Below are 57,671 nucleotides of genomic sequence, written 5' to 3'. Positions count from 1 at the left end.
GAAGACGCCGCACCGCAGACTTTGTTCGTGACGGGGGAGAGGAAATGAGCACGGCCAGAACGGATGACGACAGCTGGGAGATCACCGAGAGCGTCGGCGCCACGGCGCTGGGTGTGGCCGCCGCGCGTGCGGCCGAAACCCGAAGTGAGACACCGTTGATCAGCGATCCGTATGCGCAGGTGTTCCTCGATGCCGCCGGTGACGGAGTGTGGAACTGGCATTCGGCCCCGCAGCTGCCGCCCGAACTCGTCGAAGCCGAACCGGAGTTGCCGCTGCAGATGCAGTCAATGGTCAGCTACATGGCTTGCCGGACAGCGTTTTTCGACCAGTTCTTTGTGGACGCCACCAAGGCCGGCATCCACCAGGCGGTGATCTTGGCCGCCGGCCTGGACGCGCGGTCCTGGCGGCTGCCCTGGCCGGACGGGACGACGGTCTATGAGCTGGACCAGCCTCGGGTGCTCGAGTTCAAGTCGTCGACGTTGGCCGAGCACGGCGCAGAGCCGGCGTGCCACCGTGTCGCGGTCCCGGTGGATCTGCGTCAGGACTGGCCGGAAGCGTTGCGGCAGGCTGGGTTTGACGCCAGCTCACCCAGCGCCTGGTCGGCCGAAGGGCTGATGCCGTACTTGCCGGCTGCTGCCCAGGATTTACTGTTCGAACGAGTTCAGGAGCTGACCGTCGCCGGCAGTCGGGTGGCCGTCGAGGCGCTGGGACCGAAATTCCTCGACCCCGACGTACGCGCGAAGCGTCGGGCCCGGATGGAGCGGATTCGCGCGTTCATGTCCGTGGTCGATCCGCAGCGCGAGATCCCCCAGACCGACCAGTTGTGGTACTTCGAGGAGCGCGAAGACGTCGGCAAGTGGTTTGAGCGCCAGGGCTGGGATGTCATGGTGACCCCGAGCGACGAGCTGATGGCCGGCTACGGCCGCAGCGCTCCGAAAGAGGTCGCCGACCAGGTCCCGGGGAATCTGTTCGTCGCCGCCCAGCGGAGGGCGTCTTAATTCGCCGAGCGTGCACTGACGGCGATAAACAGGCACGAATTTCGCAGTAGGTGCACGCTCGGCGCATGGCTGGCCGAGCTCGGCCCCGCGAAAGATTTGCGACACGCCGGTGGTCTGACCACTTTACTCGCGTCACACCAGCCACACTGGCCGCATGGTGGTGCAGCCGGTACGCCGATCGGTGCCCGAGCAGGTTTTCGAGCAGATCGCCGCCGACGTGCTCAGCGGAGAGATGCGACCTGGCGAAGCTTTACCCAGCGAGCGAAGATTGGCGGCGGTTTTCGGGGCGTCACGACCCGCCATCCGCGAGGGGCTCAAGCGGCTTTCTGCGGCCAGTCTGGTGGAGGTGCGCCATGGCGGTGTCACCACCGTGCGCGATTTTCGACGGCATGCCGGCCTGGACGTGCTGCCACGCCTGGTGTTTCGTGACGGCCAGCTCGACGCGGGCGTTTTCCGCAGCATTCTCGAGGCGAGGCTGCGTATCGGTCCGAAGGTCGCGGAGCTGGCCGCCGAGCATCACGGACCGGAACTGGCCGAATTGCTGGCGGATTCGCTCCGCGTCCTCCAGGCCGAACAGAGCCCGCTTCAGTGGCATTACGACACGCTCGCCTTCTGGGATCATGTGGTCGATGGCGCCGGGTCGATCGTTTTCCGGTTGATGTACAACGCTTTCCGCGCCGCCTACGAGCCGGCGCTGGCTGCGCTGAGCGCCGCCATGGGCACTGAGGTGAAGCGTCCGGATGCGTACCGAAAGCTAGCCGACGCGATTTGCGCCGGGGACTGCGCCGGCGCCAGGCAGGCCGCCCACGACGCACTGGAACTCGCGAACGCGACATTGACGGCCGCTTTGGACAGCCAAGGGGATCGGCGATGACCGCCCACACCGTGATCACCACCTATCTGCGCGAGCAGATACAGCCGGGGATCGACGCGGTCGGCGGCTTCTACCGCACCTGCGTGCTGACCGGAAAAGCATTGTTCCGACGGCCTTTTCAGTGGCGTGAGGCGATCGAGCAAGGCTGGTTCATCACAAGTGTCTCGTTGCTGCCAACCCTTGCGGTCTCGATTCCCCTGACGGTGCTCATCATCTTCACGCTCAACATCCTGCTGGCGGAGTTCGGCGCCGCCGACATCTCGGGCGCGGGCGCCGCACTGGGCGCGGTCACCCAACTGGGCCCGCTGACCACGGTATTGGTGATCGCCGGCGCGGGGTCCACCGCCATCTGTGCCGACCTGGGCGCCCGCACCATCCGCGAGGAGATCGATGCGATGGAGGTTCTCGGCATCGACCCGATCCACCGACTGGTGGTACCCCGGGTCGTCGCCGCAACGATCGTCGCGACGCTGCTCAACGGAGCGGTGATCACCATCGGCCTCGTCGGCGGTTTCGTGTTCGGCGTGTTCATCCAACACGTCTCGGCCGGCGCCTATGTCAGCACATTGACTTTGGTCACCGGCCTGCCCGAGGTGGTCATCTCGGTGGTCAAGTCGGCCACGTTCGGGATGATCGCCGGACTGGTCGGCTGTTATCGCGGCCTGACCACCAAGGGCGGGCCCAAAGGCGTCGGCACCGCCGTCAACGAAACGTTGGTGTTGTGCGTCATCGCGCTGTTCGCGGTCAACGTGGTACTGACCACCATCGGCGTCCGATTCGGAACGGGGCGCTAGATGTCGGTTGTCACGGTACTGCGCACGCGCTACCCCAGAGCCAACCGGTACGGCGTCGGCACGGCCCAAAGCTTCGAACAGATCGGGATTTTCGCGAGGTTCACCCGGATCAGCCTCTGGGAAATCGGGTGGGCACTGCGCCGCTATCCCAGGGAGACGCTGCGGCTCATCGCCGAGATCGGCATGGGCACCGGCGCGATGGCCGTCGTCGGCGGCACGGTCGCGATCATCGGCTTTGTCACCCTGTCCGGCGGGTCGCTCATCGCCATCCAGGGCTTCGCGTCGCTGGGCAACATCGGTGTGGAGGCCTTCACCGGATTCTTTGCCGCCCTTGCCAATACCCGCGTCGCAGCACCCATCATCGCCGGTGTCGCGCTGGCCGCCACGGTCGGTGCCGGTGCCACCGCACAATTGGGCGCAATGCGGATCAGCGAGGAGATCGACGCGCTGGAAGTCATGGGCATCAAGTCGATCTCGTTTCTGGTGTCCACCCGAATCCTGGGTGGGCTGGTGGTGATCGGACCGCTGTACGCGCTGGCCCTCGATATGGCCTTCACATCCGGTCAGGTGGTCACGACGGTGTTCTACGGCCAGTCCAACGGCACCTACGAGCACTACTTCCGCACCTTCCTGCGTCCCGAGGACGTCGGTTGGTCGGTGGTGGAGGTCGTCGTCATCGCGGTGGTGGTGATGATCACTCATTGCTACTACGGCTACACCGCCAGCGGCGGTCCGGTCGGTGTGGGCCAGGCCGTCGGCCGGTCGATGCGATTCTCGCTGGTGTCGGTCGTGGTGGTGGTCCTATTGGCCCAGTTGGCGCTCTACGGCGTCGACCCGAACTTCAATCTCACGGTGTAACCGCCATGACGACGCCGGTGACGCGGAAGTCCCGCCGCGTGTGGGTTTACCTGGAAGGCGTGGCCTTGCTGTTGGCCGGCGTATTGGTTCTGGTGTTGGTGTACTTCCAATTTCGCGGGGACTTCACGCCCAAGACCGAGCTGACAATGGTGGCGTCCCGGGCCGGGCTGGTGATGGAACCTGGCGCGAAAGTCACCTACAACGGGGTGCAGGTGGGCCGCGTCGCCAGCATCTCGGAGATCGAGCGTGACGGCAGGCCGGCGGCCCAACTGATGCTGCACGTCAATCCGGAATACATCAGCCTGATTCCGGTCAACGTGGTAGCCAACATCGAGGCGGCCACGCTGTTCGGCAACAAGTATGTGTCGCTGGTCTCGCCGGAAAACCCTAAGCCGCAGCATATTTCGTCGCGCGACGTGATCGACGTGCGGTCGGTGACCACCGAGTTCAACACTTTGTTCGAGACGGTCACGTCGATCGCCGAGAAGGTGGACCCGATCGAGCTGAACTCGACGTTGTCCGCGGTGGCTCAGGCGTTGGACGGGCTCGGCGCCAAGTTCGGCGAGTCGATCGTCAACGGCAATCACATTCTGGACCAGTTGAATCCGCGGATGCCCCAGGTTGGCTACGACGTGCGCCGGTTGGCCGATCTCGCCGAGATCTACGCCCGCTCGTCGCCGGATTTGTGGAACTTTCTCCGTAACGCGTTGACCACCGTCCGTACGTTGACCAGGCAACAGCACGACCTGGATGCGGCATTGCTGGCGGCGGTGGGCGCGGGTAAAACCGGCGAGGACATCTTCACCCGGGGCGGCCCGTATCTGGCGCGCGGTGCCGCCGATTTGGTACCGACCGCCGCGCTGCTCGACGAGTACAGCCCGGAACTGTTCTGCATGATCCGCAACTTTCGCGACGCCGCCCCCAAGGTTGCGAATGCGGCTGGCGGGAACGGCTATTCGCTGGCGGCCGCCGGAACGATTATCGGCGCACCGAACCCCTACGTCTATCCGGACAACCTACCGCGGGTCAACGCTCGCGGTGGACCCGGTGGACGCCCGGGGTGCTGGCAGCCGATCACCCGGGAGTTGTGGCCGGCGCCTTATCTGGTGATGGACACCGGCGCCAGCCTGGCGCCCTACAACCACCTCGAGCTCGGTCAGCCGATGTTCACGGAGTACGTCTGGGGCCGCCAATACGGGGAGAACACGATCAATCCATGAAGATCACCGGTACGGCAGTCAAACTCGGCATCTTGTGGTTCGTCCTGTTGGTGTTCACCGTGACGATCATCGTGGTCTTCGGCCAGATGCGCTTCAACCGCACCACCGGATATTCCGCGGTCTTCACCAATGTCAGCGGGCTTCGCGCCGGGCAGTTCGTCCGCGCCGCGGGTGTGGAGGTCGGCAAAGTCGCCAAGGTGACGCTGATCGACGGGGACAAGCGGGTTCTGGTGGATTTCAACGTGGATCACACGCTGCTGCTGGACCAGGCAACGACCGCGTCGATCCGCTATCTCAATCTGATCGGCGACCGCTACCTCGAGCTGCAGCGCGGGTACAGCGGCAAATTGCTGTCCCCGGGTGCCACGATTCCGGTTGAACACACCCAGCCGGCGCTGGATCTCGACGCGCTGATCGGCGGATTTCGCCCACTCTTCAAAGCGTTGGATCCGGACAAGGTCAACAGCATAGCCAAGTCCATCCTCACCGTGTTCCAGGGTCAGGGCGCCACCATCAACGACATCCTCGATCAGACAGCATCATTCACCGCCACGCTGGCCGAGCGGGACCAGGCGATAGGTGAGGTCATCAACAACCTGAACACGATCCTGGCCACCACCGTCAAGCACCAAAAGGAGTTCGACCAGACCGTCGACAAGCTAGAGGTACTGATCACCGCACTGAAGAACCGGGCCGATCCGTTGGCCGCCGCCGCCGCGCACATCAGCAACGCCGCAGGAACCCTGGCCGACCTGCTCGGCGAGGACCGGCCGTTGCTGCACCGCACCGTTGGGAACCTTGAACGCATCCAGCAGCCGCTGATAGAACAGCTGCCAGTGCTCGACAACGTGTTGGGCAAGTTGCCGGGCGCCTACCGGATCATCGGCCGTGCCGGCGGCACTTACGGCGACTTCTTCAACTTCTACCTGTGCGATATCTCGTTGAAAGTCAACGGGTTACAGCCCGGCGGCCCGGTACGGACCATCAAGCTCTTCAGCCAGCCCACCGGGAGGTGTACGCCGCAGTGAGGACGCTGACCGAATTCAACCGGGGCCGGGTCGGGCTGATGGGTGTGGTCGTCACGGTGCTTGTCATCGGTGTGGCACAAAGCTTTACCAGCGTGCCGATGTTGTTCGCCACACCCGTCTACTACGCGCAATTCACAGACACCGGCGGGCTCAGCGCCGGCGACAAGGTGGAAATCTCCGGCGTGAACGTCGGTCTGGTGCGATCGGTGCAGATCCAGGGCAACCGGGTGCTGATCGGTTTCTCGTTGGCCGGCAGGACGATCGGGACCCAAAGCCGGGCTGCGATCCGCACCGATACCATTCTCGGCCGCAAGAATATGCAAATCGAACCACGCGGCTCAGCGCCGCTGCGGCCCAACGGTGTTCTCTCGTCGGCGCAGACCACCACGCCGTATCAGGTTTATGACGCCTTCGTCGATGTCACCAAGGCGGCGACCGGCTGGGATATCGAGGCGACCAAGCGATCGCTGAAAGTGCTGTCGGAGACCTTCGATCAAACGGCCCCGCATTTGAGTGCTGCCCTCAGTGGTGTGAAGGACTTTGCCGACAGCATCGGACAGCGCGGCGAGCAGATCAAACGACTGCTGGTGAATGCCAACAAGCTTGCGCGGGTGTTCGGCGACCGCAGCGGGCAGGTGAACAACCTGCTGGTCAACGCCAGCACGCTGCTGGCGGCATTTCGGGAACGCAGTCAGGCGCTGAGCATTCTGTTGAGCAACGTCTCCGAAGTGTCGACTCAGGTGACCGCGCTGCTGCGGGAGAATCCCAACCTCAACCATGTGCTGGTCGAATTGAGGACGGTCAGCGACGAGTTGGTTAAGCGCAAGAATGACCTCGCCGAGGTGCTGGTGCTGCTCAGCAGATATACCGCTTCCCTGACCGAGGCCGTCGGTTCCGGGCCGTACTTCAAGGCGATCGTGGCCAATCTGTTGCCCTACCAGATCCTGCAGCCGTGGGTCGACGCGGCGTTCAAGAAGCGCGGCATCGATCCCGAACAGTTCTGGCGCAGCGCCGGACTGCCGGCATTCCGGTTCCCCGACCCCAACGGCACCCGCTTCCCCAACGGCGCACCGCCGCCCGCGCCGCCGGTGCTGGAAGGCACGCCGGCGCATCCGGGGCCCGCGGTACCGCCCGGATCGCCGTGTTCGTACACGCCAGCCGCCGACGCGCTACCACGGCCGGGAAACCCGTTGCCGTGCGCGATGACCGACGAAGGGCCTTTCGGCCCAGCACCTTTCGGGTTTCCAGTGCCGCTCGATGTCCAGACCTCGCCTCCCAACCCCGGCGGCTTGCCACCCACACCCGGTGTGCCGAGCGCGGGCCGGCCGGGGCAGACCCCGCCGGCTGCGCCCGGCACGCCCGTGCCGTTGCCGGCGCATGCGCCTCCCGGAGCGCGCACCGAACTGCCGGGCCCGGTCACCGGTTTCACCCCGCCGCCGGCGCTGCCGCCGGTGCCCGCCCCACCAGGACCCGGGCCGCAGCTACCGGCGCCGTTCATCACCCCCGATGGGACGGGAGGTAGCTCGCAATGAGCACGATCTTCGACATCCGTCAGATCCGACTGCCGAAAGTGTCTCGCACGACAGTGATTATCGGCGCCCTGGTGGTGGTGCTGGCGCTGATCGCCGTCGCGGTCGGGACGCAGTTGTACCGACGACTGACCACCACGACCGTCGTCGCGTACTTTTCTGAGACGCTCGGGCTTTACCCCGGTGACAAGGTACAGATAATGGGTGTGCGGGTCGGCTCGATCGACAAGATCGAGCCGGCGGGCGACCGGATGCGAGTCACGTTGCACTACAACAGCAAATACAAGGTGCCGGCCAACGCTAACGCGTCCATTCTCAACCCCAGCCTGGTGGCCTCCCGCAACATTCAGCTGTCACCGCCCTATACCGGTGGGCCGGTGCTGAGGAACGGCGCGGAAATCCCGATCGAGCGCACCCAGGTGCCCGTCGAGTGGGACCAACTGCGCGAGTCCATCAGCAGCATCCTGCGGCAGTTGGGCCCGACGGCGGAGCAGCCGAAGGGGCCGTTCGGCGAGCTGATCGAATCGGCGGCGGACAACCTGGCCCGAAAAGGCAAGCAGGTCAACGAAACCCTCAACGCATTGTCGGACGCGTTGACCGCGTTGAACGAAGGCCGAGGGGACTTTGTCGCGATCACCCGCAGCCTCGCGCAGTTCGTCAGTGCGCTGTACCAGAACGATCGACAGTTCACCGCGCTCAACGGCAACCTGGCCGAGTTCACCGACTGGTTCACCAAGTCCGACCACGATGTTGCCGACACGGTCAAGCATGTGGACGAGGTGCTTGCCAGGGTCCGAACGTTTCTGGGGGACAACGGTTCCGTGCTGGCCAAAGATGTGAACAACCTCGCCGATGTGACCACCACGATCCTGCAGCCGGAGCCGCGCGACGGCCTGGAGACTGCGTTGCACGTGCTGCCCACTTATGCGGGCAATTTCAACAACATCTATTACCCACTGCATAGTTCGCTGGTCGGGTTGTTCGTGTTCCCGAACTTCGCGAACCCCATTCAGTTCATCTGCAGCACCATCCAGGCCGGCAGCCGCCTGGGCTACCAGGACTCCGCCGAGTTGTGTGCGCAGTACTTGGCGCCGGTGCTGGACGCCATCAAGTTCAACTACCCGCCGGCCGGCGTCAACCTCTTCAGTTCGGCTGCGACTTTGCCCAAAGAGGTGGCTTACTCCGAGGATCGGTTGCGCCCGCCATCGGGCTACAAGGACACCACCGTGCCTGGGATCTTCGCGCGGGACACACCGTTTTCGCACCGCAACTCCGAGCCGGGGTGGGTGGTGGCGCCCGGCATGCAGGGCACGCAGGTTCAGCCGGCCACCGCGAGCATGTTGACCCCCGAATCGCTGACCGAGCTCATGGGTGGCCCCAATATCGAGCCCCCGGCCCCGGGAACGAACCTGCCCGGACCGCCGAACGCTTACGACGAGTCGAATCCGCCTCCGCCGCCCGGGTTTCCGCCACCGCCTCAGACTAGGCCGGGGCCATGAGAGCGTTGGTTGTCCGCGCAGGACGCCGCGGGCTGGTGTTGCTGCTGACGGCAGTGGTGCTGACGTCATGTTCCTGGCGGGGCATCGCCAACGTGCCGCTGCCGATCGGCCGTGGCACCAGCGCGAATCATCTGACCATCTATGTGCAAATGCCGGACAGTTTGGCGCTCAACACCAACAGCCGGGTAAGGGTAGCCGACGTATGGGTCGGCACGGTGCGAGACATCAAACTGAAGAACTGGATCGCGGTCCTCACCTTGGATTTGGACCCGAACGTGAAGCTGCCGGCGAACGCTACCGCGAAAATCGGTCAGACCAGCCTGCTGGGCACGCAGCACGTCGAGCTGGCTGCGCCGCGAGATCCGTCACCGGTGCCGCTGAAGAGCGGCGACACCATCGGGCTGAGGAACTCGTCGGCCTACCCCACCGTCGAGCGGACGTTGGCGAGTGTCGCGGTCATCCTCAACGGCGGCGGCATCCCGAACCTCGACCTGATTCAAACCGAGGTCATCAAGATCCTCGACGGGCATGTCGACCAGGTGCGTGACTTCCTCAAGAAGCTAGCCATTTTCACCGCCGAGCTGAACAGGCAACGCGACAGCCTCACCCGGGCAATCGATTCGACCAATCATCTGCTGAGCATCGCGGCTGACCACAATGACACGCTGGACCGGCTGCTCACCGACATTCCGCCGCTGATCCAACATTTCGCCGATACGCGTGAATTGTTCGCCGACGCAACCGAATCCCTGGGCCGATTCAGTGACGCGGCCAACCGGGCGCTGCTGGACACCCGGCCCAACCTGCACCAGAGCCTGCAGTCCCTGCAGCGGCCGTTGCAGCAACTCGAGCGGGCCGCGCCGTACGTGGTCGACGCGCTGAGACTGGGCCTGACAGCGCCGTTCAACATCGACAAAGTGCCGCAAGTGATTCGCGGCGACTATGTCAACATATCCGGCGCCCTGGACCTGACGCTGTCCACCATCGACAACACCATGCTGAGCGGCACCGGGCTCTCCGGATGGTTGCGGGCGCTCGAGCAGTCGTGGGGACGCGATCCCAACACCATGATCCCCGACGTTCGGTATACGCCCAACCCCAACGACGCACCCGGCGGGCCCCTGGTGGAACGGAGCGAGTGAAAGATGTTGACTCGGCTCATAAAAACGCAGCTGGTGTTGCTGACGGTGTTGGCGCTGACCGCGGTGCTGGTGCTATGCGTGTACTACCTGCGGATACCCAGCCTGGTAGGCATCGGCCGGTACACGCTCTACGCCGAGCTTCCGCAATCGGGCGGACTGTATCGCACCGCCAACGTCACCTATCGAGGCGTCACGATAGGCAAGGTCACTGCCGTCGCACCCACCGCGCGTGGGGCACGCGCAACGATGAGCATTGACAACGGTTTTCAGATCCCCACCGACGCGTCGGCGAATGTGCACTCGGTCTCGGCGGTCGGCGAGCAGTACATCGATTTGGTGTCCAGCCGCACCGCCGGGCCCTACTTCGCCGACAAGCAGACGATCACCCGGAGCACGGTCCCCAGTCAGATCGGTCCGGCACTGGACGCCGCCAACCACGGGTTGGACGTGTTGCCCAAAGACAAGGTGGCGGCACTGCTTCACGAAACATCGCAAGCCGTGGGCGGATTGGGGCCATCCCTTCGTCGCCTGGTCGACGCAACCCAGGCAATCGCCCACGACTTCCGCGGCAGCATCGACGACATCGACGACATCATCGCGCGTTCGGCACCCATCATCGACAGTCAGGTCAATTCCGGTGACGACATTGCGCGCTGGGCCAGGAATCTCAGCATGCTCGCCGCGCAGACCGCCGCGCAGGATCCTGCGCTGAGCAGCATTCTGGCCAACGCGGCGCCGACTGCCCAACAGGTCAATGCCACGTTCAGCGATGTGCGGGACTCGCTGCCGCAGACGCTGGCCAACCTGGAGATCGTGATTGACATGCTCAAGCGCTACCACAACGGCGTCGAGCAGGCGTTGGTGTTCTTGCCGCAGTCCGGCGCGATCGCCCAGTCGGTAACCTCGCAGTTTCCGGGGCAGGCCGCACTGGGCGTTGGGGCGCTGGCTCTGAACCAGCCGCCGCCGTGCATGACGGGCTTTCTGCCGGCATCGGAGTGGCGGGCACCGGCCGACACCAGCACCGCGCCGCTGCCCAAGGGGACCTACTGCAAGATCCCGATGGACTCGACGAATGTGGTTCGTGGAGCCCGCAATTACCCCTGCGTGGATGTGCCCGGCAAGCGGGCGGCCAGCCCGAAGGAATGCCGCAGCAACGAGCCGTATGTGCCGATGGGCACCAACCCCTGGTACGGAGACCCCAACCAGATCCTGACCTGCCCCGCGCCGGCCGCGCGGTGTGACCAGCCGGTGAAGCCGGGTCTGGTGATCCCGGCACCGTCGGTCAACAACGGCTTCAACCCGCTGCCGGCCGACCGGCTGCCGGGGACACCGCCACCGGTCAGCGATCCTTTGCAGCGGCCCGGGTCGGGAACGGTGCAATGCAATGGGCAGCAACCGAATCCGTGCGTCTACACCCCTTTTCCCGCTTCGATTTACGACGTGCAGAGCGGCAAGGTCGTCGGGCCGGACGGTGTGGTGTATTCCGTCGAAAACTCTGGGCACGTCGGCGACGACGGGTGGAAGCAGATGCTGGCGCCGGCGGGGTGAGTTTGGCGTTTGGCGGGCCGGGTTGGCCGGTGGTCACATCAGTCACAGGAGTAACCGGAGGAAAGCGGTCGGTTGTCTTTTGCCCGGCTCAGAGCGACAAATTGGTTGTGGTAGCCGCTGGGATTACCCAATAATCTCGGGGACGACGCATGTGCGCATGTAGAGCAAGTGATATCACTGGTCCTAACGTGATAGCATCATTGGCATGAAGCAAGTGCTGCTCCGGGTGCCGGAAGAGGTCCATCGACGCTTGGTTGCGCGTGCCGCGCGCGAGGGACGGAGCCTCAACGCCGTCGCTACTGAGATTCTCGACGCGGCCGCCGATGCCGACAGTGGCGAGCGGCGTGCGCAGCTACGCGCCGCAGCAGCCGCGGCAGGGACGCTGCGGACAGTGAACGCTCGGCCGACGAGCGCCGCTCGCCGGAGGCGAATTATCGAGTCGACTCGCGGCCTCGGCTCACAAATTGATCGCTTGCTCTCAGAAGAGCGCGAGCGGCAGTGATCGCATATCTCGACTCCTCTGTCTTGGCGCGTGCTTATCTTATCGATGAGGATGGGCACGAGCAGGCAACGGAACTGCTCGCCGATCCCGAAATTGCCACCGTCACCGGGACGTGGACAAGGATCGAAGTCTCGGGTGCACTAGTTCGCGCCGCACGCGCTGGCCGCGGTGATGAAAAGGGTTTGCTCGCACTGCTCGACGCGGACCTTGCGGGGCCTGTGATCGTACTCGGGGCTCCTCAAGATCAGGTTGAGCGCGACGCCCTGCAACTCGTTCGTCGGCATGCGTTGCGCGCGATGGATGCTTGGCATTTGGCAGTCGCCGCGCTGGTAGTCCCGCCACTGTTGGAGGCGGATGAGGTGCAGGCGTTCGCCTCACGTGACGAGGCACAGCGGAAGGTTTCCCAAGAGCTCGGGTTCGTTGCGATCTGATCTGCCATGACGGTGGTGGCTCCGGAGTATCGGCTTCTGCCATGGCTTTTGCCAGCCGCCTGACGGTGCGACGACCTCGATGGTGCGCCGTCCATGCATTGAGCCGGTCCAATCGATTATCTAGGAAACTCAGGCCGGCCTGGCGCTCCCTGATGTCGAGAGATTCAGCGAGATCGAGTGCGGCGAGCGTCGGTGCATGCTCGGCCAGCGTGCTTATGCTCGCCAAATCCATTGCGGTAGAACGCAAAGTGTAGCTACCGCTGGCGTCCTGGATGAGTGTGTGACGGGCGACGATTTTGCCTAGCTCGCCGGAAGCGACATAACCGTCCACTAGGTCTTGGGCCTCGATCAGACCGAGGACGGCGGCTGCATGGGAGTGGATCTTGAGCGAGAAGATCTCCTCGCTGCATTGGAATTCGGTGCACTAACCGCGGGTGGGCATCGAGTCGTTCCGCTCGGCGCGGAGTGAAATTTCTCGTCGACGCACAGCTGCCCGTGCGGCTGGTCGTCTTACTGAACCGCGCGGGCCACGATACCGTCCACACCAGCGACCTGCCGGATGGAAACGCTTCAACGGACGCTCGGGTTGTCGAGATAGCAGACGCACAAGACCGAGTGGTGATTACGAAGGATCGAGACTTCCGTGACGGGCATCTACTCAAAGGTTCGCCCAGGAAGCTATTCATCGTCTACGGGGAACATCAGTAACGACGCCCTATTGAAGCCATTTGAGATTCACCTTGGTGCTGCCACGAGCGCACTCGGTGAGGCTGACTTTGTCGAGCTGGGGGCAAAGTTCCTGACGATTCACTCGCCAACGGAACGCTGATCAGCGGGAGCCAGACCATCGGCAGTGACGTATGCGCGGAGTTGTGCGGCGACCAAAGATGGCAACTCGTCGTAGTTGACTCCGCCGGCGGCAACAGGTCGCGTCCAGACATGGTCGAGTAAACGCTTGCCAAGAGAGCCGTCCTTCAGCAATTGCGGTCCCCAGATCCGGACTTCCTTGAGAACATTGTCGGCCCACTCGGCTGTGATGTGTGTGGGACGGAAGTGCTGCACGAAGTTTTGGCCGTTACGGCCGCACGTCATATCCGGGAGGCTCCCGGCCGGGAGATCAAGGCGTGCACGAAGGTTCCCATCGGCGGCGTTTTCGGTGTGCACCGGCCAGTCCGCCGGGCCCTCGGTTTCGCGGATCCAGTTCCCACGGAACTCGTCGGTACCAATTGGTATATCAATGTTTGCGACGACGCTCGCGTGGTCTGACGCTCCGGTCCTTCGCGGTTCGTGCAGGATCGCGACGTCGGCGATCGCGTGCCGCAGCGCCGGAGAGACAAAGATGTAGTCCAGGCGAAACCCGTTGAGATCTTCAGATTTTCCCGTTGCCTTGTCTCTACGTCTCGAATACCAGGTGTAATCGCGAACGTCACTGTGAAGGTGCCGCCACGCGTCGACAAACCCGAGGCTCAAGAGGTTGGTCATGTACTGCGACATCACGAACATTGCGCCCTCGGCATCAATGCGGAACCCAGTGTTGAAGTCGCCCATGATGATTGCCGGACGGTCCTTATGGTGCTCGGCATACTCGCCTATGTGCTCCCAAAGCAATTGCTTGCGTTTGGCACCGGATATTCCGTAACCATCATCGAACTTGTTGTCGGGGGTACCCGGGATGTGTACAACGAGAAGGTCCAGGTCCACCTCGTTGAGGCGAACGGTAAGCCATCGTTCCCGATCGATATCGGGTGTGTACTGTGTGGCATCATGCTCAAGCCGCCACCTGCTGGCGATAAGCAGGCCATTCTGTTTGCCCACCGGATTTGACGTCGCGATAAACGGGTATCCAAGCCGTTTCAATTCGGTGCGTAGAGCTGGTTCATTCCGATTGCGAAACTCAGTGAGCGCCAGCAAGTCTGGATTGACATCCTCGATGTGACCGCAAATCGCCAGGATTCGCGACCCACCGCCATGCCCGATGTTCCAGTTGAGAACGCGCACTGCTTCACCACCCAACTATTGCTCTCCGTCAAGCGCCAAGCGCTCTGCCAGGAATCCCGTGACGGCGGGACTCGCAACCGGGTACTGGGCGCCAGCGGCGTCCCGTCGCAACCACCGATGCTTCTCGTGCTCCACGACGACAGTGTGCAAAGGATCGATCCCGATAAGCATCCCTCGCGTCGACAGCAGGCGCCCATGCTGGCGAGCCTCGCTCCGTGTTGGGCGGCGCATCGCGGCACATGCAAGGCAGAGCCACAGATTTGCTTGCGGCTCACGAACGCATCTCTTACAGATGGGAATTGCGCAGCAGTCGCACGAAACCATGCCGTCAGTACAAACCGGGCATAACCTGTCGCCGCAGTAGTTGCACCGCAGCCCTTCGCGTCCGAAGTGTCCTTCCCGGTCAATGACCCCGTCATCTCGCGGAAGCCTGGTGACGGTATCCAATCGCCGGGCATCGGTCTCGCCCGGCACGAGCGTCGCCTCGTACCGCCAGGCGCGACCTCCCTCCACCGCAACTATTTGTTCGACGTGGGCACCGATTATTACCGAGGTTCGAGATTGCGCCGTCTTCAGGTGCTCCGCAAGCAGCATGCGGAAGTTGTTGGGCAGCATGCCAAGCTCGGGCGTGAACACCCGCGCTCTCGGCAGCCATGCAGCGACGGCGTCCAACGCCGTGCGTGGATGCTCTTGCCGTGCAACCGGCTTGATCGACCCCATCGGCCGCACCTTGCGCGAAAGTTCCCTGGCGTTTGAAACCGAGGACAGGACAATCTTCCTGGGGTCGGTAAAAGCGCTAACCTCGTCGGCGTCGCCAAGTCCCAACCACCGGGCCAACATCGTCGCGGCGGGCGCCTGACGTGAAGCCGATATGGCGTACCATTCCGGGCGTCCGCCGACTCGTACACCGAGAGCGAGGAGTGAGGCCATTCCTACGATGACCGCCTCTACTGAACCTGATGCGGCATGCCTGCGTACTGTCGGCACCGGTGCCCAGGTTTCAGCCACCCAGGTCGGTATCGTGGAAGTCTCTTCCCAGCTGGATACCGTTTGGTGCAGCGACGTTCCGTCGAGTGTTCTTGCGAGAAGCCCGCATTCAGCGACTGCAACATCGTGACGCACGCGATGCCAGCGCAGTACCAGATCGACGGTATCGGGTTGCGGCATCGAAGCGATCAGGTGCTCCACCGCGTTCGGCGGGTCGATCCCAGCGGCCGGCAGTTGCGTGACGCGAGGAAATTCGTCAGCCACTAGGCGCGCGAGGTCACCGTCAGTGTTGGTGAACGACGTTTTGCTTTGGCCTGATACGCCGAGCTGATCGACAGACCAGGCCGGGTAGAAGTTCCGTTCCAGATGCATAACCACGTGCGGCATGTCGATCCGAGGTTCGGCGTCGAGCCATTCGATTGTGGGAACGACTTGTGCGCCGAGCATCCGGCTGGCAGACAGCCGCAGCCGGTATGCATCGTCGATCGTGCTTCGCCCGAATGCAACCCACCGCTCGACCGCACCCTCGCGGACGACGGCTTGCTCGATTGCGTCGCCGCGGTTCAGGACGACTATCGTCGCATTGTCGTCAGAGCCGGTAAGAACTGCAGCACCTGCGGCCGCAAGTTCCGCAGGCAAACTTCTCAGCTCTTCATCTGCTGCCGGTGCCAGCTGGCTGCATGCCGGGCACATTTCGCCCATTCGACACGACGAACAGACATCACGATCGCAGACGGGGCAGGCCTGCACCTCGGGATCACGGCCGCACTCGGAACATGTTGTGTCACTGCATATTACGCATTGCGCGCCTGAGGCAACGTGCTGCTGGGATAGGCAGCGTCGGCATACCGATGCCGAACAGCTGGGGCACGCGATTGAAGACCGGTGGTCGATCTCGTCGCATGCCATGCATGACCAGGTGCTGCAGGACGCGCATAATGCAGCAGTGCCGGCCCGGTAGAAGTGGCCGTCCCGACAGACGCCGAAGTCGGTCTCGCGGATCTCAAGCCCGTCGAGCTTCGGCGCAATGAGTTTCCCATCGAACGTTCGATATCGGTGCGTCGCGGTGCCGTGCCCTTGCCATGTGTCAATCACCTCGAACCCGTTACGGACGAAGTTCGTGAACGAGCCATTCGTCCGCTCGAGCAAGGCGCGGCTCAGCTCGGCGGGTATGACATCGGGGATTCGCCCCGGCGCGGCGTACGGCGGCGTCCCAAGCGCGATCAATGACTCATGGTCAGCAGGTACTAGTTTGATGCCTTCGTCGACTTCAACGATTTCGGCGACGGGCTTGATCTGGCGACTGGAAAGCTGACACTCCGACGGAGGCGGCAAGGTGTCAACTATCTCCGTCGCTTCATGAGCCCGTCGGCCCACACGGCCTCCGGGCGTGCCGAGCGATTGCAGAATGTCGAACCAGCCAAATTGATCGTCCGCCGAGACCCTATCGGGGAGCGCGATCCACTGCCCGGTTTCGTCAGAGCGTCCATCGGCATGCGCGCTGATCAAAATGGCATCGTTCCTGCGTTCGAGAACAACCCGCAACTCTGCGAGCTCGGCCTCGGCGAGCGCGGCGTTGCCGAGGGATGGTTCTCGCCAATGCAAACCCGCTGCACGCTCGTCGACCAACTCCGGTGTGAAATCGTCGGAGATCACAGATACCTGCTCCACAAGGCGGTCTGCTTCGAGGTAAAGGTCCCTGAACCTGCCACGACGAGTAGCGACGACGGCAGGCGGAGTGGGAGGCGGTACCTCACGGCGGAGCTTCGCCAGAAGCGACCCGAGGTGAATGTCACCCTCACCGTCGACGGCAGTCGCCTGATATTCCGGTAGATCAGCTAACGCCGAAGCATCGATTGAAGAACCGGCGCCAGCGGCGACCGAAAGCTCGACCTCGACTGTTCCGGAACCCCGTAGATGAAGTCGAGTCGGATCCGACGACTGCGGACGACTGCTGAGATCGCGCAGTGCCAACCCGCTGTCGGCTGGCAGGCCATTCTGAATAGCGTACGATCGCAGACGAATCCGGCATCTATCGGCAACGTCCTCATCCGGAACCACCAGGGACGGGACGGAGCGGCCCGGCCGCGTCAGCTCGGCCACCCGTTCGCCGACGAGGAGCATCGCTCCCCGGCCGAGCCGCCATGCAACAGCGAACTGCGTATCGCATTCTGGCGCCCGCTTGGGGGATGCGCATCCAAGGCACAGCCCGCCCGTCTCCTTGCGACATGCGCCGCAGCTCGATACCGCGCAGACCGGGCAATCCCCGAATACCGCGTCATCGCCACACGCGGCGCACAAGTCGAAACCACAAGAGCCGCAACGGGTGGCCTCGGAGTCGTCAACCCAGTGAGCGTTGGAGCACAGCGCCAGAACCCTGATGGGCTGCCCTGATGCATCGCTTTCCACCTCTGGCGGTTCGGACAGGCCCCACTCATACGTCAACGTTGCTTCGACGCCGCCTTCCGCGGCCCACGTTTCTTCGACTATCCAGTCGTCCTCATCGAGTGTGAGTGCAAGGATTTTGGCCCGTGCACGAACGTCGGGTCGTCGCCCGAGTCGACGTTCTTCGGAATCCAGCGCTCGCCGCAAGCGGTCTTTCTCTTCGGGCGGGGCTTCGGCGATCTGCGCGCGGTAGCCGCTTCGTATACGGTCGAGTTCACGGCGCTGCTCCTGCTCCACCTGTTCGGCTCGCTTGCGTCTGAGCGCCTCTAGCTGGCTCGCCGCCTCACGCTCGAATGTAGCCACGATCTCGGATGGCATGTCGAAAGCGGCCGGCAGGGTCTCGCCGTCATTCAGCGGACGGCGAGGCAGCCGGATATCGTTGTCTCCGTTGATGTCCGCGGTGATGATATGTTCGGTCGTCTCCGCTTCACCGACCGTCGCGCGAAACGTGGCGTGTCCACTCCACGTACCCGACGGAATGAGCCGGCGACGAATGAGCCTGGTGGTCGGCGCATGCCGCAAAGGACTCGGGCCGGGATCGTCCGGGATCACCGGGACGGAAGCGTACATGTCACCCCGCATCCGCAGCAGTCCGAGAAGCTCATCGAATACCGGCGAGCCCACCGCGCAGAGTTCGGCATCGGGATGGTGTTCCAGGCCGTGTCGATCAAATGCGAGATGCATGAGCGTCCGGCCCCCGAGTTCTTCCTCGAACTCCTCGTCGAACTGCACGGTCAGGAAGGCGCCCTCGCCCTCGCCGGTGTCGTGAAGCACCTGTGCGCCAAGCGCTTTCAGAACGTTTCTGACCCAGGTCTGTACGCGCCGCTGGCGTCGTCGCGCACGTTCGGCAACCTCGGGCGCGAGTTCCGCACTGCCCGCCTTGGTGAGTTCCTTGCGGTGCTCGAAGGCTTCCGCCATCCAGCTGCTGAGCCCACTGTCAGCCGCTATCAGCGTGCCTGCACGCTCACGGGCATCAGCGAGTTCGGAGCCCAGCTGAGCGAGGAGCCGCTCCATCTTGGAGTCTGTCTCTGCGAAAAGTGCATCAAGGACGCGTGTTTCGAATGACGCGGATTTCGATTCGTCGAGCTCGCCCAAAATCGTCGTAACTTGTCCGAACAAGAGCTCGAACATCTTCAGCTTCTCGGCGAGCAGCCGGTAGACGTTTTCGTCGATCGTTCCGCGTGCGTAGAGGTTGGCGATAAACACCTCATCACGCGGTTGCGTGAGCCGGTCGACACGTCCGATGCGTTGCTCGATGCGCATCGGGTTCCACGGCAGGTCGTAGTTGAGAACGCAGTTACAGAACTGCAGGTTCTGCCCTTCGGCGCCGGCGTCGGTCGAAACCATGACCGGCGCTTCACCGGACCTGAAAGCGGCGATGGTGGCTGCACGTTCGCTCGCCGACATCGATCCATGGAACGCGCGGGCGTTCAGGCCCTCAATCTCCATGCGCCGCAACAGCCCGGTGGCGGTGTCGGTGTGTTGAGTGAAGACGAGCACTCGTCCGTGTTCCCGTATCCACTTGTGGGTGATCTCTAGAGCCTTGTTCTCGCGGGCCGAACCCGAAATGTCCATGGCGTAATGACCGACTTCACCCAGCACCGCGCGGACGCGGTCGTCGGGATGTCGCTCAGCCATGCGGAGCGCCGTCGTTCCCATCGAAAACGGGCTCGCGGTCAGACGCAGAGCGAGACTGCGCCGTCGCATGGTGTCACTCGGGCTGCGCATGACATTGCGAAGCAGATCGGTACTCAAAGCGTAGAGTTCACGTTCCCGCGCGCCTAGGTCAATCGGCACGTCTACCGCTCGCCGGACGACGCGATCCACGCCGGCCTGCGCACGTGTGGTGCGAATCATGGCGCTGCTGATGAGGCGGCGCAACGCGGCGGGATCGCTCGGTGTTCGTGGGTCATAGCCTCTCATGAATTCGCGTTGGAACGCCCTGACAGATGTGAAGGTTCCCGGTCGCAGCAGTTCGACCAGGCGGTACAGCTCCAGTAGGTCGTTCTGAACGGGTGTGGCCGTCAGGAAAAATGCGTAACGGCAGGCAGTCGTCAAACTTGTGATCAGTTCGCGCGTCTTTCGCGCGCCCCGGCCGGCCGCGCGGTGCGCCTCGTCGACAATGACGATGTCCCAAGGCTTTTTGGTGAGTTTGTCAATTGAGGATCGACCCAACGTCAGACTCAGGATGAGCTTGTCTTGTTGGCCGATGTCCGGCCCGCGGTAGGCCACCTCAAATGGAAGGTCGAATTTCTGGTTCATTTCCTCGCGCCACTGGTCGCGAAGCGGGGCGGGGCACAAGACCAGCACTCGCCTGGCCAGACCGCGCAGCGTCAACTCCTTCACGGCGAGGCCGGCCTCGATGGTCTTGCCGAGACCGACCTCGTCGGCCAAGACGGCTCGCCCACGCAGTCGGGACAGCGCGTGACGCGCGACGGCCTCTTGGTGCGGCATGCGATCGACATTGGCGACGTCCACGGCGAGCAACTCCTCGAAATCGTCGAGCGTCGCCAATTCTTCGCCCTGAAGCCGCAACTCGACGAGTTCCAGCGGGTCGAATCCTGCTGCCTTGAGCTGCTCACTCAGCAGTTCGCGGGCTTCGGTCAAGAACCCCATGGTGCGAGTCGGTCCAGATCCCCAGTCGTACTTGTCGTCCGAGTGGAATTGCCGGTCCACGGTGGCTCGACGCCGAGCGGCTTTTGGTCCCTTCGGCGGCTTTAGCGGAGCCTTCGGGCGATCGATCCGTCGGATCTGGATCTCTGAGCCGGGGGGCAGCAGGAGCAGCCGGTAGCTTTGGCCCACCTGACGAAAGTGCAACAGCCCACCTATTTGGCCGTAGTCCTGAAGTCGCTCAGTGAGCAGGTCGCCGCCGAGCTGGCGGCTACGTCCGCTCCACTGTGCGCCGAACGTCTCACCTTCGAGCTCGATGTCTATCGTCGTGCTGTGTTCGGGCAGGGCCAGATCGGCACGTTCGCGCGCGGTGAGCACGAGCACACCGGTTTCGAGCAGCTGCTGCGTGATTCGCTTCTCAATCATCTTGTTTCACTGGTATTCCGAGTGTTTGGGCGCCGACGGGAGTCAGGACGAGCGTTTGGTAGGCGGTACGCGAACCCTCACGTTGGACGGTGCGGCGGTTGACGAGCCCCTTCTCTATGACCTTTGAGAGCGCTTCGTCCCAGCGTTTTTCGCCGCCGCGGACATGTCGTAGTGCGCCGAATTGCGGGCAACTGAGCACACCCTGGCCGAGTGGTCGTCCTTCGCCGAGTGATTCCTTGCCGAGGACTGCGGCGCGCAAGCTGGCTTCGCCATAGGATCCGCGGCGAAACGCCGATGCCCATGCGACCGCTTGCAATACCGTGAGCTCGGCGTTGACCAGCAGTTCGGGATCGGCGACCAGGTGATCGGGCAGGGAAGACCACGGTGCCGCCTCGCCACTGCAGGTATCGCATGCCACAATGTCACGGCCCGTGCAGTTGGTGACGTCGTCACCGAAATGCTTACCGACAATGACCCGGCGACAGTCGGAGTCCTTGGTGGCATAGTCGATCATGGCTTGGAGGCGACGCCGCTGCCACCACTTCCAGCGCGTCACCTCTGTGGCAAGGGCGTCGGCGGGAGCGACCCGCTTGAACAGCTGAACGCGGCGGAGCCGCCGAGAGCTTGAGAAGGTGACGAGGCGGTCCAGGGACCACTCGATGAGTCGCTGCTCCAGCTCGTCGGGGTCGTAGCCGTGTTCCTCTTTGAGTTGCTGGAAATCGAGCTGCATCCGGACATGCGGGCGGGCGCGGTTGTATTTGTAGAAGAGTTCGCGGAACAGGCGTCGTTCCTGCTCCTGCTGGGGTTCATTACGGCCGACCCCGACGGTTCCCCGCGCCGAACAATCCAGACCTTGTTGCAGCACGCCAACTCTTTCGAGTTGGGCCAGTTGAACATTCAGTTGGTCATCGTCGATCTCAAGCTGCTCGGCCATCTCGTCGGCCTCGAATACCCTGCTGTTGCCGCGCTCTGGGCACTCCCAGAGCTTGTCGAGCAGGCGTTGCGCCAGCGCCGCATCCGCCTTCGCGTCGTGGGCCTCGATGAGCCGGCGACGCCGGGCGAGATCACCTTTGGTATACAGCAGCACGCATTCGCCGGTGAGATCCCGTTGTCGTGCGGCCCGGCCTGCCTCTTGGGCATAGCCGTCGAGCGAGTCGGGCAAGTCGTAGTGGACGACCCACCCGATGTTCGGCTTATTGATTCCCATGCCGAATGCCTTTGTGGCAACGATGATCCGGGTGGTGTCCGAATCGAAGTCCTCTTGGACCGCGTCGCGCTGCTCGGGGACCATTCCGGCGTGGTAGGGGCGCGCCGCATGGCCTGCGCGTCGTAATAAAGAGGCGATTTCTTCGGCCAGCGCCCGACGGGTCACATACACGATGCCCGGTTGTTTGTCCGACCAGGTCACGAAGCGCAGGAGTTCGCGGACGCGCTCTTTGTCGGTGGCGCACTCGATGACCCGGAACCGTAGGTTGGGCCGGTCACTTGGTTCTCGCACGATGGTCGGCTCGTGCATTTGCATCGAGGCCGTGATGTCCGTCGAGACTTCACGAGTGGCGGTGGCCGTCAAACCGGCCCGCGGTGGCCGGCTAGCGAACGTGGCAACCGATGCCGGAACCTGTCGGAACTCCGGCCGAAAGTCATGTCCCCACACTGAAATACAGTGAGCCTCGTCGACCACGACGCGGTTTAGCTGCTGGCGGCCCAGTGCCCCGCGCAGGAAAGGATCGCGTGCGAGCCGTTCCGGCGAGACGTAGAGCAGCCTTACTTTTCCGTCGGCGGTGTCACGAAGGATTTCGGTCTGAACCACCCGTGACGTGGTACCGGTGATGCCCTGGACCGGTCGGATACCTCGTCGTCCGCGCAGATCGTTGACTTGATCCTTGATGAGTGCGACCAGAGGTGAGACGACAACGGTAGCCCGCGCTTCGTGTGCGAGCAATGCGGGCAGCTGGAAGCACACCGACTTGCCGAAGCCCGTGGGAAGCACAGCGAGGAAATCCTTGCCGTCGACGAACGCGCGCATCGCCTCGAGCTGCTTGGGATGCAGTTCGGTTATCCCGAACAACTTTTCGGCCGCCTCGACAAGTTTGGCCGTCGGATCGTCGCCGGGCACCAAGCGCAGGCTTTCCAGCAGTTGGGACACGTCGTCGCGTCCGAAGGTGATGGCGGTGGACAAGTCGGGCGGCGAGCCGGTGACGAACTCGATCGCCCGGGTCCACGCGTCGTCACGATCCACAGCTTCATGGATCCCGGGTTCTGGCAGTGAGTCGAGGATGACCCGCTGAGCCTGCGTCGGGGAGTGCAGCCGTCGATCGCACACCAGCACAGCACCGCGATCGATTTCGGAGCGCACCAGCCGTCCAAAGCCCTGCGTGAACTGCATGGCCGTCATCGGGAGCACGTATTCCATAAATGGGTCACGCCCCTGCTCGGCGATAGCACGTTGCCGCGCGGAAATCAGCGGATCGTCGGGATGGGGATAGGGCGGCTTCTCGATGAACAGGTACGACAGGGTCTCACCAGGTGCGTCGAAACCCTCCCAGTACGAACGCAAACCGTACAGTGCGGTGCCATGCTCTTCGCGGAACCGACGCTGGATTTGCGAACGTCCCAGCTCGCCTTGGACCAGCAACTCCACGCCCCGTTGGGCCAGTTCAGCGGCCCTGGTCCGCACACCGGCGGCGACGGCCTCCATCCGGCTTCGTGCCGCGAACAGGGTGAGAGTTTTGCCGCCCGAGAGCGACAGAAACCCGGTTTGGTCCGCGGCTATCTCTTCGCAGAATTCGCGCTCGTTCACCGGGATGGGAACCGGAAGATGGTTGGTCAAGATCACCAAAGCTTGCTTCGAGTAATTGAATGGCGACCGCAGACGTAGGGCTCGGAAGCCACCCTCGTCTGGCTCAGGAGCGATGGTGATGCCCAGCCGCGATGCAATGTAGTCGAAGTGCTGTTGCACTGTCAGGGTCGCCGAGCAAAGGACGGTCGAGTGCGTCCGGTCGACCACCATCTGCTGAAAGTCGGGGAAGACGTGGATGGGGATGCGCTCGTAGGTCCAGGCCGCGGGATCGTCCTCTTCGGCCGCGAGCCGGTATACCCACAGGTGGCTGTCGGGCAGTTCACGCATGGTGTCGAGCAAAGTGATCGCAGTGTCGAGTCGGTCAGAGTAGCCGTGCAACCGCCGCTGCGCCGATCCTGTGCCATTGACACCGACCAGCGATTGCCGCAGCGCTGCAACCCCTTTCGCGAGCTGGATCAGCCAATAACGCACGCCGGTGGCAGCTTGGCGCAGAACCCGGAATTCGGGTCGGCTATTGACGACGCCCGTGCGGAGGACCACAGCGTCTGACTTGCCGGCGTACTCGTGAAGGTAGGTCGCGATCGCTTGAGCAAGTTCCGTACCCGACGAACGCACTTGGGTACTGCTCGTTGCGATCGCTTGGCTGGCTTCAATGAAGGACGCGTCCTCGCCCGCGCGAGATCGGAGGCCGCGCATCAGCTTCGAACGAGGAGACAGGCTGTTGACGAGTATCTCGAGTTCGAGGGCGTCGACTCGTTGGGTCCACGCGGCCGTCAAACTGTCCTCGAGGCCGTGCGCCTCGTCGAATACGAGGTCTGCGCGGGAGTCGGACAGAACATCGCCCGGGACCTGCGCGGCTTGCACCCAGCTGGCGATGAGGGCGTGGTTCACGGAGACGACGCCGGGTGTCTTGTCGATCCCGTCGAGCTGCTGCATCAGCGGGCAGACATGTGCCCAGCTGCATTTCGTCCGGTCGCAGCCGGCGGCGTTGGTTCGCAGCCGTGCCCTGGTGCGCGCATACCGGGTGTCCCGATGACGGATGACGTCGTCGGTGACGTCGTCCCACGTCCCGGTTGGCGATGCGGCGACGGCGCGCAACGCTATCGCCAGGGCAAGCGCGGAGGATTCGCGGTCGGACAGTGCGTCTTCGAGCTCGCGGGTGCAGACGTAATTGCCGACACCTTGGATCTGCCGGAACGGTGCGGCCAGTAGCCCTTCCTCTTGCAGACGTGTTGCCTCACCGCGCAACTGGGTCTGCAGCGCCTTGGTTGCGGTCGCAATGACCACCGGTTGACCTTTTCGTGACGCGCGTCCAATCGCCGGTAACAGGTAGGCCAGCGATTTGCCTGTCCCGGTCGGAGCCTCGACGGCGAGGCGCCCCCCGCGATCGAACACCTCGGCCACGGCATGCGCCATCTCGTGCTGCGCGGTGCGAGGGCGGAGCCCAAGCCGGGTCTGCAGCACTGCGAAGGCGTCGCGGGTGGCCGACCACGCGTCGGCAGCGGGCGAACCCGTTGGGACCAGCAACGGATCAGCCTGCCGGGTCAACGTCGATAGTTCGGGTTTTGCGGCGAGTTCTGGAAGCAACGACACGAGTGGATGATCGAACGTCTCAAGGACGCCGATAGCGAGTTGCCAGCTGGAGTCGTTCACGTCGACTGTGTCCAACATGGCACGAACCACCGCGGCTGTGGCGGTCGCATCCGTGAGGGCACGGTGGGGTTCCTGGTGGACGATTTGAAATCGCTCTGTCAGATCCGCCAGCGTACGGTTGGGCATCTCGACATCGAAAAGTGTTGCGAGATATAGGCTGTCGGCGCAAGCCGGGAAGCGCGGGGGCTCGACACCGGCGCGCCTGGCGGCCTTGTCGAGAAACGGTTTGTCGAAGGCGAGCAGGTTGTGGCCGATTACGATGTCGGTTTCTGCCAGGTGGGCATCTAGCAGTCGCAGTGCGTCGCCGAGGGGAAATTCAGCGCTGAGGCTGTCGTTGGGTCGGGTCACGCCGTCCGGCAATTGCACCATGACGTTGGCAAGCACCACCCCGTCCAACCGAACAAGGGCAAGTTCACAGATGTAGTCCTTAGCCGGGTCGAGCCCGGTGGTCTCGATATCGAGTACCGCAACGCGATCGACCGGGGCTCGACGGACATCTGTAGGCCGATACCAATCGCCTGTTTCGTCCTGGTGTTCTAAGCCGGTGACATTTTCGGCGGCGGCGGACGCGACCGAGAGCAGACCATCGGCGGTCAGGTCGAAGCGGTGAGGAAAGCGATCGGGCAGCTGGGCGAGGCTCTCGGTCGACTTGGCGAAACCTCGCGACCGCAGTGACTCTTTCAGATCGGCGGCGGACAGTGGCCCGTGCTCCGCAAGGATTTGATAGGCAGCCTCGATGGCCGGAGGCAGCGGTTTTGGCGACGTACTCACTAGCGTCCAAATGCTGCTTGCACCGGCGCGCACATCATGGGGGAAGGGTTGGATGCCAGCCCGTTCCCACCAAAACGCCGTCGCGACTGTTTAGGCCCACCCCCTGCCAGGGCAGCAAGCGGCAGAGGTATCGAACCGACGGTCACCAGTGTCAAGTGAGTGGTGCCCATGCCGTTACCACCTGAATGTGTTGTCCATAGCGGCAGATACTCGACCAGTCGGCGTGGTCACCGAACGGCAGACACGGCTCCGCGTCATCGGTGATCGTGGTATACCAATCGCCGCCGTGGTTGCCGTCGTCAGAGATATTGATCGCTGCCAGGTATAGGCCGCCGATCGTGAATCGCACCACCGCCAATTTTTCGTTGACGCGTGAATCCCAACGCACATCCACTGGCGCCCAGGCGGTCGCGATCTCGAACTTGCGTACCCGTGACGTCAGATCTTTCCAGATCATGATCTCGTTGATCGAGCCCCAGTCGGCCGTCGCGGTGGTCTCCCACCGGTCGCCGCGACGCACGGCAACGTAGTGATAGCGACCGCCGCCTTTGTTGAACCGCACAAGCGATCCGTCGGGCGGCTCCGCCGGTGTTTGCGGTAACGCGGGACGCACCAGCGGGGGTGATTCGAGGACTGAACGCATCGCCGTTAGGTCATAGCCCAAGGGATCCGACAACTCCGGCACGAGCGGAGGGATCGTCACTGGTGGGCCTTCTAACAATTCCTGCGTCGCCTCATTAGCCTTGACTCCGTCGATGCGGACCTCGGCTGCAACCGTAGAACCGTTGATGTCGCCCCAGCACGCAGTGATTAGCCCGCGATCCCGCAAGTGCCTGACCATCGGTAGGAACCGCTGGCTCATTTGTGGGGTGAGTCGGCCGATCGGCTCATCGTCAATACGTACTTCCACATATGGTTTGGCACGACCTGTCGACGCATGTTCGTGCAGAGTGACGAATACGGTGCCGTGTCCGCTCCTGGGCACGAACTTCGCCAGCGTATCGAAGTACTCTTCCTCTTTGGTCACCTGCACAATCGACGATCGCGGCAGCATGGTGTATGGCACCTGAGGCGGTTGATTTATTGGGAGAGCATCGCTCGGATCGCCCAGCGCTATTCGCACATATGCGTTGAACTCAATTCCGTCCCAGCCGTCGTATTCGTTCGCCCAAATCCGGCTTGTGGTTGTCGGAATAAATCCCGACGCCACAATTCTGCGGATCACACCCGCCCATGTGGGCGCATCGGCTTCTCCGATGCGTCCAAGCGTTCGGCCTTGCGCTCGAACGGAGATGTCCCACGCGCCTCGCGAACCATATGGTTCAGGAATTAACTCAACTTCAAGCGTCAATGCCTGACTGTTATCAGGCCAGTCTGGCGCGAATAGGCTACGAATAGCTGGCAAGTATTCTTTCTTAGTCGTGAGCTCGTAGTCACACCAGGCCGGAGTCCACAATCGATATGTTTTCACCATTCTCTCCGTCCACGGCACGCGCTTATATGCTGCCGCGGTTCGACGTTGGACTCCGCCGCAGTAAACGCGCTGCGTTCGCCATCGAAAAAAGGGGGAGGGGTGCACCGACTGACGCCGTACATCAACGTGACCCCGCTGCACGTCGAGGAGTAGTTGCCGGTCGCGGCTGCCCGCCGACGCGCCACGGGTCTCTCCGACGATGTAGGTGGCGAGGATCTCGACAACAAAATGCGAGTGATAGCTGGGCAACCTGTTTTCGCTGCTCAATCTCGGTTCTGGACCCCGCGAGGGTCGCGCTGGCGCCGACGCACCGCAGCTTGTCAATCAGGACTTTGTCAAGGACACCGAACGCGTCCATGACACCTCCCGTGCAGAAACCGGTACCGACACGGAGGGACGATACTGGCGCTGGCCGACATATTGGCGCGTTGTTCAAATTTTGATTGGAAAATCCCGGCGTCATCCGCGGGAGCCATGAAATTGCGGGTGAGACGGTGTTCGTCGATGGCCTACATAGGCGGTTCGACAAGGGGTGGACGTGGTGCGTCGGCAACATATGGCTCCAATACACGCGCCGCGAAACAAGCTCCACGGAGCGCCGGCGACGCCCGGGGCTCAGCGCATCGCGTGCGCGCGTGACCGCTTCATCGCTGGTGTCGTATGACCTCTTGCACCGCCGAACGAAGCGAGTCGGTTCGGGCCCACGTGAACCGCTGGACGAGTCCTTCGTCGATGTCCGGCAGCCTTGAATGGGCGAGGTGGTTACGCAGGTCGTACAGATTCGCCCACAGTCGGTTATCCCTTACGGACCTCCCGGTGGCCATCGCATAAGCGAGCACTTCGTTGCCGACGGCAATCCACAGGCGATGCAGCACCCACCGATAGTGAGCGTCGGCGGCGTACTGTACAGGATCGCCCTTCTCGCGCAGCGAAACAATCTCCGACAAGAGCGCGTCCAGTTCGAGTAACGCGTGTAAATCCGGCCGATGATCGGCGTTCACAGAGGCGACGCGTGTTCAAGGTCGGGGCTGACGTTTTCGTTTCCAAGCGCACCCGCAGAGAAGATGACGATTTCCCCACCAACAAGATCAGTTGCGGCCCTTTGAAACTCGAACATGTCGAAGAGGTCATGGTCCTCGTCGACTCGACCGAGTAACTTCCCCGGTGACGCGAACGCCAGCCCAGTGATCCCATGCTGCGCCGCCAATGCGGACAATTCGGCGGCATGGGCCCGTACCTGCGCCTCTGTTGCGGGCGGCGGGTGCGGTGGCTCGGTGATCGCCTGATTCATCGTTGAGATTCTAACCACCACTCTCCGTACGCGGCTTTGTCCGGAATTAGCCGTAGCAACTTGGCGCCAGCGGTGAGGATGGTAGGCAAGAAGTCTGGCAGATGCACTTCGTCGTTGCCATCAAGCGCGCAGGCATGGCGCTGTCGTGATTTGCTCACGTGGACCAGCTCGCCGCGACCTGACGTGCCATCGCAACAACCCGTTGCGGGTCATGGCCGTTTCTTAGCCATTCATTCGGACGATTGCCGTCGAGGTCTTCATTCGGCGCCCGCATCCACAGGGCGATTATCCATGGGTCGTCGGTACCCTTTGCCAGTGCGGTAAGGACTTCCGCCAGGGACGGGATCGTTGCGCCGCTGTCGAGGAACTGCCATGTCGGATAGACAACGCCGCCGTCCTCGAGAGAGCATGCCAGTATCGCATGCCGTGCCACCCTCTGGTGCAGAGCCTGACGGGAGATCCCCAGCCATCGGGCAAGGCCGGAAGTGTCGTAGAACGGCCCGGAAATCTCGTCGAAGGCGTGGCCCAACGGGAGTGCCGCCACCATCGCGTCCGCGATCTGCTCCGCGTCGCCGAACGCTTCGGGCCCGAGCTGCGCCTCGCGGGCCCTTCGAAGTCGGTTGTGAACCTTCTGGCTGACCGACCGTATGAGCTGCCGCTCGAATGAGGCAAGGTCGGTCATCGTCAACCTCCGATCGAAAGTGGCACAGGTGGGGTCAAGCACATCAAGGAGCGCCGGTACACCATCGAGACCCTTTGCCGGTTTCGCGTATCAACCGGCCTTAGCCTGGCGGCAGACGGCGTCGATTTTGGCGGCGAACTTCCGCGATCACCAGGCAAGCGAAGATGCTAGACCCGACGGCTATTAACGCGGTCGCGATCCCCGAGAGCGACAGCGGAATCGGGTGCAGGTGCAGCACATACGCCGCGATGGTCAGCAGGACTATTCCGGCCACCTCGAGTAGGGCAGAGACGCCGAGGAGGAGCTTGTCGCGTCGCGACGGCGCGATCATCTTGAGGAAAAACACTAAGCCGGGCTGCGCTGGTGGCTGATCGCCAATTCGTTCCCTTGGAACGTGCTGGTCCATCGCCAAATCGTCCCATATGCAGGCCGAGTGCACATGGCGGCGTGCGGCCGTCTGGGGTCACAAACTTGTCGGTGGTCGGCGTTACTTTTGAGTCAGCTTCGTGAGACGCCAACGGGTGACGAAGCGATCGACACCGAAGGGTGCCGGTACGAGCGCCAACCAAGGCGGAGACTCAGACATCGGGAGGTATCAATGGCGCATTTCTCAGCCTCTTCGCCGCCGGAATCTCAGATCATTCTGCTTGGTGACCACGACACCGTGGTGGGGCACCGCGACGACTTGACCGAATACGCAGCGCACCGAGGATGCGCCATCGTCGAAGCCTTCTCGTTTGCACCGGGCGAGCCGATATCCCATGACGAGCTGACCGAAGTCGACGCCGTGGTCTTCGCCCTGGCCCGCGCGATCACGGGGCGCATGCACATCTGGGTCCCTTTCCCGGGCCCAGATTTCGGACGTGAGCAACACTGGCGACGATTGAGTCTGGTGCTGCAACGCCACGGCCTCACCTTTCTCTTCGGTCGCGACCTCGAGCCATGCCCCACCAGCGGCGGGTTCAGTGAGATCGATTTCGCGTTGCGGCGCGAAGTCCAGGCCGTCGACGAGCTCGACCACGCGGCTCTCGCGCTCGCGGGCACCGAAAGCCTCAGCCGCGAAATCGAATTGGCCCTTGTTGCCAGCAGCGCCGCCGCGCCAGTCGGGCCCGCAGCTCGACGAGCACCATTCGCTGGCGGTACGGATGCTGCTCCCAGAGAATTCGGTTCGCCGCGGACGCTTCCGGCGCCGACGGCGGCATGGGCGCACCGCCAGCCGGTGCTGAAGCGCTACGTTCGCTGGCTGGTGCATGGCTGCGGCGTCACACAAGTGGCCACTGCCCGCGTTCTCAACTCGGCGGGACAACGTACTCCGAAAGGCCGCCTGTGGCAGCCAAATTCAGTCTCCGCGCTATTGAACGGCCGCTATGACCGGGCTGTCGAATCCTGTGAGTGACGGGAGACGGATGCGCTGGGGGTTTCATAGGTGAAGACGCAATTCGCCCGCTGCGACCGCGGTTGCCGTGGCATACTCGGCCGGCGATGGACGGCATGACTGATCCACAGGGGCTCACGACCATGAGAGCGGAAATGCTATATCCAGCCGTTCAGTCCGCTTATAGCCCGACCAAGTCGGCACGCCTGGCGGCTGTACGCGGTAGATCCCGAGCGCTGCAGCTACGACGCGCTCGTGTTGTGTCGGCCATTGAATCTCAGACGCTATCTGCTCCAACACCTTTCGATCGCGCGCCAGCACCTGATCCACGATTGACACCGCTGGTAGCGCGCCGCTTTTGTCGGCGTTGCAGCGGGCGCACGCCAGCACCAAATTGGCCAAGCCGTCGATGCCCACCAGAGACCACGGCAGCACATGATCGATCGGATTGTTCGTGGGCAGGTTCGTCCCGCAGTAGTAGCAGTGTGGGCCGTACGCCTCTTTGAACGGCTCGCGGACAGCGGCTAAATCGATGCGCTCACGGCCAAACAGATGGCCCGCGACGTCGGGGACCTTGTCATAGAGAAATCTATTCATGCGACGGACGTCGTCGATCCACATGATTTCAAGCGCAGGCTTGAGCAACCCGGCCAGACGTGCTAGGCCATGTGCCACACCGCATTTGAGTTCAATTACTTCGCCGTGCGCACGTAGTGTTGTCCGCGAGACGCGGTCGTGCAGGAATGAGTCGTCATAGAGGAAAGGATCGCTGGTCCCCGCGCCCGGCAGTTTCTGCAGCCGATACAACGGTTGTTGCGCCAGGCACAGCGTGATCTCGTCGATGGCCCGTGCGTATGCGACGGGTGCTCGCAGCCTCGCGACGTCCACTGATGCACCACTGCCCTTGAGTCGGGCTCCTTCTCGCAGTGCATTGGTGGCGGCAAGTATCCGCGCACGCGTACCGGTGGATTGGCGCAATTCGCGACCGTCGAACGGGCGCACCTGCGGCCAGTAGATTGCCAGTACCCGATGCGCGAGGTCAGGAATTGGAACCCGAAGTACGTCGCCGGGCCGTGCGGGCACGTTTTCGATGCAATGGTCGACCAACGCCATCAATGTGGCGAGCTTGTATGTGGCTGTGCGCAGGCCTGTCTCAAGGATCGCCACCACGCGTTGCCCAAGCAGAAGCGGGTCGGGCACATCACTATCCACGGTGCGTCCTCGATATCAGCGTCGGGAACAAAAGCGCACCATCGCATTATCGCGACAAACGGGACTGCCTGGTCAAGCCTTCAGCTGAAAAGTCGCTCAGAGCCGGGCTTTTCGACAAGTGCTTCGTCGGCAGTTACGGCTGTGACAGATGGGACCAGCCAAGCCACCTCACTCCGTGAATAGCGCCATCGACGCGGTAAACCCATGTAACGCGTTGCGGCCTGCGATCGGACCGATCTCACCGGCGGCGAAGAAACCGGCCAGCGGAATACCGCCGAGCAGGTCCTCGATCGTCGACGCGTCGTGGTCGGCGACCCCGAACATTCGTCGTCCACGCCCGTTGCAGGTGAACAACAACGCGCCCGCCGGCGGACCGCCCAGCTCGGCTCCCGCCCGCTCGATGGCCACGCGCAGATCATGATCGGCGCCTATCGCGTCACGGACCTGGAACTGCAGCGTCGCGCCCACCTCGACAACTTCGCCGATCTCGATCGCCCCGGTCGACGGGTCGGCGCCCAGCAGCCCGCGGATCAGGAAGTCGCCTTGGCCCGGAGCCGCCAGGTGCTCGTCGACGACGATCCCGACGTGCAGCCCGCGGCTGACCAGCTCCTGTTCTTCGCGCCCCAGCCCCGCGACGATCTCACGCAGGCGATGCAGCGGCGGCCGGCCGCCCAACTCGGTGATCACCGCGTCGTCCGCTCCGGTGACGATGTATGGATCGCCGATCGGCCGGCAGCCCTGCGACACGATCGGGACGCCGTGCGTGCCGGGCAGACGCACGCCGACGAGGCCGGAGGTGAGCAGATCCCCGTCACGGAACAGCCGGGTGTTTCCCGGTCCACGCCCGCCGCTGACCACACCGCCCACGACGGTGGTCCCGGGCAGGTCGGCGTTGAGATGCTCGATGAGCAGGCTCGACGGGAAGGTGTATGGGTCCGGCAGCAGCAGGTGCAGATCCTGCGCGGTCCGGTCAAAGCGGTAACCGGTGAGCAGGCCACCCGTCTCGGTACGCACGAAGTCCAACTGGAAAGTTTCGGCGGCCAGGCCGGACGCCAGCCACACGGCTACCGCGGGCTCGTCCTCTATTTCGTGGCGACCGGCGACGACACCCTGGGCGACACAACCGATCAGCGCGGGCGGCTCGACCGTCTCCTGCACCGCGTCCAGGACGTCGGCGGCGGCGTCGGTGTGCGCTCGCGATCCGACTAACACGGCCAGCGACGGCGCCTCACCCGCGAGCTCCTCGCGCGCATGTTCCGCGGCCTCCACGGCCGCCCGCCGGGCATCCGCCGCGGTAGATACGCCTACTCCGATCCGCACCCTTCCATGATGCGCCGCGCAGGACGCTCCCGTCGGGTAGCAGTTCTGCTACCATGGGCTGGATGGCGACCATTCCGCAGAAGGAACTGCGCAACAACGTCGGCGAGGTGCTTCGCCGGGCACAAGCGGGCGAGGAGATCACAATCACCGTTGCCGGGCGGCCGGTGGCGCAACTTGGCCCAGCCACGCAGCGACGATGGGTCAGCGGGCCTGCGTTGCAAGCGGTCTGGCGCGGACCGGCTCCGAAAACGCTCGGCGCCGACCTCGAGCGGTTTCCCGCTTTGATGGCCGATCCGTTCGACTAGCCGATGCGCGCACTCCTGGATACCTCCGTCCTCATCGGCGAAGATCCTCCATCGCACGTGGAGGCTGCCATCAGCGTTGCCTCGATCGCCGAACTCCATTTCGGTGTGCTGGTCGCCGGCGACGACGATGAACGGGCAGTTCGTACCGCGCGGCTGGGCGCAATCGAAGCCGCATTTGACCCGTTTCCGATCACGGTCGAAATCGCCCGCGAGTGGGGGCGGTTGTCGGCCGCTGTGATGAACCGGGGCGGCCAGCCGCGCCGCCGCTCAGTCGATTTGGTAATCGCTGCTACCGCAAACGCTTACGGCGTGCCCCTGCTCAGCCACAACATCGGCGACTTTACGATCATTGGCGATCTCGTCGACGTTCGCCATCCATCGGACGTCGAGCCAGCCGATCCGAACGCCGGGCTATAGACCCAGCGCTTCTCGCAGCCGGCCCACGTCCATGCCGCCACGAGCGCCTGCATCGACGGGAAAGCTGTCGAGCAGCTTGATCAGGTCGCCCCGTCGGGTGGGGTCGTCGGCAGCCTCTCGCGGAGTATGGCCGTTGAGTGCCGGAATGGGCATGTCGAGCCACTTTGTCTCGTACTCACGAACCAATTGCTTTACGGCAGAAGATATTTCGGGATCGTCGGGATCGAGTGCGTCCTCGTCGTCCACTGCGAACTGGGCGGCCAGCGCGGCGGCGTCGGTAGCGTCGGAAACCGGGTGGCGGGAGTCGTCGAGCACGCTCATATCGGGATCCAGGCTCGCCAACGTGGCCAGCACGCGGTCCATTCGCTTCTCGCTGTTGGTCTGCACCCGCAGCGCGTCGCCCTCGAGCAGCAGCGTGGCCCGGACCCGTGACATGCCCTCGACGGTGACGTTCTCGATCCACTGCGGCGGGTCGTCGTCGACCCGGTCATAGGTGTCATCGAGCGAGGCCTCGATCTCGTCGGAATCACTGACCTCGACGATGGCTTGGCAGATCGCCAGCGGATCGCCCTCGGTGTTGGTCAGGACGGGCGGGGCGAACCGGCGGCTCAGCTGAGCCACCAGCTCCACCGGATCGGGTTCGGAGTCGAGCAGGTCGATCAGCGCGTCGCGCTCATGCAGCGCAACAGGTTCTAGCCCGAAGAACTGCATACTGTCTCCGGCCGGCACCGCGCGGCCGCACACCAGCTGCCCAGGTTTCAGCTGGCGGCTGGCCCTCGCCTCACGCACCTCGTGCGTGTCGCCGGTGCGCACATCGCGCACGGTGACGGACTGTCCGCGGTGTACGTTTTCGACCTCGAACACCGACCGCTCCACCTGGAGCCACTGCTGCGCGAGCAGCCGCTCGTCGTCGGGCAGCAACTTTCCGCGGACCTCCAGGAAATCCTCGAAGGCGCCACCCTCGAAGAGCACCGCGTCCAGCACCAGCGGATCGGTCATCGCTGCATTCAGATCGTCGACATCTTCGAGGGAATAGCGGCAGCGTTCGTATGCCACCTCGCCCAGCAGATCGTTCCATCCGCTCAGCAGGGCGTGGTGACACGCCTTCATGTACAACCAACCCACCCGTTTGGACAGCGGAAGTTGCTCGCGGCCCAGGTGACATTTCTTGTACTTGCGGCCAGATCCGCACCAGCACAAGTCATTTCGGCCCAGGTCGCGACGGGGCTCGGCCCGGTGCTGTTCCAGGAGTTCCACCAACGGATGGTCCGGCAAGGCTTCGGCACGACGCAGCAGTGCCAAACCGTGCTCGGCATCGCCGCGATCGGAGGCGAAACGGGCGAGGTCCAATAACGGCAGCGGCCAGTCCGGATCCAGCGATTCGGCGGCCAGCAGCTCGCGTTCGGCCGCGTCGATGTCGCCCATCCGCTCCAGCGCCACCGCACGCAGCCAACGACACGCGACCCTCGCACCGCGCGGCACCTTCGGCTCCAGAACATCGGCAAAGACGCCCAGCGCGGCGGGCTGGCCGCGTTCCGCCCCGATCGTTTCGTCCACCAGGAGCCCGGCCAGTAGTGGATCGGCCAGGGCGGCGGCGACCTCGGCGACCGGATCAGCCTCGTCGTCTTGCTTCGCTGCGACGTCGGGGGCGGCGGGCACCGCATTTGGTACCACATGGTCCGCGCCGACGGCTTCCACTATCTGCGACACCTGGTCGTACAGTTGCACCAGCGTGTACAGGATGGCCGCATCGTCGTTGTCGAGGTCATGTCGCTTTGCCAGCCGTTCGGAACCGCGCTCGAATTCCCAAGAGGCGAAATCGAAGCCGGCGGGGGCGAGCCATTCTTCGTGATGCGTCAGACCGGACTCGTCGGCGATCTCGCCCAGCGGTGGTAGCGGCTTCGTGAACAGCGCCGGATCCTCGACACACGCGGTCCATACCGCCATATCGAAATACACCGGCTCGTCGGGATCGAGGGTCGCCGCCAGCCGCTGGGCCGCTGTCGGGCTGGGACGCGCTGTCACCCGCTCGACCACAAGCCCCTCATCGCTGAGCCGCACCCCGACCAGGTCGCCCCCGTCGGCGCCCAACGCCTTCAACGTGCCCGGCGCCAACAGCAGAGCACCGTGCTCGACGACCTCGTCCGGGATCTCCCGCTGCTCGAGCAGCTCGTCGTCGAAGTCCGCCATGGCGACCTGCGCTGGTGATCCGTCGGCGAAGCGCTGATACTGCTCGAACTCGCAGAGCGTGGTGACCGGGGCCAGGTCGGGGGTCACCCTGAGTAGGTCGTAGGCCACCTCGTCTGCCTCGAGCCGATGGGTGAACACCCGACCGGCGAGCAGCGTCGGCAGCCATACCCACCGATCATCAACCAATTGCCTTGCTGGGAAATCGATTTCGATGCGGAGCGCCCGCAATATCCCGTCCGGGTCGGCCACCCCGGCATCGCGCAATCGTTGCGCGATGTCGTCCTCGGCCAACGGGCCGTATTCGGTCAGGATTTCGGCAAGGGTCTGGATCGGGTTGAACGCTTCCGCCACGAACGCCACCCTATGCCGTGGCTCGGCCGGTGGGCCAGTCGGCCTCAACGCTGCCTGAGCGGCGGCGGTAGGCGCCCGCCAGCAGGTCATATCGATCCCGCCAGTTATCCGGCGCGGCGAGAAGGTGGTGTCGTTTGCCCGGCTCCGAGCGACAAATGGATTGGAGCGCAATGGTTGTCGCCAGCGGCCGCGAGGTTTGAACAGCGACCGTCGCAAGTTGTCGGACCCCTGCGGCAGACTCAGCCCCAATCGACGCGACGACGGAGATCGCGTCCATACGGAACGGAGCCGACATGGGCAACAGGGCGAACTTTGTGATTGTGCAAGATCAGGATTGGCAGCTGTATTACTCGCATTGGGCGGGGTGCCGCATCCTCGATGCACTTATCGGTGGACCTGCCCTCGCACTGCGGTACGCGCAGTCGCTGCGGCGATGCGCCAAGAACGAGTGGACCGATCCAGTGTGGGCTGACGGCGGCGCGGTGGTGGACCTGGATCGCCGCCGGCTGTTGTTCTTCGGTGAGGAACTAATGGTGACGATGAATGAACGCCGGGCCTTGATGAGTGCGTTGGCCGCGATCTGGCCTGACTACGCGATCGGCTGGGCGTATGACGGCACCGCTGAACTGGCGGGATATGTCGGCGCCGAACTGCGCTTCCCCGCCTGGGACGACGAGCCACCGCTTGAGCTAGCGCGCGATCGAAACGCGTTGTGTCATCTGGTTTCCGTTGCCGACGCCGCAGGTCAAGTCCGGATGTGGCCGTTGCGGTGGGACCTCAGTCCGGCGTGGCACGGCCCCGCATTGCTGGACAAGCTGCCCGGCCGTGGCGTGCGAAGGTTGACCCTCGGCACGATTCCCTTAGGCGGCGTCCATATCGACGTGGCTCGAAAGACATTGGGAGCGTGGCAAATCGCCGACGCGATGGGCATCTTCCAAGCCCTTCCCGGGCTCTGGAAAGGGTGGCAGACGGAGTGCTGGGAGGATCGCTTCGAGGAGCAATCCCTTCGATGCACGAGCGCGCTGCGGCTTCCCGAGTTGAACTTGGCCGCCGGAGCCGACAGCGCTCAATCGTGGATCCGCCGCAGGGTTTTCCAGAGCTTCGCCGACAGTCCGGCAGGTCAGATCGCCAAGATCGCCGGCTGGCTTGCGCCAATCCAGCCAGGCCTCGTCGTCAGCGACGATGCGCTCACTGACTGCGGACCACGCCCCACCCAGGCGGAGTGGGCCCGCTTCGCCGCTGCGTGCGACGCGCTACAGACAGGCCGGGCGGAATCGGCATGAGGGATAGCCCAGCTGTGCATCGGTGCATCATGATGCAATGATGCTATGATCGGGCGTGCGCACCACTATTGATCTGCCTGAGGACCTACATAAGCAGGCGTTGTCGATCGCACGAGATACCCGCCGAACATTGAGCGAAACTGTCGCTGACCTCATGCGTCGGGGATTAAGGGCGAATGGCCCTGATGCAATTTCGATCGATCCCAGAACAGGGCTGCCGCGTGTGACCATCGGGAAGGTCGTGACCTCGGAGGACGTGCGTTCGTTGGAGGACGAGGAGTGACGACGCTTCTGGACGCAAACGTGCTCATTGCTCTGGTCGTTACCGACCATGTGCATCATGACGCAGCGGTCAACTGGCTCAGGTCATTCGATAGAGGATTTGCTACCTGCCCTATCACGCAAGGAAGTCTTGTTCGATTCCTGGTACGAGCCGGGCAATCGGCGGCAGCGGCGCGCGACGTCGTTCACGCGGTCGAAAATGCGAAGCGCCATGAATTCTGGCCCGACAGTGTGTCTTTCGCCGATGTGGAGGTCGGTGGTGTGGTCGGTCGCCGACAGGTGACCGACGCCTACCTTGCCCAGCTGGCCAGAAGCCGGCAAGGGCAACTGGCAACCTTCGACAGCGGGCTGGCGCATCTACACAGCGATGTTGCGGTCCTCGTACCCACGCCAGTCAATTAGCCGTCGCGGTGCCGCGGAGCCGGTGCGCCAATCCGCTGGCGCGCGCCGCCCGGCGTCCGATCGCCGATCGCACGGAGGCGTCGGAGCCGACGACGCGCACCTTGCCCTTCGCGCGAGTTACCGCGGTGTAGAACAACTCTCGGGTCAGCAACCGAGAATCCTCAGGCGGCAGCAGCACCGTCACTTCGTCGGCCTGGCTGCCCTGGGACTTGTGGATCGTCATGGCGTGCATGGTCTCGACGTCGCTCAACCGGCTGGTTGCGAAGTCCAGCGGCCCGGCGGCACCGGCGATCACGGCCCGAAGACCGTCGCTATCCGCCACGACCACACCGGTATCACCGTTGTAGACATGCAACCCGTAGTCGTTCGCGGTCACCAGCAGCGGGCGCCCCGCATACCACTCCGACCACGGCGGCAGACCCGTCTCTTCCGAAAGCCATTTCTCCACTTGCCGATTCCAGTGCCGAACGCCGAAAGGCCCGTGGCGGTGGGCACACAGCAGCCGATGCTCGTCCAGCGTTTCCAGCGCGGTATCGGCGGCGCCCAGCACCGCCGCCTCCCGCAGCCGAAGCGCATGCGGCAACAGGGTGGATCGCAACCGCTCGGTCGGGCCTTCGTCCTCGATGAACTCGATGTGCTGGTCACCCGAGCGCAGCAACGCCAGCGCCCCATCGGTATCGCCGTCTCGAATCGCTGCGGCGAGAAAACCGATCGACTCGCCGAATCGGTGCGACGTCCGCAGCGCCGCCACCCGCGCGTCGTCACGGCCCGACAAGCCGTCCACCAAGTCCGCGAGCACGGCACCGGCTTCCACCGACGCGAGCTGATCGGCGTCGCCGACCAGGATCAACCGGGCGTCCGCACGCACCGCTTCCAGCAGCCGTGCCATCAACGTGAGAGACACCATGGAGGTTTCGTCGACCACGATCACGTCGTGTGGCAAGCGGTTTCCGCTGTCATGCCGGAACCGCGACGACGAGTCCGGCCTGCGGCCCAACAGCCTATGCAGCGTTGTCGCCCGCAGCTCGCCCAGCCGCGCGCGATCGGACGCATCCAGCTTGGCCACTTCATGCTGGACAGCCTCGGCCAACCGCGCCGCGGCCTTGCCCGTCGGCGCCGCCAACGCGATCCGTGGCTGCGCCATGCCGGCGAGCTCAGCCTGCTCGGCCACCAGCGCGAGCAAGCGTGCGACCGTGGTGGTCTTGCCGGTGCCCGGCCCGCCGGTGAGCACCGTGACCGCTTGTGAGAGAGCGACTTTCGCTGCCTCTCGCTGTTCCTCGTAGCCCGACGGGAACAGTCGTTCGCAGTCGGGCACCCCCTCCGGCGGCGCGGTTGCCAGCAACGCGAGCACGTCGTCGCAGACCTGCTTTTCCTCGCGCCAGCTGCGGTCAAGGTAGAGCAGCCGGTCGTCGTGGAGATGCAGCACCGGCGGATCACCCAGCAAGGAGCTCGCCCGCACCGCGGCCAGCCACTGCGCCGGTTCGGGCCACGGCACGTCGTCGTCCAAGTCCACGCCGACCACGTCGGCGATCGTTGCCAAGTCGACGCACACCGAGCCACCCCGCAGCGCGCGCACCGCCAGCGCCACCGCCAACGCGACCTGCTCGTCGTCCTCCTGACCCAACGCACAAAGGCGTTGTGCCACATGCACATCAGCGAAATCCAGCACACCGGCTTCGTTGAAGGCCCGCAGTACGCCGGTGGCCCCGATCGCGAGCTCGACATCCGTGAGCGTCATGCCGCCCGCCTGCCCTCGTCCAGCACGTCGGAGAGCGCCACCACCAACTCCGCCGGCGGCTGCCAGCTGAACACCCCGCACGGATGCCCGTCGATTACCGGCGTGTCCGCGCCGCACATGCCCCGTACGAACAGGTACAGCACCCCGCCCAGGTGCCGGGCCGTGTCATAGCCGGGCATCCGCCACCGCAGGAAACGGTGCAGCACAACGCTATACAGCAGCGCCTGCAACGGATAGTCGGAATGCAGCATGGCCTCGGCCAACCGTTCGCGGCCGTAATCCGCAGCCGTGTCGCCGAGGTGGTTGGTTTTGTAATCCACCACCAGGTATCGCTGCCCGGGCAAGCGCAGCACGACGTCGATCGAGCCGGTCAGATATCCACGCAGCGACTGACCACCCAATGCGCCCGAGGTCAATCGATCGGCGTACGACGCGAGGGGATCATCGGCGGGCAGATGCACGCGCAGCAGCTCACCGACATCGGACACCAAGACGTCGGGGGCGGCACCGCGCGCGTCACCGCCGGCCAACGGGATCTCGAAATCCAACTCCCGCAAGCGATCCCGCAGTCCGATCTGGCGTAGCGTCAACCCGCCGGCCAACGGCCCCAGCGGTGTATCGTTCATCGGCACCAGCGCGGCCGCCAACTCGGCGGCGTCGACACCGACCGGCCACCACGCCAATTGCCGCCGAACCTGCTCTTCGAGCGCGGCGGTCAGATCGGGCGCAGCGGGATCCGTCGTCTCGAGCACCGCGTGCACCAGCGACCCGAAGGCCGCGCCGGCCGGCATCCCGGTCAGCGGCGAGGCAAAATGGTCGCCGCTACCAGCAGCGGCGACCACGACGTCATCCACCTCGTCGTCGCGTACGTCAAGCTCCGGCTCGCTCTGCGTGCCGATGGGGCCGACGGATTCGCTGCCACGTATCAGCGCCGAATAAGAGGTGCGCCGCCACCGGGTGTCGATCGCCCGGTGGAAGTGCCGCACTTCGAAAGCCGAAGCCGACGGCGCGGCCGGCTGGGCGGGTGGCGGCTCGATCGCCGATTCCTCCACCGCCGGTCCGCCCGCCTCCTGCCATCGGGTGAACAACGCCCACGCTTCTTCGTCGGTGATCGCCGAGTCACACTTGTCCGGCACCTGCGGCTCACCCACCCCGCGTCCTCGCAACAGTCTGGACAAGCCGCCGTTGAGTTCATCCCATGACGGTGCCCACCACGTCACCACCTGTGATTGCGCGCGGGTGAGCGCCACATACGTGAGCCGGATGTTGTTGCGCGCCTCTTCGATTCGATGCAATCCTTCGACTCTGCGGCGATCGGGGCTGTCCTTCCCGCCGATGTGCAGACACCGCGTTTCAGTCTCGTCGTGATACAGCAGAATGTCGCTCTTGCGGACGTTTCGGTTGAAGGCGAACGGCAGATAGACGATCGGGAACTGCAGCCCCTTCGCCACGAAGACGGTCATGATCTGCGCCGCGGCCGCGTCGCTGTCCAGACGGCGGTTACGTTCGGACTCGCCGCGGCGGTCGGCACATTGCCGGCGCAGCCAGTCCCGCAGCGCCGGTAGGCTGTAGTGCTCTCGGTGCGCGGTTTCGTGCAGGAGCTGCGCGATGTGGGCCAGGTCGGTCATGTGCCGCTCGCCACCGTGTTGGGCGAGCACCCGACGGCCCATCCCGCACAGCTGCGCGGCTTCGAACACCGCGGCCATGCCGCGCTGCCGGGCGTGGGAGGCCCACTCCCGCAGCGTGGCGGCCACCCGGTCGGTGAGCGTATCGCCTGCGCCGGCAAGGGTTTCCGCGGTCTCCCCGAAAAACATGGTGCACGCCGCGGCGCGGACCAGCCCACTGCGGTGCGGCGCGTCAAAGGCCTCCAGCAGGCACAGCCAGTCTTTGGCGGCCTGCGATTCGAAAACGTCGGTGTCACCGGTGTAGATCGCCGGGATCCCGGCGGCGGCGAGGGCGTCCCGGCAAGCGCGCGCGTCCTTGTGCTGCTCGACGATCACCGCGATATCCCCAGCCTCGACGGGCCGACCGTCGTAGCTGGCACCGGAAGCCAGCAGGGATCCGATGTCGGCGGCCAAATCAGCCGGAATATGCCGGCGCAGAACGTCAATCGGAATGGTTTCGGTTTCGTCATAGCCGAAAGTGGGCCGTTTGACCACCCGCAACCGGAACGGCGCGTCATGCGGTGCACCGACGAGCCGGCGCCCACCGTGCCGAGCGTGGATTTTGTGCACGACGATGTCAGGGTGGCCCAGGGCCGCACCGCGCAGCACGGTCTGCAAACTATCCACCAGTGCCCGATCGCTACGCCAGTTGATGCCCAGGGTGTAACGGGCTTCAGCAGTGCGGGCGGCCGTCAAATAGGTGTGAATGTCGCCCCCGCGGAACCCATAGATGGCCTGCTTCGGGTCGCCGATCAGAATCAGGGTGGAGTGGCCCGCGAACGCGCACTCCAGCACCCGCCATTGGATCGGGTCGGTGTCCTGGAACTCGTCGACCAGCACGATCCGCCAGCGCCCGCGCATCCGCTCGCGCGCTGGCGAGTCTTCTGCGGCAAGGGCTTTCGCGAGCCCGGTCAGCAGATCGTTGAAGCCGACGACGCCCAGCCGGCGCTTGCGGTGTTCGAGCTCGCTGCACACGGCGGCGGCGAACCGCAGTCGGACCGCGGGCGTGCCCTCAGGCTCGGGATCGACCGGTCGCAGCTGGGCACACGGGTCGTCGACGACTTCGCGGGCCAGGGTCAGCGCGTCTTTGTAGCTCAGCGTCGGCTCGTCGTCGCCACCCCCGAACTGGGCGAGGTAGAGGTCGCCGACGATTTCGGTGACCAGGTCGTCCAGGCTTTCCTGCAGCGCCACGTCGGCTGCGGTGTCTCCGGCAACGCCAAGCGATTTCAGCATCGAGCCGCAGAACTCATGCGTGGTCGCGATGGTGGCCGCGTCGAAGTTGGCCAGCGCATCCCGGAGCCGGGTCCGCCGTCGCTCGCACTCGCTCTCGGTCCCGCGCATCAGCTGGGCGACGAGGTCGTTTGCCGGTGGCAGGCGGCCCTCCAGGCCGGCCAGGGCCCGAAAGATCTGATCGCGCACCCGTTCTCGCAGCTCGCGGCTGGCAGCGCGGTTGAACGTGATGAGCAGCATCTCGTCGAGCTTCGTGGCGGTCTCGGCCAGATAGCGGGTCACCAGGCCGGCCAGCGCGAACGTCTTGCCGGTACCCGCGCTCGCTTCCAGCACGGTAGTGGAGCCCGGCTTGGGCAACGGGCCCGACAAGTCGAACGCATCCATCTAGGCGGCCTTCTTCTCCGAGGCCAGCAGCGGCAGCCACAACCGAGCGGCGAGCGCCCCCAGCCGGGTGTCCTCGCCCGGCATTTCCAGACCCGGTACGGGCGGACCGAGCAAGACGTCGAACGAAGCCTTGTACCCCCAGACCCGCACGTGCGCGGGCTCGCTGTCCTCGCCGTCGTGAAAGTTGCTGGACTCCCACTTCTTGCGGGCGTACAACACCGGGTCGCGTTGGCAGTGGCGGCGTTCGGCCCAGGCATAGGACGTTTTGAGCGGCAGCGGCAGCGGCTCCCGCCTGCCGGCGTCGAAAATCGCCACCAGGTCCCGCAATACGGCCACCGGATCGGGCGGCGATCCGAGCGCGCAAACCTCGATGGTGTCCTTGCTGCCGCGTCCGACGCAAATGGCGGTCCAGTCGCGGTCCGGGTGACCGGCTGCCAGCGCCACCAGCGAGACCCATGCCTGCAGTTTGTGTTTGGCGGCCAGTCGGGAATAGCTGACCTCGACGACGCGGTTCTCGAACACCCGGTTGACGGTGCCGGTTACAACGCGACCGTCGCCCAGGTCGACCGCGACGTCATAGGCCCGCGCCGGTCCCCGCTGGTGGCTTTGCGCGATGCCGGCCAGCTGGGCTGCCGTCTGGCTGATGGTGTCGGCCTTGCGCCAGCCCAACCGCAGCGGAGGCAGTGTGCCGCGCCGCCATTCCGCGTTGATCGCGAACTTGCGGTCCCTGCCCCGCAACATGTCATGCAGCATCCGATCGCCGACCACCCATGCCTGTAGCGGGTCGAGGTCGACCGGCATCGCATCCTCGATCCCGTCGACGTCCCACGGCAGCGTCAAGTCCAGTGCCCGGAAAAAGCCTTTCACCGGATCTTTGAAGAAGTCGAGCAGGTCGGCCAGCTCGACGTTCGCCACCGGCCCGGCGGGCAATGGCCCGGTGAGGAAAGCCGTTGGCGGGCAACGAGTTCCGGTGGCGGCCTGGGCAGCGGCCAGCGCCGCCGGGTCGAATGTAAAGGCGTTGCCGGGCACCAGCGCGCCCGGGGTGACGTTCTTGCGGTCGAACGGCTGCAGCGGATGCGTGGTCAGGATGCGCTGGCGCACATGCGTTTCCGTCGTCTGGTCCAGCGCATCGAGCACCTCGGCGAGCGGCACGGCGGGTGGCCGCGGGTGGCCGGTGTGCTCGTCGTTGCCAGTGTAGGTGATCACCAGTGTCTCGGTGGCCGAGCACACCGCGTCGAGCAGCAATTGGCGGTCCTCCGAACGGATGTCACGTTCGCCGGTCAGCGGTTCGCGAGCCAGCGCGTCGTCGCCGTCGGGGACGTTGAGCCGGGGAAATACGCCGTCGTCGAGCCCGAGCAGGCAGACCACCCGGTGCGGCACCGAGCGCATCGGCACCATGGTGCACACCGTCAGCGTGCCGGTGCGGAAGTTGGCGCGAGTCGGGCGCCCGGCCAACTGGGTGGACAGCACGGCGCGTATGTCGGGCAGCCGCAGCGGCGTCGACGCGCGGGATCCGGCCTGCGCGACGACGCCGGCGAACTCACGTTGCAGCTGCGCGTGCTGCCAGGCGTCATCCGAGTGGGTGAGCAGGTCGACGCCTGTGCTCAGCGCATCCAGCCACTCGGTCAATGGCTTTGTGCCGTTGAGGGTTCCGATGACGCAGCGCAGGCGTTCGACGTACTCGGCGAGCCGACCGGCCAGCTCGACACGATTGCTGCCCACGTCGTCCAGCGGCAGCGCCGTACCGAGCCAAGCCTGCGAATCGTCGGACAGCGCCACTCCGGTCAGGATGCGGTCCAGCCCGAACCGCCAGGTGTTGTGCACGACGTTGTCCAGGCCGTACGGCTTGCGGTATTGCCGATCGAAACCCCACCGGATATTGGCCTCGCGAACCCATTCGGTGATCGCGTCGAGGTCGTCGTCGGTGAACCCGAACCTTGCCCGCACCGGCGCGGCCTGCGCCAGGTTGAGTACCTGGCTGGCGGTGGCCCGGCTGTCGGCGATGGCGAGCAACTCGGCCGCCACTCCGAGCAGGGGATTGGTCTGCGTCAGCGCGCGGTCGGCCAGCCGGACCCGCAGTTGGTGCGCGGGATGGCCGACCATCCCGGAGGCGACGATCTCGCCGAGTCCGAAGCCGGCGATGACCAGCGGCGCGTAGGTTTCGATGTCGGGGCACATCACCACGATGTCGCGGGGCTCGAGCGTCGGGTCGTCCTGCAGCAGGCCGAGCAACACCTCGCGCAGCACGTCGATCTGTCGCGCCGGGCCGTGGCAGCTGTGCACCTGAACGGACCGGTCGCCGGCCGCAAGCACTCGGCCTCCGGGCCGGACCGCGTTGTCGGCGATGTCGGCCTGCAGCCAGCCCAGTAAGGTGTCGGGTCGTATTGTGCCGCCGATGAATTCGTCCGTTACCGGGCGGGCCGGCAGCGCGCGCTGCAGTTCGCGGATGTCGCGCCCCAGCGTTTCCAGCAGGGGATGGCGCGCCGCGGATCGGCTGGCGTCCATGTGCCGCGGCACCGCGCCGTGGACAGTGGTCAGTGCCCGCCACAGCTCGTCGCTGGGGTGCGGCAGCCACAGGTGCAGGTCGTGGTGGGTGGACAACGCGTCGAGCAGTTCGACGTCGGTGCATGCCAACCGGGTGTGCCCGAACAGCGAAAGCCGCGAAGACAACTCGATCGGCCCTTCGCGGAGCGTGGCCACCGCCTTGCGGTGGCGGATATGCGGCGGATCGGCGGGCACGGTTGCGACCAGCGCTCGCCACAGCGCGGGCTGCCAGGCCAGGTCGGAATCGAGGTCGCCCGGGTTGCCGTCCAGCCAGTCCACCAGCAGGCGCGGCCGTTGCCGAGCATAGGAGGCGAACAGCCCCGCGAGCCGGCGCGCCACCGCGTAGCGACGGCCCCGGCGCAGCTCGGCCTCCGCGGGGTCAGTGTCGAAGTGGCCCAAGTGTTTTGCCAGTGTTCGGCACCACGGCTCGTCCAGGCCGGTGTCGATGACCTGTAGCAGCGGCCAGGTCATGGCCTCGGGTGACCAAGGGTCGTCGTCGCAGGGTCCGGTGATCCCAGAAAGCCCAGCGATCAGCGAGGCCGGACTGCGAAATGCCACGCCGGCGCAGACACCGTCGCCGCTTCCCGTCCGGCGGCCGAGGACATGCGAAAGCCGCTGGCTGAGCCAGCGTTCCACGCCGCGGGCCGGCACCAGCACCAGCTCCTCGGCGAACGGGTCCGGCAGCGGGTCGGCCAGTAGCGCGCCGAGGCCGTCGGCAAGCAGGTCGGTGCGCTCGGCACGGTGGAGATGAAGCGCCATTGCGGGTCACCATAGACCGCGCCACTGACAGCGATGGCACCCTGGTGAGCGAGACCGAACAACAGAAGGGCGAGCGATGGAAACCTGGGATGCGATCTGCGCCCGACGCAATGTGCGGCAGTACACGTCCGAGCCGGTGTCCGAGGCAGACCTGAACCGCATCGCCGAGGCCGGCTGGCGGGCGCCGTCGGCGAAAAACCGTCAGCCGTGGGATTTCGTCATCGTCACCGACCGGGCTCAACTGCAGGAGCTGTCGACCGTGTGGCGGGGAGCCGGCCACATCGCGTCAGCCGCGGCCGCGATTGTCCTGGTGGTACCGGAGCCGCCGGACGAACGTCGAAAGGTGACGGACAATTACGACCTCGGTCAGGCGACCATGGCCATGATGATCGCCGCCACCGACCTGGGCGTGGGCACCGGGCATTCGTCGGTCGGCGATCAGGAGAAGGCCCGCGCGATCCTCGGTGTCCCCGACGATCGGCTGGTGGCCTTCATGCTCGGCCTCGGCTATCCCGCCGATCGCCCGCTTCGGCCCATCCGCAAGCCGGATCGGCGGCCGTTCGCCGAAGTCGTCCATCACGGCCGCTGGTGAAAGGATGGTCGGGTGGCAGAGCTAGCGTCGCGCGAGCACAAGGGAGACTACGGCTACGACGGGTCTTTCCACACCGTCTCGGCCCGGGCGCAGCTGCTGGGCGTCGCAGCGGGAGCCGCGGCTCTGTTGGTGGCCTCGGCCGTCAACTTGGCCCGCGGGCGACGGGTTGCGGCGGCGACGCTGGCGGCTTTCGCGGTCGACGTGATCGGCAGCGCAGCCTGGTACATCTACGCGACCCGCTCGGGGAAGTTCGTTGTGTGGGACCGCATTCTGGACGACCTGCGGCTACGCGGCGACGAGACGGTGCTCGATCTCGGTTGCGGGCGGGGTGCGGTGTTGCTCGCGGCGGCCAAGCGGCTGCCCCGGGGACGAGCGATCGGCGTCGATCTCTGGCAAGCCGACCAGACCGACAACTCGCCGCAGGCGACCCGGAGAAATGCCGAGCTGGAAAACGTGGCCGACCGAGTCGAGCTGCACACCGCCGACATGACCGCGCTGCCGTTGGCCGACGAGAGCGTCGACGTGATCGTCAGCAGCCTGGCCATCCACAACATCCCGACCCGCGCCGGTCGCCGGCAGGCACTGCAAGAGGCGATTCGGGTGCTGCGCCCGGGCGGCCGGCTTGCCATCGCCGACCTCTGGGAGACCCGTCAGCATGCCGATCATTTGCGGGAACTGGGCTGGCGAAATGTGCGGCGCCGCAACCTGGGCTGGCGCATGTGGTACGGCGGGCCATGGATTTCCACCCGCCTGGTCAGCGCGACCAAGCCGAACTGAGCACGCGGCGTCGATGCTCATCGAAACTGCGCCCAGGGTGCAGCTGACGGCCTTCCGGTAGCCCTGAACGCAGGTTCGACGCCACCAACGCAGACTCGTACGCCGCCGGGGTATGAACCATGCGGAAAGGGGTATGTCCCCGCCGAGATGCATGCTGGGGTCATGAACAGAAACGACATCACCGAACAGATCGTGGTCGCCCGCCTCGCCAAGGGGCTGCGCTGGCAGGAGCTGGCCGACGCGATCGGCAGGCCGGTGGTATGGACCACGTCGGCGTTGCTCGGCCAGCACCCGATACCTGCCGAGCTCGGCAAGGTCTTGGTGGAGATGCTGGGTCTCGACGAGTCGGCGGTGCCGGTCTTGGCGGCGGTGCCGATGCGCGGCGGACTGCCCAGCGCAGTGCCAACCGACCCGACCATATACCGCTTCTACGAAGCGCTTCAGGTGTACGGCGGGGCCATCAAGGAACTCATCCACGAGGAGTTCGGCGACGGCATCATGAGCGCCATCAACTTCAGCGTGGACGTACAGCGCAAGCCGCACCCGTCGGGTGACCGGGTGGTGGTGACGTTCGACGGGAAATTCCTTGCCTACGACTGGGTTTCGGCGGGAAGTGAAGATGGCAGAGCGTAAACCCCTAGATCTCGTCCTGTCGGGCGGCGGCGTCAAGGGCATCGGCCTGGTTGGGGCGGTGGTCGCATTGCTGGACGCCGGATACGAGATCAAGCGGGTGTCCGGTGTCTCCGCGGGCTCACTGGTCGGGTCGATTCTGGCCGCGGCATCCATCGACGACCAGATGACCGCTGAAGAAATCAAGGAACTCGCACTTAGCCTGCCGTACGACAAATTCCGCGACGCTGCCATACCTGTGCCACTGGTCGGTCAGACCTTGGGGCTGCTGCGCGATACCGGCATGTACCGCGGTGACTTCGCCTACGAATGGGTCCGCAGCGAGCTGAAGAACCTGGGCGTGTCGACGTTCGGCGACCTCGCCCTGGGCGACGAGCAGTTGATCAAAGAGCGCCGCTACCGGCTGGCGGTGACGGTAACCGACGTGACGACCGGGCAGATGGTGCGGCTGCCCTGGGACTTTCGGCGCGTCTACGGACTGGATCCCGACGAGCAATCGGTCGCCGATGCCGTCCGCGCCTCGATGGCAATCCCGTTCTACTTCCGGCCGTGCACCTTGACCAGCGCCGACGGGATCACGTCCACATTGGTGGACGGCGGCGTGCTGTCGAACTTTCCGATCGACTCGTTCGACCGGCCGGACCGCAAGCGGCCGCGCTGGCCGACTTTCGGCGTCACGGTTTTGCCGAACTTGCCGCAAGCCAACGAAGAGATAATCCCGGGACTGGGCGCGCTGCACTCCCTGGGCCCGCCGTCGCTGCTGGAACAGCTCATCACCACCATGTTCGTCGGCCATGATCAGACCCAACTGAGCCAGCCGTGGGTCAGCGCCCGTGCGATTCGGGTGGATTCGACGTCGGTCAACTTTCTCGACTTCGGTATTTCCCGGGTGGAGGCCGAGGCCTTGTACGAGAAGGGATACGTGGCCGCACAGAAGTTTCTGAAGACGTGGGATTGGGAGGAATACCTCGACCGGTTCCGGCGGTTCGATTACGACTGACGGCTTCCGGCGAGCAGCATCAGCCCAGGTTCGGGTCGGTACCGCAACAGGCGGCTGGTGCGGGACTGCGGGTGCGGGACTGCGGTCCAGTGCCACCATGCCCGACGGCGTACCCGGGCCTGACCGGTCGAAACGGCAGTCAGATTCCGAATTCGGCTGCTATCCCGTCGATCCCGGCGCGGATGGCCTTCAGCGCGTCGGCGCGCGCGCGCAGTTTGGTTGCGGCATGGGCCTGCTGGTTGAGACCGGCGAATTCCTGCGCGGCCTCTTCGGCGCGGCTGCGCACCATCTCGGGCAGCACGATCTCGTCGACGAAGCCTGCGGCGAGCGCGGTTTCACCGAAGAACGTCTTGGCCAGCCCGGCGGCTTGCTGGTACGCGGACTGGGTCAGCCGCAGCTTCATGATCTCCAGGGCGGCATAGGGGATTGTCATACCGATCGCGACCTCGTTGGCCTGAATGTTGTACGCGTGGGCGGCAACCCGGTGGTCGCCGGAGGACAACAGGAAGGCTCCCATCGCGATGGCATGACCGGTGCACGCCATCACCACCGGCTTGGGGTAGGACAACAGGCGGTAGGACAACTCGAAGCCGCCGCGGAGCATGTCGATCGCCGGCTGTACCTGGCCGGAGGTAAGGATTTTCAGGTCGAAGCCACCGCTGAACACCCGCTCGTTGCCCGTTATCACCAGGGCCCCGACGGCGTCGCTGTCGGCTTGGTCGATCGCTTCGTTGAGCGCCTGCTGCATGGTCGGGCCCAGCGCATTGACCTTGCCGTCGTCCATCCTGATGACCGCGATGGAGTCCTTCTTGGTGTACGTGACCGGGCCGCTCATGAATACTCCTTCGCTGTTGGCTTCGCGGTGCGCCTCGCCGGGCGACACACGCGGGCGGGCCAAGTCACGCGCGCTGGCTGCGATGCCTGCCCAGTTCGTCTTCGCCGGCGCCCCACCGCAGGTTGACATCGGTAGGGTGATCGAGCTGGCGGATGCGCCACCGGTCCTGGGTTTCCTGCACCGCGGCGTTGATCCGGTCGATTTCGCTGCGGAATACCTCGGGACGCGTTTCCTTGCTTGCGTAATGGAAGTAGGTGAGCAGGCTGCGCAGCAGTTCCAGCTTCTGCTTCTCCCGCTTCGCCAGGTCATGCGACGTCATCAGCTCGATGCGCTGAACGGGCGGCAGAGCATCCCAGTCCAACACGACCTTGGTCTCCAGCGGTTTGCGCGGGGCCTTCCAGAACCGCCATCCCCTCGGTTGGTCCGGGCGGTCGTAGTAGATGACGGACCCCTCGAACCGGGACTCGATGGCGTTGCCGATCTCGGCGCGGTCCAGCGCGGAGTCCCACACCATCCGCCACTCCTGGCCGGGCGCCAGCGAGGGCAACTCTTTGGGCAGCTGTAGTTCGACGACGTCCGCGTAGCCGTCCGAGGCATTTTCGTATGCCGCCACGGTCGGCGGCGTCGGAAACTCGAAACGAATGTCGTAGGCGGCGGTGCGACCGAAGTTGCGGACCACCACTTCGATCACGTGCCAGTCGGTGACATGCGGTTCCATCGTCATGCCGACATGTGGCCGAATCTGCTCCGCGGCCAGTGCGCGGTTACGCCGGATCTGATAATTCGTGAAGATCAGCGCGACGATGCCCAGGGCGAGCAACGCCCATACCGACCACACCAGCCAGGCGTTGGATCCAAAGTCTGTGGCTCCGGACCAGCCCTGGACCCACCCCATGGAATCCACCTCCCGCTTATACCACAGTTATTGCGGCCACAAAATTCGGAAAAATGGTTGGCTTAGCCGCTCTCAAGGATGTTGTGGGCGGTTCTCAACCACCCATCAACATGCGCCACTGGTCGAGATTTCGGGCGCGGTAGACGTAGTTGGAACGCTTGACCTCCGACAGCGCGGCGCTGGGTTCGGCCGAATACCAGTGGCCCGGAAACACCGTCGGGTCACCGGGGAGCTGGGCGAGTATCTGCAGGCTGCGGTAAATCTCGTCGGAGTCGCCACCCGGAAAGTCGGTGCGGCCACAGCCCTCCAGGAACAGGGTGTCGCCGGCCACCAGCCGGCCGTCCACCAGGAAGCACTGGCTGCCCGGCGTGTGACCGGGAGTGTGCAGCAGTTCGATCTCGATGTCGCCGACGCTCACCTTGTCGTGGTTCTCGTGCGTGGTCAGGTCACCCAAACTGATCCCGGTGATCCGCGAAACCCACAGTGCCTCATGGCTATTGACGTGTACCGGGACGGCTTTGCGGTCCAGCAGTTCGGCCAGGCCCTTCAGCTCGAAGCCCATCATCGACCCGCCCACATGGTCGGGGTGATGGTGGGTTACCAGCACCCCGGACAGGTGCAGACCGTCGGCCTCGAGCGCGTCGACCAGATCACCGGCCGCGTAGGCCGGATCCACCACCACACAGTCGCCGGTCTCGCGGTCGCCGATCAGATACGCGAAATTGCGCATTTGCACCGCGAATACGTCGCCCACGGCGAAATCGCGACCGGAGAGCAGTTGACGAAAGTACAGCCGGTCCGAGTCTGACACCCAACCAGACTATGACTCGGGAAGTCGGCCTACCATTTCGGGCAGGTTCATCGGGTCAGAGGCCCTCGAATGGCGTCGACAGGGGAGGTGGTGTCCGACAATGCTCAAGAAGGTCGAGATCGAGGTTGACGACGAGCTGGTCCGCGAGGTCATCCGCCGTTACCACGTGCTTGACACGCAAGGCGCGGTTCATTTGGCGTTGCGTTCCTTCCTCGGGTTGGCGGGCGAGGGCAACACCAGCAATCCGGACGAGGAGTTCGACGAGTTGAGCGATCCGAAGGCCTGGGTTCGATCGGCCCGCAGCGACGACGGCTGACCGGCGGTTGCTGCCTGGGCCGGTTTGCGTGGTTTGGTGACGTTGCGCGCCAGGCTGTACCCTCTTACAGGCCCTTAAAGCGAACCCGCACGACTGGTCGCTACGGGTGAGCGGCCCCCTTAGCTCAGTCGGTAGAGCGTTTCCATGGTAAGGAAAAGGTCAACGGTTCGATTCCGTTAGGGGGCTCGGCGGACGCCGAGCAGGCTGGCGGCCCCGACCCTGAACGGGGTGGACCAGAGGCGATGTAGCTCAGTCGGTTAGAGCGAACGACTCATAATCGTTAGGTCGCCGGTTCGAGTCCGGCCATCGCTACAACAAAACAACTCAAGACGTTAAAAAGAACTCAAGACGTGCGAGAGACAGAGCTGAGAGAGAACCGTCATGGCTTCCAGTACCGACGTGCGGCCGAAGATCACTTTGGCATGCGAGGTGTGCAAGCACCGTAACTACATCACCAAGAAGAATCGCCGAAATGATCCCGACCGGATGGAGCTGAAGAAGTTCTGCCGCAATTGCGGTAAGCACCAGCCGCACCGCGAGACACGCTAATCGGGCCCGAACCGTACCCGAACAGTAACTGTCCGGAATTGCTAGATAGGTTTCACAGCCGTGGGTTTGAGCACAGACATTGTCGGGATGCATTTCCGCTATCCCGACCACTATGAGGTCGAGCGGGAAAAGATCCGCGAGTATGCCGAGGCCGTGCAAAACACCGATGCCGCATTTTTCACCGAGGACGCGGCTGCCGAACTCGGCTACAAGAGCCTGGTGGCTCCGCTGACTTTCATCTGTGTATTCGGTTACAAGGCACAGTCGGCGTTTTTCAAGCACGCCAACATCGCGGTCCAGGACGCCCAGATCGTCCAGGTCGACCAGGTGTTGAGGTTCCGCAAGCCGATCGCCGCCGGCGACAAGCTGTACTGCGATGTCTGGGTGGATTCGATGCGAGAGGCGCACGGCACCCAGATCATCGTGACCAAGAACATCATCACCGACGAAGCGGGTGACATTGTGCAGGAGACCTACACGACCCTGGCGGGCCGTGCGGGTGAGGACGGAGAAAAGGGATTTTCACATGGCGCTGCGTGAGTTCAGTTCGGTCAAAGTCGGGGATCAGCTTCCCGAGCGGGTCTACCCGCTGACCCGCCAGGACCTGGTGAACTATGCCGGGGTATCCGGTGATTTGAACCCGATCCACTGGGACGACGAGATCGCGAAGGTCGTCGGCCTGGACACCGCGATCGCGCACGGCATGCTGACCATGGGCATCGGCGGGGGCTACGTCACCTCGTGGGTCGGCGACCCGGGTGCCGTGACGGAGTACAACGTGCGGTTCACCGCCGTCGTGCCGGTGCCGAACGACGGCAAGGGCGCCGAGCTCGTCTTCAACGGCAGGGTGAAGTCGGTCGATCCGGACAGCAAGTCGGTGACGATCGCCCTGACGGCAACCACCGATGGGAAGAAGATCTTCGGCCGGGCCATCGCTTCAGCGAAACTGGCGTAAGCATGGCCCTCAAGACTGATATCCGCGGAATGATCTGGCGGTATCCGGACTGCTTCGTGGTGGGGCGCGAACAACTCCGTAGTTTCGCCAGCTCGATCAAGTGCGAGCATCCCGCTTACTTCCACGAGGACGCGGCGGCCGAACTCGGTTACGACAACATCGTCGCACCGCTGACGTTCGCCACGGTCCTTGCGAAGCTGGTCCAGACCGACTTCTTCCAGCACGTGGATGTGGGCATGGAGACGATGCAGATCGTCCAGGTCGACCAGCGCTTCGTCTTCTACAAGCCGATTCTCGCCGGCGACGTGCTGTGGGCCCGGATGGACATTCACTCGGTCGACGAGCGTTTCGGGGCCGACATCGTCGTCACCAAGAACATCTGCCATAACGACCATGGGGAGCTGGTGCTGGAGGCCTACACCACCCTGATGGGCCAGCAGGGCGACGGGTCCGCGCGGCTGAAATGGGACAAGGAATCCGGACAGGTCATCAGAACCGGGTAATTATCGGATTTCCTGCGTTGAAGTCGTATCTAGTACACTCGGACGTCGGGGTTTTCCCAGCATCTGCGCCTTTCCCGCGAATCGAACAGTCGTGAATCGACCGAGTCGTGAATCGACCCAGCGGAGGGCGCGCGTGTCATGTAGGCCCCGGCGCCGGGTGGCCCGGCCGGACTGGGTCCGTCCTGCCAACCGCGAAGGGGCGTAGCTCAACTGGCAGAGCAGCGGTCTCCAAAACCGCAGGTTGCAGGTTCAAGTCCTGTCGCCCCTGCAGGTACCGTGACATGGTGGACACTGGGGTAATGCCCGTTCGGACCGGATCCGGCGGGCAATAACCCGGGGGATGACTAGCGAACAAAGGAGCATGCGGTGAGCGACGAGGGCAACGCTGCCAACGACGCCGCAAGCGACGGCGGTGAAACCGAGGACGCCGGCGGTCGGACGGCGGTGGTGACCAAAACGGTGGCGCGGCCGCAGCGCCCCACCGGCAAGCGGACCCGCCAGAAGGCGACCGACACGGACGTCGAGACGTCGGTCGATGTCGAGGCCGCCACAGAAGAGAAATCCACCAAGTCCGCAAAGGGCGCCAAGGCCAAGACGGTTCGCAAATCCGCCAAGCCCAAGAAGAAGGCGGGCACTTCGGCCAACCCGATCATCTTCGTCATCAACTACCTCAGGCAGGTAGTCGCCGAGATGCGGAAGGTGATCTGGCCGAACCGCAAACAGATGCTTACCTACACCTCGGTGGTGCTGGTATTCCTGGCCTTCATGGTGGCGCTGGTCGGGCTTGCCGATTTCGGCCTGGCCAAGCTGGTGCTACTGGTGTTCGGCTGAGGCTTGAGAGTGACAGGAAGGACTGCAAACCGTGACTACCTTCGACGGTGACACGTCCGCGGGTGAGGCGGTCGACGTGCAGGAAGTCGGCACCGAGCAGGTTGCCGAGGCTCCGGCCGAAGAACTGGACCCCGCCGCCGCGCTCAAGGCGGAACTACGTACCAAACCCGGTGACTGGTATGTGATTCACTCCTATGCCGGATACGAGAACAAGGTCAAAGCCAACCTCGAGACCCGGGTGCAGAACCTGGACGTCGGCGACTACATCTTCCAGGTGGAAGTCCCCACCGAAGAGGTCACCGAGATCAAGAACGGCCAGCGCAAGCAGGTCAACCGCAAGGTGCTGCCGGGCTACATCCTGGTCCGCATGGATCTGACCGACGAGTCCTGGGCCGCGGTGCGCAACACACCCGGGGTCACCGGGTTCGTCGGAGCCACGTCGCGCCCGTCGCCGCTGTCGTTGGACGACGTGGTGAAGTTCCTGTTGCCACCGGGAGCGACGAAGAAGGCGGCCAAGGGCGCGGCCAGCACCAGCGCCGCCGCCGAAACCGGTGGGCTGGAACGGCCGGTGGTCGAGGTCGACTACGAGGTCGGCGAGTCGGTGACGGTCATGGACGGACCGTTTGCGACGTTGCCCGCCACGATCAGCGAGGTCAACGCCGAGCAGCAGAAGCTCAAGGTGCTGGTCTCCATCTTCGGCCGGGAAACGCCGGTGGAATTGACCTTCGGCCAGGTCTCCAAGATCTAGCCCGTCGCGCAAGCCACAAACCTAGGAAGGACGTCAAAACTTTATGGCCCCGAAGAAGAAGAAAGTCGCCGGGCTGATCAAGCTGCAGATCGTTGCGGGCCAGGCCAATCCGGCCCCGCCGGTCGGCCCAGCGCTCGGCCAGCACGGCGTCAACATCATGGAGTTCTGCAAGGCGTACAACGCCGCCACCGAGAACCAGCGCGGCAACGTCATCCCGGTGGAGATCACGGTCTACGAGGACCGCAGCTTCACGTTCACGTTGAAGACGCCGCCGGCGGCGAAGCTGTTGCTCAAGGCCGCGGGTGTGGGCAAAGGGTCGGCGGAGCCGCACAAGAACAAGGTGGCCAAGGTCAGCTGGGATCAGGTGCGCGAGATCGCCGAGACCAAGAAGGCCGACCTCAACGCCAACGACATCGATGCGGCCGCCAAGATCATCGCCGGCACTGCGCGGTCGATGGGCATCACCGTCGAGTAGTTTTTACAGACCGTGGGAGGGCCAGCTTCGGCCCGTTGGTAACCACGACCCAACACAGATTGGACAGTCAATGAGCAAAACCAGCAAGGCATATCGCGCGGCCGCCGAGAAGGTGGATCGCAGCCGTCTTTACAGCCCGTTACAGGCGGCCAAGCTTGCCAAGGAGACCTCGTCGACCAAGCAGGACGCGACCGTCGAGGTGGCGATCCGGCTCGGCGTCGACCCGCGCAAGGCAGACCAGATGGTCCGCGGCACGGTCAACCTGCCACACGGCACGGGTAAGACCGCCCGCGTTGCGGTATTCGCGGTCGGCGAGAAAGCCGAGCAGGCCGAGGCCGCGGGGGCTGACATTGTCGGCAGCGACGACCTGATCGAGAAGATTCAGGGCGGGTTCTTGGACTTCGACGCCGCGATCGCGACGCCCGACCAGATGGCCAAGGTCGGCCGTATCGCCCGCATCCTGGGTCCGCGCGGGTTGATGCCCAACCCCAAAACCGGCACGGTCACCCCGGACGTCGCCAAGGCCATCGCCGACATCAAGGGCGGCAAGATCAATTTCCGCGTCGACAAGCAGGCCAACCTGCACTTCGTCATCGGCAAGGCGTCGTTCGACGAGAAGAAGCTCGCCGAGAACTACGGCGCCGCGCTCGACGAGGTGCTGCGGCTCAAGCCGTCGTCGTCGAAGGGCCGGTATTTGAAGAAGGTGACCGTGTCGACGACGACGGGGCCGGGCATTCC

At 64.4% G+C, this 57,671-nt stretch carries 50 protein-coding genes and 3 tRNA genes (2 of these 53 only partly in view); 36 read left to right on the top strand and 17 right to left on the bottom strand.

The genetic code is table 11. From position 1 onward, the window contains the following. The 14 genes from AC5Y2L_RS00525 to AC5Y2L_RS00460 form a co-directional block, all read left to right on the top strand. Positions 1-48, top strand: the 3' portion of a protein-coding gene (locus AC5Y2L_RS00525) for a class I SAM-dependent methyltransferase (RefSeq protein ID WP_499938490.1). Its footprint begins 897 nt before the window's first position; only the last 48 of its 945 coding nucleotides appear in the window; the start codon falls outside the window, past its left edge; the stop codon is at positions 46-48. Next, the gene (locus tag AC5Y2L_RS00520) at positions 45-998 is read left to right on the top strand and encodes a class I SAM-dependent methyltransferase (protein WP_499938488.1); all 954 of its coding nucleotides are present in this window, start codon (positions 45-47) and stop codon (positions 996-998) included. The genes AC5Y2L_RS00525 and AC5Y2L_RS00520 overlap by 4 nt, the downstream gene beginning before the upstream one ends. Positions 999-1,152: 154 nt before the next feature. Further along, positions 1,153-1,872 carry a FadR/GntR family transcriptional regulator gene (locus tag AC5Y2L_RS00515; RefSeq protein WP_499938486.1) on the top strand — a complete coding sequence of 240 codons (720 nt, stop codon included), beginning with the start codon at positions 1,153-1,155 and terminating at the stop codon, positions 1,870-1,872. Then, entirely contained in the window at positions 1,869-2,666 is a 798-nt protein-coding gene (locus tag AC5Y2L_RS00510) for an MlaE family ABC transporter permease (RefSeq protein ID WP_499938484.1), read from the top strand. Before AC5Y2L_RS00515 ends, AC5Y2L_RS00510 begins: the two co-directional genes overlap by 4 nt. After that, the gene (locus tag AC5Y2L_RS00505; protein WP_499938482.1) at positions 2,667-3,524 is read left to right on the top strand and encodes an MlaE family ABC transporter permease; all 858 of its coding nucleotides are present in this window, start codon (positions 2,667-2,669) and stop codon (positions 3,522-3,524) included. Between the two features lie 5 nt (positions 3,525-3,529). Beyond that, on the top strand, positions 3,530-4,744 hold the full coding sequence (locus AC5Y2L_RS00500) for an MCE family protein (protein WP_499938480.1): 1,215 nt from the start codon (positions 3,530-3,532) through the stop codon (positions 4,742-4,744). After that, positions 4,741-5,772, top strand: a complete 1,032-nt coding sequence (locus AC5Y2L_RS00495; RefSeq protein WP_499938478.1) for an MCE family protein — start codon at positions 4,741-4,743, stop codon at positions 5,770-5,772. The genes AC5Y2L_RS00500 and AC5Y2L_RS00495 overlap by 4 nt, the downstream gene beginning before the upstream one ends. Then, entirely contained in the window at positions 5,769-7,304 is a 1,536-nt protein-coding gene (locus AC5Y2L_RS00490; protein ID WP_499938476.1) for a virulence factor Mce family protein, read from the top strand. Before AC5Y2L_RS00495 ends, AC5Y2L_RS00490 begins: the two co-directional genes overlap by 4 nt. Next, the gene (locus AC5Y2L_RS00485; RefSeq protein ID WP_499938474.1) at positions 7,301-8,800 is read left to right on the top strand and encodes a virulence factor Mce family protein; all 1,500 of its coding nucleotides are present in this window, start codon (positions 7,301-7,303) and stop codon (positions 8,798-8,800) included. The genes AC5Y2L_RS00490 and AC5Y2L_RS00485 overlap by 4 nt, the downstream gene beginning before the upstream one ends. Then, positions 8,797-9,942 carry a virulence factor Mce family protein gene (locus tag AC5Y2L_RS00480; protein WP_499938472.1) on the top strand — a complete coding sequence of 382 codons (1,146 nt, stop codon included), beginning with the start codon at positions 8,797-8,799 and terminating at the stop codon, positions 9,940-9,942. Before AC5Y2L_RS00485 ends, AC5Y2L_RS00480 begins: the two co-directional genes overlap by 4 nt. 3 nt (positions 9,943-9,945) lie before the next feature. Further along, on the top strand, positions 9,946-11,490 hold the full coding sequence (locus AC5Y2L_RS00475) for an MCE family protein (RefSeq protein ID WP_499938470.1): 1,545 nt from the start codon (positions 9,946-9,948) through the stop codon (positions 11,488-11,490). A gap of 205 nt (positions 11,491-11,695) precedes the next feature. After that, positions 11,696-11,992, top strand: coding sequence for a FitA-like ribbon-helix-helix domain-containing protein (locus tag AC5Y2L_RS00470; RefSeq protein WP_499938469.1), 297 nt, complete (start codon positions 11,696-11,698; stop codon positions 11,990-11,992). Beyond that, a complete protein-coding gene (locus AC5Y2L_RS00465) occupies positions 11,989-12,423 on the top strand; it encodes a type II toxin-antitoxin system VapC family toxin (RefSeq protein WP_499938467.1) in 435 nt (144 codons plus the stop codon). Before AC5Y2L_RS00470 ends, AC5Y2L_RS00465 begins: the two co-directional genes overlap by 4 nt. A gap of 465 nt (positions 12,424-12,888) precedes the next feature. Further along, positions 12,889-13,131: a DUF5615 family PIN-like protein gene (locus tag AC5Y2L_RS00460; protein WP_499938465.1), complete on the top strand. Its 243-nt coding sequence runs from the start codon at positions 12,889-12,891 to the stop codon at positions 13,129-13,131. 99 nt (positions 13,132-13,230) lie between these two features. Here the strand turns inward: AC5Y2L_RS00460 and AC5Y2L_RS00455 are convergent, their stop codons facing one another. The 8 genes from AC5Y2L_RS00455 to AC5Y2L_RS00420 form a co-directional block, all read right to left on the bottom strand. Further along, positions 13,231-14,436 (bottom strand): endonuclease/exonuclease/phosphatase family protein, encoded by a 1,206-nt coding sequence (locus AC5Y2L_RS00455; protein WP_499938463.1) that lies wholly within the window; start codon positions 14,434-14,436, stop codon positions 13,231-13,233. Next, positions 14,437-20,367 (bottom strand): DEAD/DEAH box helicase, encoded by a 5,931-nt coding sequence (locus AC5Y2L_RS00450; protein ID WP_499943398.1) that lies wholly within the window; start codon positions 20,365-20,367, stop codon positions 14,437-14,439. A gap of 514 nt (positions 20,368-20,881) precedes the next feature. Beyond that, a complete protein-coding gene (locus AC5Y2L_RS00445; RefSeq protein ID WP_499938461.1) occupies positions 20,882-26,113 on the bottom strand; it encodes a RecQ family ATP-dependent DNA helicase in 5,232 nt (1,743 codons plus the stop codon). A gap of 151 nt (positions 26,114-26,264) precedes the next feature. Next, a complete protein-coding gene (locus AC5Y2L_RS00440) occupies positions 26,265-27,584 on the bottom strand; it encodes a hypothetical protein (protein ID WP_499938459.1) in 1,320 nt (439 codons plus the stop codon). A 647-nt stretch (positions 27,585-28,231) separates the two neighbouring features. Further along, positions 28,232-28,588, bottom strand: coding sequence for a hypothetical protein (locus AC5Y2L_RS00435; protein WP_499938457.1), 357 nt, complete (start codon positions 28,586-28,588; stop codon positions 28,232-28,234). Further along, complete coding sequence (locus AC5Y2L_RS00430) at positions 28,585-28,878, bottom strand: hypothetical protein (RefSeq protein ID WP_499938455.1); 294 nt, start codon at positions 28,876-28,878, stop codon at positions 28,585-28,587. The genes AC5Y2L_RS00435 and AC5Y2L_RS00430 overlap by 4 nt, the downstream gene beginning before the upstream one ends. Positions 28,879-29,032: 154 nt before the next feature. After that, positions 29,033-29,560: a hypothetical protein gene (locus AC5Y2L_RS00425; protein ID WP_499938453.1), complete on the bottom strand. Its 528-nt coding sequence runs from the start codon at positions 29,558-29,560 to the stop codon at positions 29,033-29,035. A gap of 100 nt (positions 29,561-29,660) precedes the next feature. Further along, a complete protein-coding gene (locus tag AC5Y2L_RS00420) occupies positions 29,661-29,966 on the bottom strand; it encodes a hypothetical protein (protein ID WP_499938451.1) in 306 nt (101 codons plus the stop codon). Positions 29,967-30,158: 192 nt separating this feature from the next. Between AC5Y2L_RS00420 and AC5Y2L_RS00415 the strand changes: the two genes are divergently transcribed. Then, positions 30,159-30,956, top strand: a complete 798-nt coding sequence (locus tag AC5Y2L_RS00415) for a hypothetical protein (RefSeq protein WP_499938450.1) — start codon at positions 30,159-30,161, stop codon at positions 30,954-30,956. A 114-nt stretch (positions 30,957-31,070) separates the two neighbouring features. Here the strand turns inward: AC5Y2L_RS00415 and AC5Y2L_RS00410 are convergent, their stop codons facing one another. Both AC5Y2L_RS00410 and AC5Y2L_RS00405 read right to left on the bottom strand, forming a co-directional pair. Continuing rightward, on the bottom strand, positions 31,071-32,147 hold the full coding sequence (locus AC5Y2L_RS00410) for an HNH endonuclease (protein ID WP_499938448.1): 1,077 nt from the start codon (positions 32,145-32,147) through the stop codon (positions 31,071-31,073). 168 nt (positions 32,148-32,315) lie between these two features. After that, positions 32,316-33,467, bottom strand: a complete 1,152-nt coding sequence (locus tag AC5Y2L_RS00405; RefSeq protein ID WP_499938447.1) for an FIST signal transduction protein — start codon at positions 33,465-33,467, stop codon at positions 32,316-32,318. A 62-nt stretch (positions 33,468-33,529) separates the two neighbouring features. Here AC5Y2L_RS00405 and AC5Y2L_RS00400 point away from each other — a divergent pair, with 62 nt between their 5' ends. Further along, positions 33,530-33,772 (top strand): type II toxin-antitoxin system Phd/YefM family antitoxin, encoded by a 243-nt coding sequence (locus AC5Y2L_RS00400; protein WP_499938445.1) that lies wholly within the window; start codon positions 33,530-33,532, stop codon positions 33,770-33,772. Positions 33,773-33,775: 3 nt separating this feature from the next. Beyond that, on the top strand, positions 33,776-34,189 hold the full coding sequence (locus AC5Y2L_RS00395; protein WP_499938443.1) for a PIN domain-containing protein: 414 nt from the start codon (positions 33,776-33,778) through the stop codon (positions 34,187-34,189). Here the strand turns inward: AC5Y2L_RS00395 and AC5Y2L_RS00390 are convergent. Then, positions 34,184-36,730, bottom strand: coding sequence for an SEC-C metal-binding domain-containing protein (locus AC5Y2L_RS00390; RefSeq protein WP_499938441.1), 2,547 nt, complete (start codon positions 36,728-36,730; stop codon positions 34,184-34,186). The two genes, AC5Y2L_RS00395 and AC5Y2L_RS00390, sit on opposite strands and share 6 nt — an antisense overlap. A 293-nt stretch (positions 36,731-37,023) precedes the next feature. Between AC5Y2L_RS00390 and AC5Y2L_RS00385 the strand changes: the two genes are divergently transcribed. The 3 genes from AC5Y2L_RS00385 to AC5Y2L_RS00375 are packed head-to-tail and all read left to right on the top strand — an operon-like array spanning position 37,024 to position 38,697. Continuing rightward, the gene (locus AC5Y2L_RS00385) at positions 37,024-38,013 is read left to right on the top strand and encodes a hypothetical protein (RefSeq protein WP_499938439.1); all 990 of its coding nucleotides are present in this window, start codon (positions 37,024-37,026) and stop codon (positions 38,011-38,013) included. Positions 38,014-38,068: 55 nt separating this feature from the next. Continuing rightward, positions 38,069-38,296, top strand: a complete 228-nt coding sequence (locus tag AC5Y2L_RS00380) for an antitoxin (RefSeq protein WP_499938437.1) — start codon at positions 38,069-38,071, stop codon at positions 38,294-38,296. Continuing rightward, positions 38,293-38,697, top strand: coding sequence for a TA system VapC family ribonuclease toxin (locus AC5Y2L_RS00375; RefSeq protein WP_499938435.1), 405 nt, complete (start codon positions 38,293-38,295; stop codon positions 38,695-38,697). The genes AC5Y2L_RS00380 and AC5Y2L_RS00375 overlap by 4 nt, the downstream gene beginning before the upstream one ends. On the opposite strand, the gene recD is transcribed toward AC5Y2L_RS00375, so the two are convergent. From recD to recC, 3 genes are read right to left on the bottom strand one after another with little or no spacing between them, the layout of a single operon-like run. After that, the gene (recD, locus tag AC5Y2L_RS00370; RefSeq protein WP_499938433.1) at positions 38,690-40,435 is read right to left on the bottom strand and encodes an exodeoxyribonuclease V subunit alpha; all 1,746 of its coding nucleotides are present in this window, start codon (positions 40,433-40,435) and stop codon (positions 38,690-38,692) included. The two genes, AC5Y2L_RS00375 and recD, sit on opposite strands and share 8 nt — an antisense overlap. Beyond that, positions 40,432-43,713, bottom strand: a complete 3,282-nt coding sequence (recB, locus tag AC5Y2L_RS00365) for an exodeoxyribonuclease V subunit beta (protein WP_499938431.1) — start codon at positions 43,711-43,713, stop codon at positions 40,432-40,434. Before recB ends, recD begins: the two co-directional genes overlap by 4 nt. After that, positions 43,714-47,016: an exodeoxyribonuclease V subunit gamma gene (gene recC / locus AC5Y2L_RS00360; RefSeq protein WP_499938429.1), complete on the bottom strand. Its 3,303-nt coding sequence runs from the start codon at positions 47,014-47,016 to the stop codon at positions 43,714-43,716. It lies immediately after the preceding gene. Between the two features lie 76 nt (positions 47,017-47,092). Between recC and AC5Y2L_RS00355 the strand changes: the two genes are divergently transcribed. From AC5Y2L_RS00355 to AC5Y2L_RS00340, 4 genes are all read left to right on the top strand, one after another. Continuing rightward, the gene (locus AC5Y2L_RS00355) at positions 47,093-47,608 is read left to right on the top strand and encodes a nitroreductase family protein (RefSeq protein WP_499938427.1); all 516 of its coding nucleotides are present in this window, start codon (positions 47,093-47,095) and stop codon (positions 47,606-47,608) included. Positions 47,609-47,620: 12 nt separating this feature from the next. Next, positions 47,621-48,385 carry a class I SAM-dependent methyltransferase gene (locus AC5Y2L_RS00350; RefSeq protein ID WP_499938425.1) on the top strand — a complete coding sequence of 255 codons (765 nt, stop codon included), beginning with the start codon at positions 47,621-47,623 and terminating at the stop codon, positions 48,383-48,385. A gap of 162 nt (positions 48,386-48,547) precedes the next feature. Next, the gene (cynS, locus tag AC5Y2L_RS00345) at positions 48,548-49,018 is read left to right on the top strand and encodes a cyanase (protein ID WP_499938423.1); all 471 of its coding nucleotides are present in this window, start codon (positions 48,548-48,550) and stop codon (positions 49,016-49,018) included. Next, the gene (locus tag AC5Y2L_RS00340) at positions 49,005-50,015 is read left to right on the top strand and encodes a patatin-like phospholipase family protein (RefSeq protein ID WP_499938421.1); all 1,011 of its coding nucleotides are present in this window, start codon (positions 49,005-49,007) and stop codon (positions 50,013-50,015) included. The genes cynS and AC5Y2L_RS00340 overlap by 14 nt, the downstream gene beginning before the upstream one ends. Before the next feature lie 139 nt (positions 50,016-50,154). Here AC5Y2L_RS00340 and AC5Y2L_RS00335 read toward each other — a convergent pair whose 3' ends face one another. From AC5Y2L_RS00335 to AC5Y2L_RS00325, 3 genes are all read right to left on the bottom strand, one after another. After that, positions 50,155-50,850, bottom strand: coding sequence for a crotonase/enoyl-CoA hydratase family protein (locus AC5Y2L_RS00335; RefSeq protein ID WP_499938419.1), 696 nt, complete (start codon positions 50,848-50,850; stop codon positions 50,155-50,157). Positions 50,851-50,914: 64 nt separating this feature from the next. Continuing rightward, positions 50,915-51,745: a DUF8453 domain-containing protein gene (locus tag AC5Y2L_RS00330; protein WP_499938418.1), complete on the bottom strand. Its 831-nt coding sequence runs from the start codon at positions 51,743-51,745 to the stop codon at positions 50,915-50,917. A 94-nt stretch (positions 51,746-51,839) separates the two neighbouring features. Then, positions 51,840-52,556 carry an MBL fold metallo-hydrolase gene (locus tag AC5Y2L_RS00325; protein ID WP_499938416.1) on the bottom strand — a complete coding sequence of 239 codons (717 nt, stop codon included), beginning with the start codon at positions 52,554-52,556 and terminating at the stop codon, positions 51,840-51,842. A 100-nt stretch (positions 52,557-52,656) separates the two neighbouring features. Here AC5Y2L_RS00325 and AC5Y2L_RS00320 point away from each other — a divergent pair, with 100 nt between their 5' ends. The 12 genes from AC5Y2L_RS00320 to rplA form a co-directional block, all read left to right on the top strand. Continuing rightward, positions 52,657-52,872, top strand: coding sequence for a type II toxin-antitoxin system VapB family antitoxin (locus AC5Y2L_RS00320; RefSeq protein WP_499938414.1), 216 nt, complete (start codon positions 52,657-52,659; stop codon positions 52,870-52,872). A 113-nt stretch (positions 52,873-52,985) separates the two neighbouring features. Further along, positions 52,986-53,058, top strand: a tRNA-Thr gene (locus AC5Y2L_RS00315). A gap of 52 nt (positions 53,059-53,110) precedes the next feature. Then, positions 53,111-53,184 (top strand) — tRNA-Met (locus AC5Y2L_RS00310). Between the two features lie 69 nt (positions 53,185-53,253). Next, a complete protein-coding gene (rpmG, locus tag AC5Y2L_RS00305) occupies positions 53,254-53,421 on the top strand; it encodes a 50S ribosomal protein L33 (RefSeq protein WP_067231004.1) in 168 nt (55 codons plus the stop codon). A 60-nt stretch (positions 53,422-53,481) separates the two neighbouring features. After that, positions 53,482-53,961, top strand: a complete 480-nt coding sequence (gene hadA / locus AC5Y2L_RS00300) for a (3R)-hydroxyacyl-ACP dehydratase subunit HadA (protein ID WP_499938412.1) — start codon at positions 53,482-53,484, stop codon at positions 53,959-53,961. Further along, entirely contained in the window at positions 53,948-54,376 is a 429-nt protein-coding gene (hadB, locus tag AC5Y2L_RS00295; RefSeq protein WP_499938410.1) for a (3R)-hydroxyacyl-ACP dehydratase subunit HadB, read from the top strand. The genes hadA and hadB overlap by 14 nt, the downstream gene beginning before the upstream one ends. Positions 54,377-54,378: 2 nt before the next feature. Then, positions 54,379-54,879: a (3R)-hydroxyacyl-ACP dehydratase subunit HadC gene (gene hadC, locus AC5Y2L_RS00290; protein ID WP_499938408.1), complete on the top strand. Its 501-nt coding sequence runs from the start codon at positions 54,379-54,381 to the stop codon at positions 54,877-54,879. Positions 54,880-55,074: 195 nt separating this feature from the next. Then, positions 55,075-55,147, top strand: a tRNA-Trp gene (locus AC5Y2L_RS00285). Between the two features lie 98 nt (positions 55,148-55,245). Continuing rightward, positions 55,246-55,710: a preprotein translocase subunit SecE gene (gene secE / locus AC5Y2L_RS00280; RefSeq protein ID WP_499938406.1), complete on the top strand. Its 465-nt coding sequence runs from the start codon at positions 55,246-55,248 to the stop codon at positions 55,708-55,710. Positions 55,711-55,741: 31 nt separating this feature from the next. After that, positions 55,742-56,458, top strand: coding sequence for a transcription termination/antitermination protein NusG (gene nusG / locus AC5Y2L_RS00275; RefSeq protein WP_499938404.1), 717 nt, complete (start codon positions 55,742-55,744; stop codon positions 56,456-56,458). A 43-nt stretch (positions 56,459-56,501) separates the two neighbouring features. Then, a complete protein-coding gene (rplK, locus tag AC5Y2L_RS00270; protein ID WP_499938402.1) occupies positions 56,502-56,933 on the top strand; it encodes a 50S ribosomal protein L11 in 432 nt (143 codons plus the stop codon). A gap of 70 nt (positions 56,934-57,003) precedes the next feature. Next, a protein-coding gene (rplA, locus tag AC5Y2L_RS00265; protein WP_499938400.1) for a 50S ribosomal protein L1 crosses the window boundary here: on the top strand, positions 57,004-57,671 show its 5' portion. The gene runs 43 nt beyond the window's last position; only the first 668 of its 711 coding nucleotides appear in the window; its start codon is at positions 57,004-57,006; its stop codon lies off the right edge, out of view.

Source organism: Mycobacterium sp. NGS66, from assembly GCF_059812225.1.
Note: the sequence above shows the minus strand (reverse complement) of the source record. Positions and strands in the feature narration are given on the sequence as shown.

Bases quoted from the DNA above. Each gene is read 5' to 3' on its own strand.
- AC5Y2L_RS00395 (WP_499938443.1), top strand. From the start codon at position 33,776: ATGCGCGCACTCCTGGATACCTCCGTCCTCATCGGCGAAGATCCTCCA.
- AC5Y2L_RS00355 (WP_499938427.1), top strand. From the start codon at position 47,093: ATGGAAACCTGGGATGCGATCTGCGCCCGACGCAATGTGCGGCAGTAC.
- rplK (WP_499938402.1), top strand. From the start codon at position 56,502: ATGGCCCCGAAGAAGAAGAAAGTCGCCGGGCTGATCAAGCTGCAGATC.
- cynS (WP_499938423.1), top strand. From the start codon at position 48,548: ATGAACAGAAACGACATCACCGAACAGATCGTGGTCGCCCGCCTCGCC.
- AC5Y2L_RS00420 (WP_499938451.1), bottom strand. From the start codon at position 29,966: ATGGACCAGCACGTTCCAAGGGAACGAATTGGCGATCAGCCACCAGCG.
- AC5Y2L_RS00495 (WP_499938478.1), top strand. From the start codon at position 4,741: ATGAAGATCACCGGTACGGCAGTCAAACTCGGCATCTTGTGGTTCGTC.
- AC5Y2L_RS00320 (WP_499938414.1), top strand. From the start codon at position 52,657: ATGCTCAAGAAGGTCGAGATCGAGGTTGACGACGAGCTGGTCCGCGAG.
- AC5Y2L_RS00340 (WP_499938421.1), top strand. From the start codon at position 49,005: ATGGCAGAGCGTAAACCCCTAGATCTCGTCCTGTCGGGCGGCGGCGTC.
- AC5Y2L_RS00470 (WP_499938469.1), top strand. From the start codon at position 11,696: ATGAAGCAAGTGCTGCTCCGGGTGCCGGAAGAGGTCCATCGACGCTTG.
- AC5Y2L_RS00330 (WP_499938418.1), bottom strand. From the start codon at position 51,745: ATGGGGTGGGTCCAGGGCTGGTCCGGAGCCACAGACTTTGGATCCAAC.
- AC5Y2L_RS00335 (WP_499938419.1), bottom strand. From the start codon at position 50,850: ATGAGCGGCCCGGTCACGTACACCAAGAAGGACTCCATCGCGGTCATC.
- AC5Y2L_RS00425 (WP_499938453.1), bottom strand. From the start codon at position 29,560: ATGACCGACCTTGCCTCATTCGAGCGGCAGCTCATACGGTCGGTCAGC.
- AC5Y2L_RS00480 (WP_499938472.1), top strand. From the start codon at position 8,797: ATGAGAGCGTTGGTTGTCCGCGCAGGACGCCGCGGGCTGGTGTTGCTG.
- hadB (WP_499938410.1), top strand. From the start codon at position 53,948: ATGGCGCTGCGTGAGTTCAGTTCGGTCAAAGTCGGGGATCAGCTTCCC.
- rpmG (WP_067231004.1), top strand. From the start codon at position 53,254: ATGGCTTCCAGTACCGACGTGCGGCCGAAGATCACTTTGGCATGCGAG.
- AC5Y2L_RS00400 (WP_499938445.1), top strand. From the start codon at position 33,530: ATGGCGACCATTCCGCAGAAGGAACTGCGCAACAACGTCGGCGAGGTG.
- AC5Y2L_RS00520 (WP_499938488.1), top strand. From the start codon at position 45: ATGAGCACGGCCAGAACGGATGACGACAGCTGGGAGATCACCGAGAGC.
- AC5Y2L_RS00475 (WP_499938470.1), top strand. From the start codon at position 9,946: ATGTTGACTCGGCTCATAAAAACGCAGCTGGTGTTGCTGACGGTGTTG.
- AC5Y2L_RS00515 (WP_499938486.1), top strand. From the start codon at position 1,153: ATGGTGGTGCAGCCGGTACGCCGATCGGTGCCCGAGCAGGTTTTCGAG.
- hadC (WP_499938408.1), top strand. From the start codon at position 54,379: ATGGCCCTCAAGACTGATATCCGCGGAATGATCTGGCGGTATCCGGAC.
- AC5Y2L_RS00500 (WP_499938480.1), top strand. From the start codon at position 3,530: ATGACGACGCCGGTGACGCGGAAGTCCCGCCGCGTGTGGGTTTACCTG.
- AC5Y2L_RS00415 (WP_499938450.1), top strand. From the start codon at position 30,159: ATGGCGCATTTCTCAGCCTCTTCGCCGCCGGAATCTCAGATCATTCTG.
- AC5Y2L_RS00385 (WP_499938439.1), top strand. From the start codon at position 37,024: ATGGGCAACAGGGCGAACTTTGTGATTGTGCAAGATCAGGATTGGCAG.
- recB (WP_499938431.1), bottom strand. From the start codon at position 43,713: ATGGATGCGTTCGACTTGTCGGGCCCGTTGCCCAAGCCGGGCTCCACT.
- recD (WP_499938433.1), bottom strand. From the start codon at position 40,435: ATGACGCTCACGGATGTCGAGCTCGCGATCGGGGCCACCGGCGTACTG.
- AC5Y2L_RS00485 (WP_499938474.1), top strand. From the start codon at position 7,301: ATGAGCACGATCTTCGACATCCGTCAGATCCGACTGCCGAAAGTGTCT.
- AC5Y2L_RS00510 (WP_499938484.1), top strand. From the start codon at position 1,869: ATGACCGCCCACACCGTGATCACCACCTATCTGCGCGAGCAGATACAG.
- AC5Y2L_RS00505 (WP_499938482.1), top strand. From the start codon at position 2,667: ATGTCGGTTGTCACGGTACTGCGCACGCGCTACCCCAGAGCCAACCGG.
- recC (WP_499938429.1), bottom strand. From the start codon at position 47,016: ATGGCGCTTCATCTCCACCGTGCCGAGCGCACCGACCTGCTTGCCGAC.
- AC5Y2L_RS00430 (WP_499938455.1), bottom strand. From the start codon at position 28,878: ATGAATCAGGCGATCACCGAGCCACCGCACCCGCCGCCCGCAACAGAG.